General features: G+C 73.1%; 50 protein-coding genes (2 of these 50 cut by a window edge). 35 read left to right on the top strand and 15 right to left on the bottom strand.

What is annotated here, in order from left to right; genetic code table 11:
• Together ABZU69_RS05970 and ispG are read left to right on the top strand one after the other, a co-directional pair.
• On the top strand, window positions 1-121 hold the 3' end of the coding sequence (locus tag ABZU69_RS05970) for a site-2 protease family protein (RefSeq protein ID WP_354963273.1). The gene continues 1,130 nt to the left of window position 1, outside the view; only the last 121 of its 1,251 coding nucleotides appear in the window; its start codon lies beyond the left edge, outside the window; it ends in the stop codon at window positions 119-121.
• 8 nt (window positions 122-129) lie between these two features.
• The gene (ispG, locus tag ABZU69_RS05965) at window positions 130-1,302 is read left to right on the top strand and encodes a flavodoxin-dependent (E)-4-hydroxy-3-methylbut-2-enyl-diphosphate synthase (protein WP_354963272.1); all 1,173 of its coding nucleotides are present in this window, start codon (window positions 130-132) and stop codon (window positions 1,300-1,302) included.
• A gap of 124 nt (window positions 1,303-1,426) precedes the next feature.
• Here ispG and ABZU69_RS05960 read toward each other — a convergent pair whose 3' ends face one another.
• A complete protein-coding gene (locus ABZU69_RS05960) occupies window positions 1,427-2,014 on the bottom strand; it encodes a PadR family transcriptional regulator (protein WP_354963271.1) in 588 nt (195 codons plus the stop codon).
• A gap of 111 nt (window positions 2,015-2,125) precedes the next feature.
• Between ABZU69_RS05960 and ABZU69_RS05955 the strand changes: the two genes are divergently transcribed.
• On the top strand, window positions 2,126-3,349 hold the full coding sequence (locus tag ABZU69_RS05955; RefSeq protein ID WP_354963270.1) for an MFS transporter: 1,224 nt from the start codon (window positions 2,126-2,128) through the stop codon (window positions 3,347-3,349).
• A gap of 56 nt (window positions 3,350-3,405) precedes the next feature.
• A complete protein-coding gene (locus ABZU69_RS05950; protein ID WP_354963269.1) occupies window positions 3,406-4,245 on the top strand; it encodes a GNAT family N-acetyltransferase in 840 nt (279 codons plus the stop codon).
• 92 nt (window positions 4,246-4,337) lie between these two features.
• Here the strand turns inward: ABZU69_RS05950 and ABZU69_RS05945 are convergent, their stop codons facing one another.
• On the bottom strand, window positions 4,338-4,895 hold the full coding sequence (locus tag ABZU69_RS05945) for a hypothetical protein (protein ID WP_354963268.1): 558 nt from the start codon (window positions 4,893-4,895) through the stop codon (window positions 4,338-4,340).
• 1,101 nt (window positions 4,896-5,996) lie between these two features.
• Between ABZU69_RS05945 and ABZU69_RS05940 the strand changes: the two genes are divergently transcribed.
• Window positions 5,997-9,521 (top strand): ABC transporter ATP-binding protein/permease, encoded by a 3,525-nt coding sequence (locus ABZU69_RS05940; protein ID WP_354963267.1) that lies wholly within the window; start codon window positions 5,997-5,999, stop codon window positions 9,519-9,521.
• Between the two features lie 45 nt (window positions 9,522-9,566).
• Here ABZU69_RS05940 and ABZU69_RS05935 read toward each other — a convergent pair whose 3' ends face one another.
• The 4 genes from ABZU69_RS05935 to ABZU69_RS05920 form a co-directional block, all read right to left on the bottom strand.
• Window positions 9,567-10,634 carry an NADH:flavin oxidoreductase/NADH oxidase gene (locus ABZU69_RS05935; protein ID WP_354963266.1) on the bottom strand — a complete coding sequence of 356 codons (1,068 nt, stop codon included), beginning with the start codon at window positions 10,632-10,634 and terminating at the stop codon, window positions 9,567-9,569.
• A gap of 67 nt (window positions 10,635-10,701) precedes the next feature.
• Window positions 10,702-12,006, bottom strand: a complete 1,305-nt coding sequence (locus ABZU69_RS05930; protein ID WP_354963321.1) for a dicarboxylate/amino acid:cation symporter — start codon at window positions 12,004-12,006, stop codon at window positions 10,702-10,704.
• Window positions 12,007-12,215: 209 nt separating this feature from the next.
• Window positions 12,216-12,872, bottom strand: a complete 657-nt coding sequence (locus ABZU69_RS05925) for a DUF998 domain-containing protein (RefSeq protein WP_354963265.1) — start codon at window positions 12,870-12,872, stop codon at window positions 12,216-12,218.
• Complete coding sequence (locus ABZU69_RS05920; RefSeq protein WP_354963264.1) at window positions 12,865-13,830, bottom strand: glutathione S-transferase C-terminal domain-containing protein; 966 nt, start codon at window positions 13,828-13,830, stop codon at window positions 12,865-12,867. Before ABZU69_RS05920 ends, ABZU69_RS05925 begins: the two co-directional genes overlap by 8 nt.
• A 106-nt stretch (window positions 13,831-13,936) precedes the next feature.
• Between ABZU69_RS05920 and pcaF the strand changes: the two genes are divergently transcribed.
• The 11 genes from pcaF (at window position 13,937) to ABZU69_RS05865 (ending at window position 29,533) form a co-directional block, all read left to right on the top strand.
• Window positions 13,937-15,142 (top strand): 3-oxoadipyl-CoA thiolase, encoded by a 1,206-nt coding sequence (gene pcaF, locus ABZU69_RS05915; RefSeq protein WP_354963263.1) that lies wholly within the window; start codon window positions 13,937-13,939, stop codon window positions 15,140-15,142.
• Between the two features lie 152 nt (window positions 15,143-15,294).
• Window positions 15,295-16,107, top strand: a complete 813-nt coding sequence (locus ABZU69_RS05910) for an SAM-dependent methyltransferase (protein ID WP_354963262.1) — start codon at window positions 15,295-15,297, stop codon at window positions 16,105-16,107.
• Window positions 16,108-16,111: 4 nt separating this feature from the next.
• On the top strand, window positions 16,112-18,277 hold the full coding sequence (locus tag ABZU69_RS05905; protein WP_354963261.1) for an EAL domain-containing protein: 2,166 nt from the start codon (window positions 16,112-16,114) through the stop codon (window positions 18,275-18,277).
• A 55-nt stretch (window positions 18,278-18,332) separates the two neighbouring features.
• Complete coding sequence (locus ABZU69_RS05900; protein ID WP_354963260.1) at window positions 18,333-18,833, top strand: DUF456 domain-containing protein; 501 nt, start codon at window positions 18,333-18,335, stop codon at window positions 18,831-18,833.
• 287 nt (window positions 18,834-19,120) lie between these two features.
• Complete coding sequence (locus tag ABZU69_RS05895) at window positions 19,121-20,707, top strand: amino acid permease (RefSeq protein ID WP_354963259.1); 1,587 nt, start codon at window positions 19,121-19,123, stop codon at window positions 20,705-20,707.
• Window positions 20,708-20,822: 115 nt separating this feature from the next.
• Complete coding sequence (locus tag ABZU69_RS05890) at window positions 20,823-22,187, top strand: glutamine synthetase family protein (RefSeq protein WP_354963258.1); 1,365 nt, start codon at window positions 20,823-20,825, stop codon at window positions 22,185-22,187.
• Between the two features lie 24 nt (window positions 22,188-22,211).
• Window positions 22,212-23,567 (top strand): aldehyde dehydrogenase family protein, encoded by a 1,356-nt coding sequence (locus tag ABZU69_RS05885; RefSeq protein WP_354963257.1) that lies wholly within the window; start codon window positions 22,212-22,214, stop codon window positions 23,565-23,567.
• Between the two features lie 5 nt (window positions 23,568-23,572).
• A complete protein-coding gene (locus ABZU69_RS05880; RefSeq protein ID WP_354963256.1) occupies window positions 23,573-24,340 on the top strand; it encodes a 3-oxoacyl-ACP reductase in 768 nt (255 codons plus the stop codon).
• The gene (locus tag ABZU69_RS05875) at window positions 24,337-25,083 is read left to right on the top strand and encodes a gamma-glutamyl-gamma-aminobutyrate hydrolase family protein (protein WP_354963255.1); all 747 of its coding nucleotides are present in this window, start codon (window positions 24,337-24,339) and stop codon (window positions 25,081-25,083) included. Before ABZU69_RS05880 ends, ABZU69_RS05875 begins: the two co-directional genes overlap by 4 nt.
• Window positions 25,084-25,130: 47 nt before the next feature.
• Window positions 25,131-25,682 carry a pyridoxamine 5'-phosphate oxidase family protein gene (locus tag ABZU69_RS05870; RefSeq protein ID WP_354963254.1) on the top strand — a complete coding sequence of 184 codons (552 nt, stop codon included), beginning with the start codon at window positions 25,131-25,133 and terminating at the stop codon, window positions 25,680-25,682.
• 191 nt (window positions 25,683-25,873) lie between these two features.
• Window positions 25,874-29,533, top strand: a complete 3,660-nt coding sequence (locus tag ABZU69_RS05865) for a SpoIIE family protein phosphatase (protein ID WP_354963253.1) — start codon at window positions 25,874-25,876, stop codon at window positions 29,531-29,533.
• 60 nt (window positions 29,534-29,593) lie between these two features.
• On the opposite strand, the gene ABZU69_RS05860 is transcribed toward ABZU69_RS05865, so the two are convergent.
• Window positions 29,594-29,908, bottom strand: a complete 315-nt coding sequence (locus ABZU69_RS05860; RefSeq protein ID WP_354963252.1) for an STAS domain-containing protein — start codon at window positions 29,906-29,908, stop codon at window positions 29,594-29,596.
• 95 nt (window positions 29,909-30,003) lie between these two features.
• Between ABZU69_RS05860 and map the strand changes: the two genes are divergently transcribed.
• Window positions 30,004-30,861, top strand: a complete 858-nt coding sequence (gene map / locus ABZU69_RS05855) for a type I methionyl aminopeptidase (RefSeq protein WP_354963251.1) — start codon at window positions 30,004-30,006, stop codon at window positions 30,859-30,861.
• Window positions 30,858-31,571 carry a VIT1/CCC1 transporter family protein gene (locus tag ABZU69_RS05850; protein ID WP_354963250.1) on the top strand — a complete coding sequence of 238 codons (714 nt, stop codon included), beginning with the start codon at window positions 30,858-30,860 and terminating at the stop codon, window positions 31,569-31,571. Before map ends, ABZU69_RS05850 begins: the two co-directional genes overlap by 4 nt.
• 6 nt (window positions 31,572-31,577) lie before the next feature.
• On the opposite strand, the gene ABZU69_RS05845 is transcribed toward ABZU69_RS05850, so the two are convergent.
• The 7 genes from ABZU69_RS05845 to ABZU69_RS05815 form a co-directional block, all read right to left on the bottom strand.
• On the bottom strand, window positions 31,578-32,315 hold the full coding sequence (locus ABZU69_RS05845) for a nucleotidyltransferase domain-containing protein (RefSeq protein ID WP_354963249.1): 738 nt from the start codon (window positions 32,313-32,315) through the stop codon (window positions 31,578-31,580).
• Between the two features lie 116 nt (window positions 32,316-32,431).
• Complete coding sequence (locus tag ABZU69_RS05840) at window positions 32,432-32,932, bottom strand: nitroreductase/quinone reductase family protein (RefSeq protein ID WP_354963248.1); 501 nt, start codon at window positions 32,930-32,932, stop codon at window positions 32,432-32,434.
• Between the two features lie 64 nt (window positions 32,933-32,996).
• The gene (locus tag ABZU69_RS05835; RefSeq protein WP_354963247.1) at window positions 32,997-35,798 is read right to left on the bottom strand and encodes an FtsX-like permease family protein; all 2,802 of its coding nucleotides are present in this window, start codon (window positions 35,796-35,798) and stop codon (window positions 32,997-32,999) included.
• Window positions 35,795-36,508 (bottom strand): ABC transporter ATP-binding protein, encoded by a 714-nt coding sequence (locus ABZU69_RS05830; protein ID WP_354963320.1) that lies wholly within the window; start codon window positions 36,506-36,508, stop codon window positions 35,795-35,797. Before ABZU69_RS05830 ends, ABZU69_RS05835 begins: the two co-directional genes overlap by 4 nt.
• A gap of 17 nt (window positions 36,509-36,525) precedes the next feature.
• Window positions 36,526-37,128 carry a PadR family transcriptional regulator gene (locus tag ABZU69_RS05825; RefSeq protein ID WP_354963246.1) on the bottom strand — a complete coding sequence of 201 codons (603 nt, stop codon included), beginning with the start codon at window positions 37,126-37,128 and terminating at the stop codon, window positions 36,526-36,528.
• 52 nt (window positions 37,129-37,180) lie between these two features.
• Window positions 37,181-37,618 (bottom strand): ferritin-like domain-containing protein, encoded by a 438-nt coding sequence (locus ABZU69_RS05820; RefSeq protein ID WP_354963245.1) that lies wholly within the window; start codon window positions 37,616-37,618, stop codon window positions 37,181-37,183.
• On the bottom strand, window positions 37,615-38,142 hold the full coding sequence (locus ABZU69_RS05815; RefSeq protein ID WP_354963244.1) for a hypothetical protein: 528 nt from the start codon (window positions 38,140-38,142) through the stop codon (window positions 37,615-37,617). The genes ABZU69_RS05820 and ABZU69_RS05815 overlap by 4 nt, the downstream gene beginning before the upstream one ends.
• A gap of 154 nt (window positions 38,143-38,296) precedes the next feature.
• Between ABZU69_RS05815 and rimP the strand changes: the two genes are divergently transcribed.
• From rimP to ABZU69_RS05730, 17 genes are all read left to right on the top strand, one after another.
• Complete coding sequence (gene rimP, locus ABZU69_RS05810; protein WP_354963243.1) at window positions 38,297-38,983, top strand: ribosome maturation factor RimP; 687 nt, start codon at window positions 38,297-38,299, stop codon at window positions 38,981-38,983.
• Window positions 38,980-40,023 carry a transcription termination factor NusA gene (gene nusA / locus ABZU69_RS05805; protein WP_089017218.1) on the top strand — a complete coding sequence of 348 codons (1,044 nt, stop codon included), beginning with the start codon at window positions 38,980-38,982 and terminating at the stop codon, window positions 40,021-40,023. The genes rimP and nusA overlap by 4 nt, the downstream gene beginning before the upstream one ends.
• A gap of 16 nt (window positions 40,024-40,039) precedes the next feature.
• Window positions 40,040-40,372, top strand: a complete 333-nt coding sequence (locus ABZU69_RS05800; RefSeq protein ID WP_354963242.1) for a YlxR family protein — start codon at window positions 40,040-40,042, stop codon at window positions 40,370-40,372.
• Window positions 40,373-40,465: 93 nt separating this feature from the next.
• The gene (gene infB / locus ABZU69_RS05795) at window positions 40,466-43,480 is read left to right on the top strand and encodes a translation initiation factor IF-2 (protein ID WP_354963241.1); all 3,015 of its coding nucleotides are present in this window, start codon (window positions 40,466-40,468) and stop codon (window positions 43,478-43,480) included.
• 90 nt (window positions 43,481-43,570) lie between these two features.
• A complete protein-coding gene (locus ABZU69_RS05790; RefSeq protein WP_354963240.1) occupies window positions 43,571-43,867 on the top strand; it encodes a DUF503 domain-containing protein in 297 nt (98 codons plus the stop codon).
• A gap of 126 nt (window positions 43,868-43,993) precedes the next feature.
• The gene (rbfA, locus tag ABZU69_RS05785; protein WP_354963239.1) at window positions 43,994-44,479 is read left to right on the top strand and encodes a 30S ribosome-binding factor RbfA; all 486 of its coding nucleotides are present in this window, start codon (window positions 43,994-43,996) and stop codon (window positions 44,477-44,479) included.
• Window positions 44,476-45,534, top strand: coding sequence for a bifunctional oligoribonuclease/PAP phosphatase NrnA (locus ABZU69_RS05780; protein ID WP_354963238.1), 1,059 nt, complete (start codon window positions 44,476-44,478; stop codon window positions 45,532-45,534). The genes rbfA and ABZU69_RS05780 overlap by 4 nt, the downstream gene beginning before the upstream one ends.
• 135 nt (window positions 45,535-45,669) lie before the next feature.
• Window positions 45,670-46,077 (top strand): hypothetical protein, encoded by a 408-nt coding sequence (locus ABZU69_RS05775; RefSeq protein WP_354963237.1) that lies wholly within the window; start codon window positions 45,670-45,672, stop codon window positions 46,075-46,077.
• Entirely contained in the window at window positions 46,077-46,286 is a 210-nt protein-coding gene (locus tag ABZU69_RS05770) for a DUF6186 family protein (RefSeq protein ID WP_199723267.1), read from the top strand. The genes ABZU69_RS05775 and ABZU69_RS05770 overlap by 1 nt, the downstream gene beginning before the upstream one ends.
• Window positions 46,287-46,830: 544 nt before the next feature.
• On the top strand, window positions 46,831-48,144 hold the full coding sequence (locus tag ABZU69_RS05765; protein ID WP_354963236.1) for an MATE family efflux transporter: 1,314 nt from the start codon (window positions 46,831-46,833) through the stop codon (window positions 48,142-48,144).
• Between the two features lie 55 nt (window positions 48,145-48,199).
• A complete protein-coding gene (gene truB / locus ABZU69_RS05760; protein WP_354963235.1) occupies window positions 48,200-49,084 on the top strand; it encodes a tRNA pseudouridine(55) synthase TruB in 885 nt (294 codons plus the stop codon).
• A 130-nt stretch (window positions 49,085-49,214) separates the two neighbouring features.
• Window positions 49,215-50,144: a bifunctional riboflavin kinase/FAD synthetase gene (locus ABZU69_RS05755; RefSeq protein ID WP_354963234.1), complete on the top strand. Its 930-nt coding sequence runs from the start codon at window positions 49,215-49,217 to the stop codon at window positions 50,142-50,144.
• 200 nt (window positions 50,145-50,344) lie between these two features.
• Complete coding sequence (gene rpsO, locus ABZU69_RS05750) at window positions 50,345-50,614, top strand: 30S ribosomal protein S15 (RefSeq protein WP_074317913.1); 270 nt, start codon at window positions 50,345-50,347, stop codon at window positions 50,612-50,614.
• Between the two features lie 226 nt (window positions 50,615-50,840).
• A complete protein-coding gene (locus ABZU69_RS05745; protein ID WP_354963233.1) occupies window positions 50,841-53,234 on the top strand; it encodes a polyribonucleotide nucleotidyltransferase in 2,394 nt (797 codons plus the stop codon).
• A 47-nt stretch (window positions 53,235-53,281) separates the two neighbouring features.
• Window positions 53,282-54,679: a pitrilysin family protein gene (locus ABZU69_RS05740; protein ID WP_354963232.1), complete on the top strand. Its 1,398-nt coding sequence runs from the start codon at window positions 53,282-53,284 to the stop codon at window positions 54,677-54,679.
• Window positions 54,680-54,786: 107 nt separating this feature from the next.
• Window positions 54,787-55,560, top strand: coding sequence for a 4-hydroxy-tetrahydrodipicolinate reductase (gene dapB / locus ABZU69_RS05735; RefSeq protein ID WP_354963231.1), 774 nt, complete (start codon window positions 54,787-54,789; stop codon window positions 55,558-55,560).
• 70 nt (window positions 55,561-55,630) lie between these two features.
• Entirely contained in the window at window positions 55,631-56,101 is a 471-nt protein-coding gene (locus ABZU69_RS05730; RefSeq protein ID WP_354963230.1) for a GNAT family N-acetyltransferase, read from the top strand.
• 100 nt (window positions 56,102-56,201) lie between these two features.
• Here the strand turns inward: ABZU69_RS05730 and ABZU69_RS05725 are convergent, their stop codons facing one another.
• A protein-coding gene (locus ABZU69_RS05725; protein WP_354963229.1) for a glycogen debranching N-terminal domain-containing protein crosses the window boundary here: on the bottom strand, window positions 56,202-57,671 show its 3' portion. It continues 633 nt past the right edge of the window; the window shows 1,470 of its 2,103 coding nt (coding positions 634-2,103); its start codon lies beyond the right edge, outside the window; it ends in the stop codon at window positions 56,202-56,204.

Genomic DNA, 57,671 nt, shown 5'->3' with positions numbered 1-57,671 from the left:
ACGGGTCGACTACCTCAAGCTGATGCCCTTCACGTACGTGGTGATCCTGATCGGTGGCGTGTTCACGCTGCTGACCATCACCGCGGACGTCGTCAACCCGATCACGCTCTTCCCAAGGTGAGTGCTGAAGTGACCGCTGTCCGTCTCGGTATGCCCGCCGTACCGCCCCCGTCGCTCGCTCCCCGCCGGGCCAGCCGCCAGATCATGGTCGGCTCGGTGCCGGTCGGCGGCGGCGCGCCGGTGTCCGTGCAGTCGATGACCACCACCCTCACCTCCGACGTCAACGCCACCCTCCAGCAGATCGCCGAGCTGACCGCGTCGGGTTGCCAGATCGTCCGGGTGGCCGTGCCGTCCCAGGACGACGTCGAGGCGCTGCCGGCGATCGCCAAGAAGTCGCAGATCCCGGTGATCGCCGACATCCACTTCCAGCCCAGGTACGTCTTCGCCGCGATCGACGCGGGCTGCGCGGCGGTCCGGGTCAACCCGGGCAACATCCGCCAGTTCGACGACAAGGTCAAGGAGATCGCCGCGGCGGCCTCCGCCGCCGGCACGCCGATCCGGATCGGCGTCAACGCCGGCTCGCTGGACAAGCGGCTGCTCGCCAAGTACGGCAAGGCCACCGCCGAGGCGCTGGTCGAGTCGGCGCTCTGGGAGTGCTCGCTGTTCGAGGAGCACGGCTTCCGGGACATCAAGATCTCGGTCAAGCACAACGACCCGGTGGTGATGATCCGGGCGTACCGGCAGCTGGCCGAGCAGTGCGACTACCCGCTGCACCTGGGCGTCACCGAGGCCGGCCCGGCCTTCCAGGGCACGATCAAGTCGGCGGTCGCCTTCGGCGCCCTGCTCGCCGAGGGGATCGGTGACACCATCCGGGTGTCGCTGTCCGCCCCGCCGGTCGAGGAGATCAAGGTCGGCAACCAGATCCTGGAGTCGCTGGGGCTGCGCGAGCGCGGCCTGGAGATCGTCTCCTGCCCGTCCTGCGGCCGGGCCCAGGTGGACGTCTACAAGCTCGCCGAGGAGGTCACCGCCGGCCTGGAAGGGCTGCCGGTGCCGCTGCGGGTGGCCGTCATGGGCTGCGTCGTCAACGGCCCGGGCGAGGCTCGCGAGGCCGACCTCGGCGTCGCCTCCGGCAACGGCAAGGGCCAGATCTTCGTCAAGGGCAAGGTCGTCAAGACGGTGCCCGAGGCGCAGATCGTGGAGACGCTGATCGAGGAGGCGCTGCGGATCGCCGACGAGATGGGCGCCGAGCTTCCCGAGGAGCTGCGCGGGCTGGTCACCGGCCCGACCGTCACCGTGCACTGATCCGTTCGTCGGCGCGCCGGCGACCTGTTCACACAGAGCGGCCGTTCCCTCCGGGGAACGGCCGCTCTGTGTGAGTGGCGGGTGCCGGATCCGCCCGTGCGGGGCGGGTGGCACTGCTCTTGTGTCACTCCGATTCGGCGAGGATGGCGTACAGCTTGCGCCGGGTCTCGTCGAGCACCTGGGCGGCCCGCTCCCGCTGGTCGTCGGTGCCGTTCATCATCACCTGGCGCAGTGCGTTCATCGCCTGGGCGCCGGAGTCGCGGATGTCGTGCCAACTGCTCACCGTGCCCTGGGCGACGTCCGCCCACGGTGGCGTCTGCGCGGCCTGGGTGGCCTCGGCCTGACCGGCCTCGGTGACCGTGAAACGCTTCCGCCCGCCGCTGGACTCCTCCGTGCTGGCGACGATCACACCCTCGTCCTCCAGCAGTTGGAGGGTGGGGTAGATCGAGCCCGGGCTCGGACGCCAGGCACCGCCGGTGCGGGAGTCGATCTCCTGGATCATCTCGTAGCCGTGCATCGGCCGTTCGGTGAGCAGGGCCAGCACGGCGCCCCGGACGTTGGGGCGTCGGCCCCGGCCCCGACCGCGACCACGGCCGCCCCAGGGACCGCCGTGCTCGTGTCCGTGTCCGTGCGGACCGGGCGGGATCGGCGGGAAGCCGAAGCCCCGCATCCTCGCCTCGTGCAGGTGGTGCTGCTGTCGATGGAACCTCATGGGTTCTCCCTCTCTGCGTACTGTCGCTGATGCATCAACGATATATCGGCAATGCATCGCCGACAAGGCCAGTTAAATAAACCGTACGTACGTCTTGCTAGGCTGTCCGGCATGCGCCTGCTTCCCCCGCCCGGTCCCGCCCGGGTCCTCACCCTCGGCACCCTGGTCAAGACCGTCGGTCGGGGCCTGTGGCTGGTGTCCAGCGCGCTCTTCCTCACCCGATCGGTCGGCCTGTCGGCGACCCAGGTGGGCGTCGGGCTGACCATCTCGGCGCTGGTCGGCGTCCTGGCCAGCGCGCCGAGCGGATACCTGGCCGACCGCCTCGGCCCGCGCGGCGCACAGGTCGGCGGGCTGATCGCCGCCGGCACCCTGACCGCGGGCCTGATCGCGGTCCGGTCGTTCCCCGCCTTCCTGGTGGTGGGCGCCGCCACGGCGCTCGCCGACGCGGTCGAGCGCGGTGCCCGGGGCGCGCTGATCGCCGGCGCGATCCCGGCCGACCAGCGGGTGCACACCCGCGCCTACCTGCGGGCCACCACCAACGTCGGGATCTCCGTCGGCGCAGTCCTCGGCGGCTTCGCCATCGCCGCCGACACCCGCGCCGGGTATGTGGCGCTGATCCTCACCGCGGCGGTGGCGTCGCTGGCCGCCGCGGCGGTCTTCGTCCGCCTGCCCACCGTCGCGCCGGTCGCCGCCCCGACGCACGGCCCCCGGCTCATCGCCCTGCGGGACCGCCCGTTCCTCGCCTTCACACTGCTCGACGGGCTGATGTCCATGCACTTCAGCCTGCTCACCATCGCCCTGCCGCTGTGGATCGCCGGGCACACCGCAGCACCCGCCTGGATGATCTCCGCGTTGACGCTGGTCAACACCGTGCTGGTGGTGCTCCTTCAGGTACGCGCCGCGCGCAGCGCCGTCACCCTGCCGGGAGCCGCCCGCGCCGCCCGCCGGGCGGGGGTGGCCATCGCGCTGGCCTGCGTACTCTTCGCCGCGAGCGGCGCGCTCCCCACCGCCGGCGCCGTCGGCCTGCTCGGCTGCGGGGCGTTGGTGCACGTGATCGGGGAACTGTGGCACTCCGCCGCCGGGTGGGGGATCTCCTTCGGGCTGGCGCCGCCCGACGCGCAGGGGCAGTACCAGGGGGCGTACGGCATGGGTTACGAGCTGGGCAAGATGCTCGCACCGGTGGTGGTGACCACCCTCGCGCTCGGCTGGGGTGTGCCCGGCTGGCTGGTGCTCGGTGGGCTGTTCCTCCTGCTCGGTGCCCTGGTGCCCCCGGTCGTCCGGTGGGCCGGCCGGACCAGGTCGACCAGCCCCGCGGACGAGCCGGTGACCGTCTGAGACCGGCCTCGCCACTCGGCCGGCGGGGTGGGGGTGGGATCTGGCAGGCTGGACACGTGCTGACGGTGCCGGTACGGCAACTGGGGGAATCGGAGCGCCGCGCGGTCGAGCGACTGCTCGACCTCGACCCGTTCGCGGGCGCGCAGGTCGCCGAACGCATCGCCGCGCGCGGGCTCTCTTGGTGGCGGGCCGAGGGCAGGATCCTGGGGTACGGCGCACGGCGCAACCTGGAATCGCTCTGCTGGCTCGGCGGCAACCTCACACCGGTGCTCGCCACCGACGCCGCGGTGGCCGCCTTCGCCGACCTGCTCGCGGGCGAGGAGCGGCTCTGCTCCTCCATCGTCGGCCGCGCTGACGCCGTCCTCGGGCTGTGGGACCGTCTCTCCGACACCTGGGGTCCGGCCCGGGACGTCCGCCCCAACCAGCCGCTGCTGGCCACCGACGCGCTACCGGCCGTACCGGTCGACCCGGAGGTACGCCAGGTCCGCTCCGGTGAGGTCGACCGACTCTTTCCAGCGTCGGTGGCCATGTACACCGAGGAGGTCGGCGTCTCCCCACTCGCCGAGGACGCCGGGCGCAGTTACCGCCGGCGGGTCAACGACCTGGTGCGCGCCGGCCGGGCGTACGCCCGCTTCGTCGATGGCAAGGTCGTGTTCAAGGCCGAGTTGGCCGTGGTGACCAAGCGGACCGCGCAGGTCCAGGGCGTCTGGGTGGCGCCGGAGTGGCGGGGCCGCGGGATCGCCACCGCCGCGATGGCGACCGTGGTGCGCGACGCGCTGCTGCGGGTCGCCCCGACGGTCAGCCTGTACGTCAACGACTTCAACCTGCCGGCTCGCCGGGTCTACGAGCGCTGCGGTTTCCAGCCGGTCGGCACCCTCGCCACGGTCCTCTTCTGACCGCCCGCCGGCGGTCCTTCGGATATGCCGCTGGCCGGCACCCCGGGGTGGGGTGCCGGCCAGCGGTCGATGTCGTGCGGTGGTGCGGTGGGTCAGCTGTTCCAGTGCTGGGCGACCAGGTCGGTGGCCTGCTGTTCCCACTGGGCGTAGGCGTCGGGGTAGGCCGAGACCTGCACGGTCTGCGCGGCGTCGGTCAACGCCATGTCCTGCCACCCGTCGACCTGCTTCAAACCCTTGAGGAACGCGGTGGTGGAGTACTCGGGGTTGGTGATCTGCTCCGGGGTGCCCCAACCGGAGGTCGGGCGCTGCTGGAACAGGCCCAGCGAGTCATGGTCGTTGGCGTCGCCGAGGTGGCCCAGGTTCTCCAGCTTCGACTCCTGCAGGCTCGTGGCGATCGAGATGACCGCGGCCCGCTCGGGCAGGCCGGCCTTCTTCGTCGCCGCGATGATCGCCTTCACGTTCGCAACCTGCTCGTCGTTCAGGTTGATGTGCGACTGCGCGCCCTGCGGCTTAACCGTCTGCACCGCGACCGCGACCGGCTTGCCATCGGCGGGGGTGGCGGCGTGCGCGGCGATCGGACCGGCGAAGACACCACCGGCGAACGCGAGACCAGCAACAGACAGCATGCTCTTACGAATGATCGTGTTCATGAGGGGGTCAGCTCCTTCACGGGGGTAGACACCCACACGCCCGAGGGGGACGGCGCAAGGGTGCGAGCACCTCGTCCGGCGCTTTCAACAACACGGGGGGGAAAGTCTTCAACGGCGGCCTACGGGCGGGGGCTCGTGGCGCCGGGACTGTGTGTAACGACCGCCGGGCCGCCGGCATTCCGGGGGTGGCCCATCCATCGGCACCCCGGTGAGCGGGGGCTCCGTTCCAGCGGCCCCGGGTGAGGGGGTGCTGGTGCGGTCGTTCGCGGGGTCTGCAACGACCGGCTACCCGCGGGCATTCCAACCCGGGCCCGACCGCCATCCCAACCCCAGAGGGGCGGGGTGCCGGACCGGTGGTGCTGCGATCGTCAGGATATGTAACGACCCCCGGCCCGCCACGATTCCACCCCGTGGGTGCACCCGGTCACAGGCCAGAGTCACCCGATACCGGACATTCGACGCGGAGATTGCCGGCTGTCGCGGGCTCAGCTCGACCGGCTGGGGTTGATCGACTCGGTATCACCGATATCGGGCCATCCGGCCGCCCGGGACACCGCGACATCCCCGAAATCGCCGACGTCCTCGAAATCGCCGGCACCACCGACATCGCTGACATCGAGACGATCACCGCGAACGAGGATGAAGCGAACCCTTGGGCGAGGTGGTCAACGAGCGGTATACCTCAGAGGCATATTTATGCCTCACAGGTATATCGCTCACAACACCGACCGCCCCCGAGAAGGGCGCACCCGGCCGCGTCCACCCACAGGGACCAAACGGGAGCAGCGAGCGATCCGGGCTCCGCCGCACCCTGGCGCGGGAATCGGGGCGAACGGCGATCAATGGCGATCTGCCGGCCGAGCGGGATGCGCCCGTCGCCCTTTTTAGGCGCTGTTCGGCGTGGGGCGGGTGGTTGCCGTGGACTGGCTGGTCCGTCAACCCGACCGGCCGTCGTGGGCGTGCGGGCGGCGCTGCCCGAGCATCGCGGGTCAGGTGCCCAGACCTGATCGGAAGCCCTGCTCAGAGCGGGTAAATCGGTTGAGTGGACAGGGTCGTAACAGGCACGCTGAGTTCTCCGCCACCCACGTCCGGAGGACACCGATGCGCCTGCTCCGTGATCTGTGGGGCACCTCGCCACGTCGCCTGACGATCGTGGCCGTCCTGATCGTGCTCGGCGCCGCCGGTCAGGCCGGCGCGTCGGCGCTCGCCGGAGCGGTGCTGGTGCATCGCTCGGCCGGCTTCTTCACGGTACTGGCGGCGGCGCTGGTCGCCGTGGTGCTCACCGATCTGGCGGTCAGCCTGCTGATGGCCGGTCTGAGCGCCGACTGGTCCGCCGACGTGCGGCGGCGGCTCTGCCGGGTCGCGCTCGGGCAGGACCTGCCCACCCTGGAGACCACCCCGGTGGGCGAGCTGCTCGACCGCATCGACGGGGACGTCTACCAGGTGGCGTCGGCGGTCCGCAACCAGGGCACCCGGCTCGCCCAGGGACTCTGCGTCGGCCTGCTGTCGATGGTCGTCGCGCTGGCCGTGTGGTGGCCGGCAGGGATCGCGATGCTCCTGCTCACGGTGGCGCTCGCCGTCGGCCTGCGCCGGCCCACGGCGCGGATCGGTCCGGCCCGGATGGCGGAGGAGGAGGCCTGGTCGGACCTGGCCGCGGTGATGGAGGAGGCGGTGCACGGCCAGGACGACGTCCGCACCAGTCTGGCCCGGCCGTACGTGCTGCGGCTGTACGCCCGACGGGCCGCCGCCGTGCTGTCCCGGGGCCGCCTGGTCTGGGTGTTGTCCGCCCGGGTGGCCACGGCCGCCACCGCGACGATCCGGGGCGGCATCGGGGTGGTGGTGCTCGGCGGGGCCTGGGCGTTGGCCACCGACCGGATCGACGCCGCCCGCCTTACCGCGATCTGGCTGCTCGCCCTCGCCTTCGGAGCCACCGCGGAGCACGTCAGCCGCATGGTGCCGGAGCTCCAGGAGGCTCTCGGCGCGTGGGCGCGGGTGCAGCTGCTCCAGAAGGCCCGGCAGGAGCCCCTCGGCGGGGCCAGCCCGACCGACGGTGACCTGCGCATCCGCGACCTGACGTTCGGGTACCAGGTGAGCGGGCCGGAGAGTGGCCGGGGGACCGCGTTGCGCGGGGTCAGCCTCACCTTCGCGCGTGGCCGCTCGTACGCGCTGATCGGGCGGACCGGCTCGGGCAAGTCGACACTGGCGAAGGTGCTCACCAGGGCCGTCGACGTGCCGCCGGGAACGGTCTTCCTCGGCGGCACCGACCTGTGCGACCTCGACGTCGAGCAGCTGCGCCGCTGGGTGGCGCTGGTGCCGCAGCGCACCGAGATCCTGGCCGGCACGCTCGCCGAGAACGTCGCGCTCTTCGACCCGGACCTGCTCGACGCCGCGGCCCGAGCGCTGGACGAGCTGGGCCTCGCCGGCTGGATCGCCGAACTGCCGGACGGGCTGGCGACCCGGCTGGGGGAGGGCGGGCACGTGCTCTCCGCCGGTCAGGAGCAGCTGGTGGCGTTCGCCCGGATCCTGGTCCGCGACCCGCACGTGGTGATCCTCGACGAGGCCACCGCGCGGCTGGACCCGGTCACCGAGGCACGGGTGCAGCGGGCCACTGAACGGCTGCTGCGCGACCGGATCGGCATCGTCATCGCGCACCGGCTCTCCTCCGTGCGCCGCTGCGACGAGGTGGTGGTGCTGGCCGACGGCGCGGTGGTCGAGGCCGGCCCGCTGGAAACGTCGACGCGCTTCGCCGAGCTGCTCGCGACCAGCCACGCCGCCGCGTACGCCGCGGTGGTGCCGGCCGGTCGCACCGGCGCCGGCACCGACCTGCTGGTCGGCCCCGGCCCGGCCGGCGCCTGGCCGAGCGGCCCGACGATCGAACCGATCGAGCCGGCCACGCGGGTCGAGCCGGTCGAGCCGAAACGCGCCGACCCGCCGCCACTGCCGCCCGTCCCGCCGGCCCGGACCCTGCGGGAGATCGTCCGACTCTGCACCAACGACCCCCGGTACGGGCTGGCCGCGATCGGGCTGTTCCTCGGGCTCTCCCTGCTCGGGCTGGACGGCCCGGTGCTGCCCTGGCTCTGGGCCGACCTGGTCGACGGGACCGGCAACCCGTACCTGCCGGCACTGGGGATCGTGGCCGGGCTGCTGGTCACCCTGCCGCTGCCGTTCTACACCCACGTCTGGTTCCCGCAGTGGTGGGTACGGCAGATGTTGCGGATCGGCCTGCGCCTCGTGCACGGCCAGACCGGGCCGCGCCGGGTCAGCTCGCACACCCCGGCGGAGGTGGTGGCGCAGGGCGGTGACACCGAGCGGGTGGTCCAGCTCGCCGACAACGTGCTGGACCAGGCCGTCGCGCTGATCCTCGTGGTCGCCATGACGGCGGTGACCGGCAGCGTCGTACCGGCGCTGTTCTTCCTCGGCACGATGGTCGTCTCCGGGTTGGCCGCGACGCTGTTCGGGCCGAAGCTCGAGCGCGCGGCCCGGGCCACCGTGGCGGCGCGGGCCGCCTTCGCCACCGCGTTGGTCTCCGCGCTCTCCGCGGCGCGGACGGTGAAGCTCGCCGGTGCGACCGCGGCGGTGCTGCGCCACCTGGCCGATCTCGACGTGCTGCGCAGTGACCGGCAGCGGCGGGAGATCTCGGTGCAGGTGTGGTCGCGTTCCACGCCGTCGGTGGCCAGTGGCCTGCTGCCGATCGGCGCGTGGGCGCTCTACCTGACCGGTGGGCTCTCCGCCGGAGCGGTGCTGGTGGCCGTCTCCACCCTCGGCGCGGCCCGCTGGTTCGCCTGGACCACCGCGTCGTTGATCTCCCAGCTGCCCTCCGCGCGGGTCTGGACCCGGCGCACGGTGGCGATGACCGGGGTGGGCGCGTACTCAGCCGGGGTGTCCGCCGTCGACCTGGCCGCCGGAACGGCGCCCGCGCCGACGCCGCCGCCACGGCACCCGCTGCGCCGGCTGGAGCTGCGCGGTTTCGGGGTGGTGCACACCGACGGTACGGCCGCCGTGCGGGACGTCGACCTGACCGTGCAGCGCGGGCAGCTGGTTCTGGTCGTCGGGCCGGTCGGCTCGGGCAAGTCCTCGCTGCTGCGGGCGTTGGCCGGGATCGTGCACCACACCGGCGAGCTGTCCTGGAACGGCGACCCGGTCACCGAGCCGGAGCTGTTCCTGCGCCCCAACCAGGTCGGCTACGTCGGCCAGCTACCCCGGGTGCTCTCCGGCACGGTGGCCGACAACATCGCGCTCGGCCACCAGGTGGACGCGGCCGGGGCGGTCAGCACCGCCCAGCTCGACCACGACCTCGCCGCCGCGGGTGGCGGGCTGGGTCTGCTCATCGGGCACAAGGGCACCCGGCTCTCCGGTGGCCAGTTGCAGCGGCTGGCGCTGGCCCGAGCGCTGGCGCCGCGTACCGAGCTGCTGGTCGCCGACGACGTGTCGTCGGCACTGGACGTCACCACCGAGCTGGCGCTGTGGCAGGCGCTGCGCGCGCACGGGGTGACCGTGGTCGGCTCGACCGCCAAGCGCGCCGCGCTGGTCCGCGCCGACCACGTGGTGGTGCTGCTCGGCGGCACGGTGGCCGCCCAGGGTTCCTGGCGGGACCTGGAGGGCGACTGGTCGCACCTGGCCGGCTGACGGCGGGCGGCTGCCCGGCACGGCAGCCGCCCGGCCGGCGGGGGATCAGGCGGCGCGGGCGTACTGGGCGGGCCCGGTGTACGCCACGCCGAGCTTCGCGGCGGCCCGGCGCGGCCAGTACGGGTCGCGCAGCAACTCCCGGCCGAGCAGCACCAGGTCGGCCTCGCCGCCGGCGACGATCTGCTCGGCGTGCTCCGGCTCGACGATCAGACCGACCGCGCCGGTCGGCACGCCGGCCTCGCGGCGGATCCGGGCGGCCAGCGGCACCTGGTAGCCGGGACCGAGGGGGATGCGCTGGTCCACGCTCACACCGGCGGAGGAGGTGTCGACCAGGTCCACGCCGACACCTGCCAGCTCGCCGGCGAGCACCACGCTGTCCTCGATCGTCCAGCCACCCTCGACCCAGTCGGTGGCGGAGATCCGGGTGAGGACCGGGACGTTCTCGCCGACCGCGGCGCGCGCCGCGCGGGCCACCTCCAGGGTGAGCCGCATCCGGGCGGCCCGGCCACCGCCGTAGGAGTCGGTGCGGTGGTTGGTCAGCGGCGAGAGGAACTCGTGCAGCAGGTAGCCGTGCGCGGCGTGGATCTCCACGGCCGCGAAGCCGGCTGCCAGGGCGCGTTCGGCGGCGGTGGCGAACGCCTCGACCACGCCCGCGATCCCGGCCACGTCGAGGGCGGTCGGCACCCGGTAGTCGGCGACGAACGGCTCGGACCCGGGGCCGACCGGCGTCCAGCCGCCCTCGGTGTCCGGCACGCCGCCGCGGCTCGGGGCCCACGGCCGGTGCGTGGAGGCTTTGAAGCCGGCGTGCGCGAGCTGGACCGCGGGCACCGCGCCGTGATCGGTGACGAACGCGGTCACCGGCCGCCAGGCGTCCACGTGCGCGCCGGACCACAGCCCGGTGTCCTGCGGGCTGATCCGGCCCTCCGGCAGTACGGCGGTCGCCTCGGTCAGCACGAGCCCGACCCCGCCGACCGCCCGGCTGCCGAGGTGGATGAGGTGCCAGTCGGTGGGCAGACCGTCCGGGCCGGCGGTGTACTGGCACATCGGCGCCATGGCGATCCGGTTGGGCAGGGTTACCGCGCGCAGGGCCAGTGGGGTGAACAGGGAGCTCATCTCGTCATCCTCTCGGAAACGACGACGGGCCCCCGGGGAGGGGCCCGTCGTCGTCGATGCGAACCGGTCAGGCGGGGACGGGGGTGAGCTCGTCCCGCCGGTCGGGCCGGCTGTCCGCGACCGGCTCCGGATCGGTCAGGTCCCGCCGACCGGCGGATTCGTACGCGGCCCGGTCGAGGGTGCCCTCGCGGGCGGCGACCACGGTCGGCACCAGCGCCTGCCCGGCCACGTTGGTGGCGGTGCGGACCATGTCCAGGATCGGGTCGATGGCCAGCAGCAGGCCGGCGCCGGCCAACGGCAGGCCCAGCGTGCTCAGGGTGAGGGTGAGCATCACGATCGCGCCGGTCAGGCCGGCGGTGGCCGCCGAGCCGACCACCGAGACGAAGGCGATCAGCAGGTAGTCGGTGATGCCGAGGTGCACGCCGAACACCTGCGCCACGAAGATCGCGGCCAGTGCCGGGTAGATCGCGGCGCAGCCGTCCATCTTCGTGGTGGCGCCGAAGGGCACCGCGAACGAGGCGTACTCGCGGGGCACGCCGAGCCGTTCGACGGAGCGCTGGGTCACCGGCATGGTGCCCACCGAGGAGCGGGACACGAAGGCCAGCTCGATCGCCGGCCACGCGCCGGCGAAGAAGCGCAGCGGGTTGAGCCGGCCGGCGAAGATCAGCACCAGTGGGTAGACCACGAACAGCACGATGGCGCAGCCGACGTAGACGGCGGTGGTGAACTTCGCGAGGGGGGCCAGCAGGTCCCAGCCGTACGAGGCGACGGCGTTGCCGATCAGGCCGAGGGTGCCGATCGGGGCGAGCCGGATGACCCACCAGAGCGCCTTCTGGACGATCTCCAGCAGCGAGCGGTTCAGCGCCACGAACGGCTCGGCGGCGTCGCCCACCAGCAGCGCCGCGGCCCCGACCACGAGGGCGAGGAAGACGATCTGGAGCACGTTGCCCTCGACGAACGCCCCGACCGGGTTGGTGGGCACGATGCCGGTGAGGAAGTCCGTCCACGAGCCGGTGTTCTTCGGCGGCGCCGCGCCGCCCAGGTCGAGGGTGACGCCCCTGCCCGGGTTGGTCACCAGGCCGAGGCCGATGCCGATGGCGACCGAGATCAGTGCGGTGATGCCGAACCACATCAGGGTCTTCAGCGCGAGCCGGGCGGCGTTGGCGACGCCGCGCAGGCTGACCACGCTGACCACGATGGCGGTGAAGACCAGGGGCGGCACGGCCAGCTTGAGCAGCTGGATGAAGAGGCTGCCGACGGTGTGCAGGGTGCTGGTCAGCCAGCTCAGGTCGTTGGTGCGGGCCAGGAAGCCGAGCGCCACGCCGAGCACGAGGCCGAGCAGGATCTGCACGGAGAAGGGAATTTTGCGCAGGCCGAAGGGCATGAGGATTGATCCAATTGTCTGGGCTGAACGGGGTAGGCGTGGGAGCGCAGCTACGCCGGACAGCTGCCGCTGGCCTGCAGTCGAAGATCGACGTACAGGCGAACGGTGAGGTCCCAGAGATTGGTCATCGCCAGCCGACGATACGCCGGTGAGTGGCCATCGCAAGGCGCGAATCGGGGTGACGCTCCTTACACGCCCTACCGGCGGGTCAGGGCGAGGGTGGTGGCGGTGGCGAGGCCCCACAGGATCGCCAGCGCGAGGATCAGCCGCTCCAGCACGCCCACCACGGTGCCCCGACCGATGACGAGCAGGCCCAGCCCCACCGTGGCGCACAGCGGGAGGCTCAGCGCGGCGGCCGTGCCGGACAGTCGGCGTACCGCCCGGTCGACCGGGCCGGCCACGGCGAGCGCGATCATGGCGAACACCACCGACGCGGTCGCCGCGATGCTCGCGCCGCCGTGCGCCAGGTCCGCCACCGTGGCGCGCTCGAACGGCGGCAGCGGGCAGCCGGCCGAGCAGGTGACCGCCCCGGACAGCGCGGTGCACACGGCACCGGCGGCGAGCAGCGCCGGCGCCGCCCGCACCCCGGGGGGCAGGGCCGCGGCGAGCAGCAGCAGCGAGCCGGCCAGTGCGAGGATCCCGATCCGGTACGTCGCCGCGTGGCCGCCGCCGGCGATGCCCGCCTCGCTGACGTACCCGGTGAACCCCGGCCCGGGACCGGCGACCACCGCGACCGTCACCGCGACCGCACCGATCAGCCCGCAGCCGGCGGCGGCCCACCCGGCGACGCGGCGCGCGACGTCCGCCCGGGCCGCCGGCGCGGTCGAGGTGCCGCGCCGACCCGGCTCAGCCACGCCCGTGCGGCGTGGTCCAGCCGGACTCGTCGGGCCCGAGCGGCACGATGCCGCTCGGATTGATCTGCCGGTGGGTGCCGTAGTAGTGCCGCTTGATGTGGTCGAAGTCCACCGTCTCGCCGAAGCCCGGGGTCTGGAACAGGTCCCGGGCGTACGCCCAGAGCACCGGCATCTCGGTCAGCTTGTGCCGGTTGCACTTGAAGTGCCCGTGGTACGCGGCGTCGAAGCGGACCAGCGTGGTGAACAGCCGTACGTCGGCCTCGGTGATCGCGTCGCCCATCAGGTAGCGCTGCCCGGCCAGCCGCTCGGAGAGCGCGTCCAGCCGGGCGAAGAGTGCCCGGAACGCCTCGTCGTACGCCTCCTGCGAGGTGGCGAAGCCGCACCGGTAGACGCCGTTGTTGACGTCGGTGTGGATCTCGGCCATCAGCGCGTCCATCTCGGGGCGCAGCTCGACCGGGTACAGATCCGGCGCGCCGGGGGCGTGCAGCCGCCGCCACTCGGTGGAGAGGTCGAGGGTGAGCTGCGGGTAGTCGTTGGTGACCACCCGACCGGTCAGCGTGTCGACCAGCGCCGGCACGGTCACCCGGCCGGTGTAGTCGGGGTCGGTGGCCAGGTACGCCCCGGAGAGGAAGCCGACGCCGAGGACCGGGTCGAAGCCGTCCGGGTCGAGGGCGAACGCCCAGCCCCGCTCGTCCCGGATCGGGTCGACGGTGCCCAGCGAGATCGCGTCGTCCAGCCCGAGCAGGCCGCGCACGATCCGGGCCCGGTGCGCCCACGGGCAGGCGCGGCACCAGATCAGCCGGTAGCGGCCGGCCTCCAGCGGCCAGCGGTCCTGCTCGTCCGGGCCGCCGCCGGGCGGGGAGGTCGAGTCCGGGGTGACCCGGCCGGTGAACCGGTTGGGCTGGCGGACGAACGCGCCGCCGCCGCTGGTCTCTGCGCTGAACTGGGCCCGAGCCATGCCGTCAACCTATCGGCTGGGGGGCGCGGATATCCTGGCGGCTGGCAGCCCGCACGACCCCGGTGGGCGCCCCCACCCCCGCCGTCTCCACCCCGAAGGACTCGCGATGACCGTGGCATACCTGGTGGCCGGTGTCCGCACCCCGATCGGCCGGTACGCCGGCGCGCTGGCCGGTGTGCGTCCCGACGACCTGGCCGCGCACGTGATCCGTGAGCTGGTCGCCCGGCACCCTTCGGTGGACTGGGCCCGGGTGGACGACGTCGTGCTCGGCTGCGCCAACCAGGCCGGCGAGGACAACCGCAACGTGGCCCGGATGGCGGCGCTGCTGGCCGGCCTGCCCGAAGAGGTGCCGGGCAGTACGGTCAACCGGCTCTGCGGCTCCGGGCTGGACGCCCTCGCCACCGCCGCCCGTTCCATCGTGGCCGGGGACGCGGAGCTGGTGGTCGCCGGCGGGGTCGAGAGCATGAGCCGGGCGCCGTTCGTCATGCCGAAGGCGACGTCGGCGTACTCCCGCTCGGCCGAGGTGTACGACACCACCCTGGGCTGGCGGCTGGTCAACCCGCTGATGCGGGACGGCTGGGGCGTCGACTCGATGCCGGAGACGGCGGAGAACGTGGCCGCCGAGTACGGCGTCAGCCGGGCCGAACAGGACGCGTTCGCGTACCGCTCGCAGCAGCGCGCGGCCAAGGCGCAGGCCGACGGCCGGTTCGCCGAGGAGATCGTGCCGGTCTCGGTGCCGGCCGGCCGCCGGGAGACCCGGCTGGTCGAGGTCGACGAGCACCCCCGGGAGACCTCGCTGGAGAAGCTTGCCGCGCTGCCCACCCCGTTCCGGGAGGGCGGCACGGTGACCGCCGGCAACTCGTCCGGCGTCAACGACGGTGCGGTCGCGCTGCTGGTGGCCAGTGAGGCCGCGGTGGCCCGGTACGGACTCACCCCACTGGCCCGCATCGGCGGCGCGGCGGCGGCCGGCGTGCCACCCCGGATCATGGGGATCGGCCCGGTGCCGGCCACCCGCAAGCTGCTCGACCGTGCCGGCGTCGAGTTGAGCGCGGTGGACGTGGTGGAGCTGAACGAGGCGTTCGCCGCGCAGTCCGTGGCGGTGCTGCGCGAGCTGGGGCTGCCCGTGGACGCCGAGCACGTCAATCCGAATGGCGGCGCCATCGCGTTGGGTCACCCGTTGGGCGCGAGCGGCGCTCGGCTGGCGTTGACCGCCGCCCTGGAGCTGCGCCGTCGCGGCGGCCGCCGCGCCCTGGCCACCATGTGCATCGGCGTCGGGCAGGGCATCTCGCTGCTGCTCGAGTCGGCCGACTGAGCACGGAAAGAGCGCGAAGGGATCTCCCGGACGCGGGAGTCGGCGGCCTAGAGTGGTCCACACCACACGACCCGCGGGTCGACCGGTGGTCGCGCGTGCCAGCCGACGCCGGTGCCGTCCCGCGCCGCGGCGATGAACTGGGGAGCACGCTGATGCCGGACGGGATTCCGACCGAGATCGATCTGACCAGGCCGAGCGCGGCCCGGGTGTACGACTACTTCCTGGGCGGGGCGCACAACTTCGAGATCGACCGTCGGCTGGCCGAGCAGATCGCCAGCATGACGCCGAATCTCGCCGCCACCATGCGTTCGGGTCGGGAGTTCCTGCGCCGGGCCGTCCGGGCTCTGCTCGACGCCGGCATCGACCAGTTCCTCGACATCGGCTCCGGAATTCCCACCGTGGGCAACGTGCACGAGGTGGCCCAGGGGGCGAACCCCAAGGCCCGGGTGGTCTACGTCGACATCGACCCGGTGGCCGTCGCGCACAGCCGGGAACTGCTCGCCGGCAACGACCTGACCGGGGTGATCCACGCCGATCTGCGCGACCCGGAGCGGATCCTCGCCGAGACCCGCCAGCTGGGGCTGATCGACTTCAGCCGGCCGATGGGCATCCTGCTGGCCGGGGTCGTGCACTTCGTCCCGGACGCCGACCGGCCCGAGGCCATTCTGGCCACCCTGCGGGCGGCCGCCGCACCCGGCAGCTTCCTGGTCATCTCGCACTCCACCTTCGAGGATCAGCCGCAGGAGATGCTGGACGCCCAGCGGCTCTCCGCGCGGACGGACACCGAGATCACGCTGCGTTCCCGCGCTCAGGTCACCGGCTTCTTCGGCGACTGGACCGTCCTCGACCCGGGCGTCGTGCACATGCCGCTCTGGCGTCCCGACTCGCCCTCCGATGTGGACGAGCACCCGGAGCGGTTCGGCGCCTTCGGGGGCGTCGCCCGGTACGACCAGCCCGCCGGCTGATCCCGTGGCCGCCGTCCCGGACCCGACCGGGGTCGACGCCGGCCGGGGCGACGCCCAGGGCTACGCCGCCAACTGGGCCCGCGCGGTACGCCGTCTCGGTTTCGTGCCGCTCAGCGCGGCCGAGACCGAGCGGCTGCTGCTGGTGCACACCGTCCGGCTGGCTCAGGCGGTACGGGCCGAGCCGTTCTCGGCCCGCCCCGCCGAGGAGGTGGGGCGGGCGCTGGTGGAGGCGCACCTCACCGAGCCCCGGGCGCTCGAGTGGTCACTGCGCGCCCTCGGTCAGGACTTCCCCCGCCAGGTGCTGGGCGCGGACGACCAGCCGGCGGACCTGACCGAGCGGATCGCGGCGGTGCAGGGCGGCCTGGCCGCCGGGTTCGCCCGTGCGCTGCGCGACCGCACCTTCATCCAGCAGGAGCGGATCGCCCGGTCGGCCTGGCAGGCGCGGGACGAGGTCGAGCAGGCCCTGCGCGACAGCGAGGCACGCTTTCGGGCGGTCTTCACCGGCGCCGCGATCGGGATCGGCATCGCCAGGGTGGACGGCCAGATCATCGACGTCAACCAGGCGTTCGCCGACATGCTCGGCTACTCGATCAGCGAGCTGTGTGCGACCAACGTGTCCGCCCTGTTCCACGCCGACGACGCCGCCGGGATGTGGGAGCTGTACCAGGAGATGATCGAGGGCAAGCAGGACTCGGCCCGGTTGGAGAAGCGCTACCACCGCAAGGACGGCAGCGTGGTCTGGACCGATCTGGCCGTCTCGCTGATCCGGCACGACGACGGCCGGCCCCGGTTCACCGTCGCGATGATCGAGGACATCACCGAGCGGTACGAACTCCAGCGGCGGCTTCGCTTCCAGGCGCTGCACGACCCGCTGACCGGGCTACCCAACCGGACGCTGTTCTTCGAGACGCTGGGCCGGGTCCTCGACACCGCCGGAACCGGGCGGCGGGTCGGGGTGTGCTTCCTCGACCTGGACGGCTTCAAGGCGATCAACGACAGCCTGGGTCACGACCTCGGTGACCGGCTGTTGGTGATGATCGCCCGGCGGCTGGCCGCGTGCGTGGCGGACCACGGCCACCTGGTCGCCCGGATGGGTGGCGACGAGTTCGTCATCCTGGTCGACGGCGGGAACGACCTCGACGACGCGGTGGCCGTGGCGGAGGCCGCGTTGGCCGCCGTCGCAGCCCCGGTGCACGTCGGTGACCAGCAACTGGCCGTCTCGGCCAGCGTGGGCATCGTGGAGTGCCCCGCCGCCGAGACCACCGCCTCGGAGCTGATGAAGGCCGCGGACACCACGCTCTACTGGGCCAAGGCCGCCGGCCGGGGCCGGTGGGCGGTCTACGACCCGGAGCGCAGCGCCCGGGACATCGCCCGGTCGGCGCTGGTCGCCGGGCTGCCGGCGGCGCTGGACCGGGGCGAGTTCGTGCTGCACTACCAGCCGATCGTGTCGCTGCTGGAGGGCACCATGCTCGCGGTGGAGGCGCTGGTCCGGTGGGAGCACCCGGAGCTGGGCCTGATCGGGCCGGACCGGTTCATCGCCCTGGCCGAGGAGACCGGCCTGATCGTCCGGCTCGGCGAGTGGGTGCTGCGGCGGGCCTGCCGCGACGCCGAGCGGTGGTGGCGGGAGTTCCCCGACGCCCGGTTGGTGGTCAGCGTGAACCTGGCCGCCCGGCAGGCCGACGACCCGGCGATCGTGGAGACGGTGGCCGACGCGTTGGCCACCAGCGGGCTGCCGGCGGAGCTGCTGCAGCTGGAGCTGACCGAGAGCGCCGTGATGGGTAGCGCGGGCGAGCCGCTGCGCAGCCTGCACCGGCTCGCCGGGCTGGGCGTCCGGCTGGCGGTGGACGACTTCGGCACCGGGTATTCCAATTTGGCGTACCTGCGGCGGCTGCCGATCCACTGCCTGAAGCTGGCCGGCCCGTTCGTCGAGGGCATCCGCGCCGACGGAACGGACGCCGTGGCCGACCACCGCGACGAGCGGATCGTCGACGCGCTGGTCCGGCTGGCGCACGCGCTGGAGCTGTGGGTCACCGCCGAGGCGGTGGAGACCGGTGTGCAGGCCGAGCGGCTGCGGGCGCTGCGCTGCGACACCGGGCAGGGCCGGTACTTCGGGGCTCCGGCGCCAGCCGAGGCGATCACTCTCCGGCTGCGCGGCGGGGCGGTGGGGTGAGCGGGGGATCCGTCCGGACCGGCCGGTTCCGGGTGTGGCGACGGAGGGCGACGGCGTGAGCCTGAACGACTCGCAGACGGTGGTGACGGTGGTGGCCGCGCTGGCCATCCTGGCCGGGCTGGCGGGCGTGGTGGTGCCCGGCCTGCCGGCGCTGCCGCTGTGCTGGGGCGGGGTGCTGGTCTGGGCGATCTTCGGCGGCGCGGGCCCGGGTGGTTGGGCGGTGTTCGCCGCCGCGACGCTGGTTGCCGCCGGGGGCACCGTGATCAAGTACGCGTGGCCTGGTCGCAACCTGAAGCGCACCGGCGTGCCGACCTCCACGCTGCTCGCCGGCGCGGTGCTGGGCATCGTCGGCTTCTTCGTGGTGCCGGTGGTGGGGCTGGTGCTGGGCTTCGTCGCTGGGGTGTGGGCGGCGGAACGGCTGAGGCTGGGCAGCAACCAGTTGGCCTGGCCGTCCACGGTGCAGGCGCTCAAGGCCGCCGGCCTGTCCATGCTGGTGGAGTTCACCGCCGGTCTGCTGATCGCCGCCACCTGGCTGATCGGACTCCTCCTGACCTGACCGACGCCCGGGGGCGCGGGGCACTGTCGGGTACGGCGGAACGCCGCACGTGAGAGAGAGTGTGCCCCGCGCCGCCGCGGTCCGGGCGGTCCGAGTGCCCGGGGAGGGTGGGTCAGTGGGCCCGATCGGGCCTGGTCACGGGGTCAAGGATGGCGTCCGGGGTGGGGTCACGGCAACGCAATTAGCCCGACGGCGGTGAGATTCCCACGGTCATCGTATTGACCACCTTGATCAGCGGGACGACACTTTGCGCACTCGTACGCGGAATCACCTCAGGGAGGTGTGCAGTGGCCACGACGCCTGTGCCGACCGCCGAGCATCCGATGGACGACGACGCCCGACGGCTCGCCGAACTCGGCTACAAACAGGAGCTGCGCCGCAAGTGGAGCGGCTTCTCCAACTTCGCCATCTCGTTCTCCATCATCTCGATCCTGGCCGGCTGTTTCACCACCTTCGGCCAGGCCTGGAACAACGGCGGGCCGGTCGCCATCTCCTGGGGCTGGCCGCTGATCTCGCTGTTCATCCTGATCATCGGCTTCTGCATGGCGGAGCTGGTGTCGGCGTACCCGACCGCCGGCGGGATCTACTGGTGGGCCGCGACGATGGGCCGCCCGGTGCACGGCTGGTTCACCGGCTGGTTGAACCTGATCGGCCTGGTCGCGGTCACCGCCTCGGTCGACTACGGCTGCGCGACCTTCCTCAACCTGACCCTGTCGGCGCTCTTCGACGGCTGGGCCGGCACGCTGCGCCAGGCGTTCGTCCTCTTCGTGATCATCCTGGTGCTGCACGGGCTGATCAACATCTTCGGGCACCGGATCATCGACGTGCTGCAGAACGTCTCCGTCTGGTGGCACGTGGCAGGGGCGGCAGCCGTGGTGGCCATCCTGGTCCTCGTTCCGGACAACCACCAGAGCTTCCAGTTCGTGTTCACCGAGCGGTTCAACAACTCCGGCTTCGGTGACGGGGACACCGGCGGGCTGACCTTCTGGTTCTACGTGCTGCCGCTGGGCTTCCTGCTCACCCAGTACACGATCACCGGCTTCGACGCCTGCGCGCACGTGTCCGAGGAGACCCGGGGCGCCTCGCAGGCCGCCGCCCGCGGGCTCTGGCAGTCCATCTTCTACTCGGCGGTCGGCGGCTGGATCCTGCTGCTGGCGTTCCTCTTCGCGGCCACCGACGTCGAGGCGGTCAACGCAGCCGGCGGCTTCTCCGGCGCCATCTTCGAGTCCGCGCTCACCCCGGTCTTCTTCAAGATCGTCATCATCATCTCCACCATCGGGCAGTTCTTCTGCGGGATGAGCTGCGTGACCTCGATGAGCCGGATGGCGTACGCGTTCAGCCGCGACCGCGCCGTGCCGGGCTGGCGGCTCTGGTCCCGGGTGGACCGCAACGGCACCCCGGTCAACGCGATCATCGGTGCCACCCTGGCCGGCCTGGTGCTCACCCTGCCGGCGCTCTACGAGAGCTCCGCCGGCATCCCGATCGCCTTCTACGCCGTGGTCTCCGTCGCGGTGCTCGGGCTCTACCTGTCCTTCCTCATCCCGATCGCGCTGCGCCTGCGGATGGGCGACCGGTTCGTCCCCGGCCCGTGGACGCTCGGACGGAAGTACAAGCTGCTCGGCTGGATCGCGGTGATCGAGATCGCGGTCATCGCCGTCTACTTCGTGCTGCCGATCGTGCCCACCGGGGTGCCCGGCAACGACGGGTTCACCTGGTCGGCGGTGAACTACGCGCCGCTGGCCGTGGGCGGGGTGCTGCTGGTGGTCGCCGTCTGGTGGTACGTCTCGGCCCGGAAATGGTTCGCGGGCCCGGTTCGTACCGTCGAGGAGCCTGCTCCGGCGGCCGACCCGGCGCCGGTCGACGGCCCGGCCTGACCCGCGCCCGGCGGGACGGGCGCCACTGCCGTCCCGCCGGGTTTGCCACCCTCGCCGCCGGGGGCATTGACGGTGATCCGGTTTGCCAGTAGACCTTGGTGATGGAGGCCCGTGAATGAGGAGAGCTCCGCTCACGCTGGAACAACTGCGGGTCGCTGTCGCCGAGGGTGAGATCGACACCGTCGTGCTGGCCCTGGTCGACATGCAGGGTCGCCTGCAGGGAAAACGGTTCCACGCGCCCTTCTTCCTCGATCAGGTCGTCGAGCACGGCAGCGAGGGGTGCAACTACCTGCTCGCCGTCGACGTGGACATGAACACCGTCGACGGGTACGCGATGTCGAGCTGGGAACGCGGCTACGGCGACTTCGCGATGGTGCCGGATCTCGGCACGTTGCGCCGGATGCCGTGGCAGCCGGGCTCCGCGCTGCTGCTGGCCGACCTGACCTGGCTGGATGGCTCCGGTGACGTGGTCGCCTCGCCCCGGCAGATCCTGCGCCGGCAGCTGGGCCGGCTGGCCGAGCACGGGCTGACCGCGTACGCCGGCACCGAGCTGGAGTTCGTGCTGTACCGCGACTCGTACGAGGACGCCTGGCGGCGCGGCTACCGTGACCTCACCCCGGCCAACCAGTACAACGTGGACTACTCGCTGCTCGGCACCGCCCGGGTGGAGCCGCTGCTGCGCCGGATCCGCAGCGAGATGGCCGGCGCCGGGCTGACCCCGGAGAGCGCCAAGGGTGAGTGCAACCTCGGCCAGCACGAGATCGCCTTCCGGTACGACGAGGCGGTCGCCTGCGCCGACCACCACGTGATCTACAAGAACGGGGCCAAGGAGATCGCCGCCCAGGAGGGCATGGCGATCACCTTCATGGCCAAGCCGAACGCACGGGAGGGCAACTCCTGCCACATCCACTTCTCGCTGCGCGACACCACCGGCGCCTCGGCGATGCTCGGCGACGGGCCCGCGCACCTGTCGGAGACCGGGCAGCGGGTGCTCGCCGGGCTGCTGGCCACGATGCGGGAGTTCAGCCTGCTCTTCGCCCCGAACATCAACTCCTACAAGCGCTACCAGCCGGGGTCGTTCGCCCCGACGGCGCTGCGCTGGGGGGTGGACAACCGCACCTGTGCGCTGCGGGTGGTCGGGCACGGGCAGGGCATGCGGGTGGAGAACCGGGTGCCGGGCGCCGACGTCAACCCGTACCTGGCGATCGCCGGGCTGGTCGCCGGCGCGCTGCACGGCATCGAACGGGAGCTGGAGCTGGGCCCGGAGTGCACCGGCAACGCGTACGACGACCCGGAGGCCGAGCGCGTGCCCGGCACCCTGCGCGACGCCCTGACCCTCTGGGAGCAGTCGACGGCCGCCCAGGACGCCTTCGGTCCCGAGGTGGTCGCCCACTACGCCAATCAGGCCCGGGTGGAGCTGGCAGCCTTCGACGCGGCGGTAACCGACTGGGAGCTGACCCGTGGCTTCGAACGCCTCTGACGACGCAGGAATGGGGGTGCCGGCGTGACGCAGGTGGTGGATCCGGCGTCCGGGGAGAGTTTCCGGGACGTACCCGGGGCTTCGGTTGGGGAGGTCGACGCCGCGATCTCTCGGGCGGACCGGGCGTTCGACGGGTGGCGGGGGGTGGCGCCGGGGGACCGGGCCCGGATGTTGCGGCGGTTCGCCGCTGTTGTCGACGCGCATCTGGACGAGCTGGCCACGCTGGAGGTTCGCAACTCCGGGCACACCATCGGCAACGCCCGCTGGGAGGCCGGCAACGTCCGCGACGTGCTGGACTACTACGCGGGCGCGCCGGAGCGGCTGACCGGGCGGCAGATCCCGGTGCCCGGCGGGCTGGACGTCACCTTCCACGAGCCGCTCGGCGTGGTCGGCGTGATCGTGCCGTGGAACTTCCCGATGCCGATCGCCGCCTGGGGGTTCGTCCCGGCCCTCGCCGCCGGCAACACCGTGGTGCTCAAGCCCGCCGAACTGACCCCGCTCACCGCGCTGCGCCTGGCCGAGCTGGCCCGCGAGGCCGGCCTGCCCGACGACGTGTTCACGGTTGTCCCCGGCGAGGGCGCCGTGGTGGGGGAGCGGTTCGTCAGCCACCCGGCGGTCCGCAAGATCTGCTTCACCGGCTCCACCGAGGTCGGCACGCGGATCATGGCCGGCTGTGCCACGCAGGTGAAGCGGCTGACCCTGGAGCTGGGCGGCAAGAGCGCCAACATCATCTTCGCCGACGCCGACCTGGAACGCGCCGCCGCGACCGCTCCTGGCGCGGTGTTCGACAACGCCGGCCAGGACTGCTGCGCCCGGTCCCGGATCCTGGTCCAGCGCCCGGTGTACGACCGCTTCCTGGAACTGCTCGAACCGGCGGTCCGCGCCGTGCGGGTCGAGGACCCGGCCCGGGACACCGCCGAGATGGGCCCGCTGATCTCCGCCGGCCAGCGCGACCGGGCCGCCGGCTACCTGGCCGGGTCCCGGGTGGCGTTCACCGGCTCCTGCCCCGACGGTCCCGGCTTCTGGCACGCCCCGACGGTGCTGCTGGCCGACTCGCCAGCCGACCGGCACTGGCGGGAGGAGATCTTCGGCCCGGTGGTCTCGGTGCTCCCGTTCGACGACGAGGCCGACGCGGTCCGGCTCGCCAACGACACCGAGTACGGCCTCTCCGGCTCGATCTGGACCCGGGACGTGGGCCGCGCGCTCCGGCTCGCCCGCGCCGTCGACGCGGGGAACCTCAGCGTCAACTCGCACTCCTCGGTGCGCTACTGGACCCCGTTCGGCGGGATGAAGCGCTCCGGCCTGGGCCGGGAGCTCGGTCCGGATGCGCTGCACGCCTTCACCGATGTCAAGAACGTGTTCATCGCGACAGAGGGGTGACGCCAGTGCAGGGTCGGTTGCAGGACCGGGTGGCCGTGATCACCGGTGCGGGCAGTGGGATCGGGTTGGCCACCGTCCGTCGGTTCGCCGCGGAGGGGGCCCGGGTGGTCTGCGTGGACATCGACGCGGCGGCCGGGAAGCGGGCCGCCGAGGAGTGTGGCGGCGAGTTCGTGGCCACCGACGTCGCCGACGAGTCAGCGGTGCGTGACCTCTTCGACGGGGTGGTCGACCGGCACGGGCGGGTCGACATCGCGTTCAACAACGCCGGCATCTCGCCGCCGGACGACGACTCCATCCTGACCACCGGCCTGGACGCCTGGGAACGGGTGCTGCGGGTCAACACCACGAGCGTCTACCTCTGCTGCAAGTACGCCATCGGGCACATGCGCCGCCAGGGCAGGGGCTCGATCATCAACACGGCCTCGTTCGTGGCGCTGATGGGCGCGGCGACGTCGCAGATCGCGTACACCGCGAGCAAGGGCGGGGTGCTGGCGATGACCCGGGAGCTGGGTGTGCAGTTCGCCCGCGAGGGCATCCGCGTCAACGCGCTGTGCCCCGGCCCGGTGGCCACCCCGCTGCTGCTGGAACTCTTCGCCGCCGACCCGGAGCGGGCCGCCCGCCGGCTGGTGCACGTGCCGATGGGCCGGTTCGGGCAACCGGAGGAGATCGCCGCCGCCGTGGCGTTCCTGGCCAGCGACGACGCCTCGTTCATGACCGCCGCGCAGTTCGTGGTGGACGGGGGCATCACCGGCGCGTATGTCACTCCACTATGACCAGGCCACTGATCGGGATCAGCGCGTACGTCGAGCCCGCCGACTGGGCCATATGGCGGGGCGTGCGCGCCGTGCTGGTGCCCGAGGCGTACGTGCGGGCGGTGACCGTCGCCGGCGGCCGGGCGGTGGTGCTGCCGCCGGACGACGGGGACGGCGACGTGCTGGCGGTCCTGGACGGATTGCTGCTGGCCGGTGGTGCCGATGTCGGCCCGGGGCGGTACGGCCAGCTGCCCGACCCCAGGACCGAGGACCGGCCGGACCGGGACGACGGCGAGCTGACCCTGCTGTCCGCGGCGCTCGCCGCGGAGCTGCCGGTGCTGGGCGTCTGCCGGGGGATGCAGCTGCTCGCCGTCGCGTACGGCGGCACCCTGCACCAGCACCTGCCGGACGTGGTCGGTCACCAGGCGCACCGCCCGGCGCCCGGCGTCTACGGTGAGCATCCGGTGCGGTTCGCGCCGGGCAGCCTGGCCGCGACGGTGTTGGCCGGGGTGGACCGGGTCAACTCGTACCACCACCAGGCGGTTGCCGACCCTGGGCGGCTCGCGGTCAGCGGCTGGGCGGCGGACGGTGTGATCGAGGCGGTCGAGGATCCGGGCCGGCCGTTCGTGCTCGGGGTGCAGTGGCATCCGGAGAACGAGCCGGATCCCCGTCCGATCACCGCGCTGGTCCGGGCCGCCCGCCAGCGACCGCCCGGCACCGCGCCCGACGACGCCGGGCGGTCGGTGCGACCCCGGGGTACGTGACGCACGTCGCACCCGCCGGCCGTGGTGGCCGGTGGGAGGATCAGCGCATGGGCAAGGTCTATCCGGAGATCGACGGTCGGCTGCGCGACTTCATCGCGGCCCAGCCGGTCTTCTTCGTGGCCACCGCGCCGTCGGGCGCCGACGGGCACGTCAACGTCTCGCCGAAGGGCATGCGGGGCACCTTCGTGATCCTCGGCCCACACCGGGTGTCCTACCTGGACTATCACGGCAGCGGCGCAGAGACCATCGCCCACCTGCGGGACAACGGCCGGATCACGCTGATGTTCTGCGCCTTCGACGGGCCACCGAAGATCGTCCGGTTGCACGGTCGGGGCAGCAGCGTCGCGGTGACCGAGGAGGCGTTCGCCGACCGGCTCGCCGAGTTCCCCGAGCCACCGGACGTGCACGCCGTGCGGGCCGTGATCACCGTCGAGGTGGACCGGGTCAGCGACTCCTGCGGGTACGCGGTGCCGCTCATGGACTACCGCGCCGAACGCGACCTGTTGCTCACCGCGCACTCGCGCCGTACCGCCGACGACCTGGTGGTCTACCGGGCCACCAGGAACGCGGCGAGCATCGACGGGCTGCCCGTCTTCTGAGCCGTCGAGGGCGCTCCACCAGGGGTTGCCCGGACGCCGCGTCCGCCCCGGTGTCGGATGGCCGACGGGCCCGGCGCACGTAACCAGCGTCCGAGGGGCGTCACGCGTTACGTTGCTGGTCCGCCGGGGTACAGGTCGGGACACGGCAGGCGGAGATCAACGGCTGGGGCACAGCCGGAGCGGGAGGCTGTATGAGCTCGGCCCAGGGGGGCGCGGACGCGGAGGGTTCCTCGGCGGTCGGCGCGGAGCTCCCCCCGATGCTGGCGGCCGCGTTCGCGGCCGGTGGCGAGTTGGGCGAACGGCTGCGTCACTTCGACTGGTCCTCGACACCGGTGGGCGCCCCGGCCTGCTGGCCGTCGGCGCTCTCCAACGCGGTCGGCATGATGCTCGCCTCCAGCGCGCAGATCGTCATGTTCTGGGGCGACAACCAGCTCGCCTTCTACAACGACGCCTACCGCCCGACCATCGGCGGCAAGCACCCCGGCGTGCTCGGTCAACCGGCAGCGCAGCACTGGGCGGAGACCTGGGAGGTGCTCGGCCCCCTGCTGGAGGGCGTACGGCGCACCGGGCGCTCGTACCGCGGCGAGGACCATCCCTTCCTGCTGGACCGGCACGGCTTTCTCGAACAGACCTACTTCGACGTCTCGTACGACCCGATCCGAGGGGCCGACGGCTCGGTCAGCGGCGTCTACTGCATCGTCAACGAGACCACCGGCCGTGTTCTCGGCGAGCGCCGGCTTCGGGCGCTGGCCGAGTTGGGCGCCGAGTTGGCCGAGGTGGGCAGCGCCGCCGAGCTCGGCCGGACCGCCGCCGAGGTGCTGGGTCGGCACCGGGCCGACGTACCGTTCGCGCTGATCAACCTGGCCGACGACACCGGCCGGTTCGTCCTGGCCGGCTCCGACGGCACCGGCCAGGCCGCCGTCGACGTCGACCCCGGGGTGCTCGCCCGGGTGACCGCCGACGGCGTGCCCGCCACGATCGACGTGGCCGGGCTGCTCGACGCGCCGCCGGCCGACGCGGCCGATGAGGCGCTCGTGCTGCCCGTCACGGCGACCCACGAGAGGGTCGGCGCGCTCGTCGTCGGCGTGGCCCGCCGGCTGCCGCTCAACGATGAGTACCGAAATTTCCTCGACCTGGTCGCCGCCCAGATCTCCCGGGCGGTGGGCAGGCAGCGGGCGTACGAGCAGGAGCAGGCCCGCGCCGCGGAGCTGGCCGCGCTGGACCGGGCGAAGACCAACTTCTTCGCCAACGTCAGCCATGAGTTCCGGACCCCACTGACCCTGGTGCTCGGCCCGCTGGAGGACCTGCTGGCCGACCGGGCGCTGCCTTCCGACTACACCGACCGGCTCACCATGATGCACCGCAACGCGCTGCGCCTGCTCAAGCTGGTCAACACCGTGCTGGACTTCTCCCGGCTGGAATCTGGTCGGCTGGCCGCCCGCTACCAGCCCACCGACCTGGCCGGCTACACGGCCCGGCTGGCCAGCACCTTCCGCTCGGCCACCGACCGGGCCGGGTTGGAGCTGGTGGTGGACTGCCCGCCGCTGCCCGCGCCGGTCATCGTCGACCGGGACATGTGGGAAAAGATCGTCCTCAACCTGGTGTCGAACGCGGTCAAGTTCACCTTCGGCGGCGAGATCCGGGTCCGGGTCCGGGCCGTGGACGGCGCCGCCCGGCTGGAGGTCAGCGACACCGGCGTGGGGATCGCGCCGGCCGAGCTGCCGCACGTCTTCGAACGGTTCCACCGGGTGCCAGGGGTGCGCGCCCGCACCCACGAGGGCACCGGGATCGGCCTGGCGCTGGTCCGGGAGCTGGTCGAGATGCACGGTGGCGAGGTCGGGCTGACCAGCCGGGTCGACGAGGGCAGCACGTTCACGGTGACGGTCCCGTTCGGGTCGGCGCACCTGCCCGGCGACCGGGTGGTGGCGTTCGCCCCCCTTCCGACGGGCGAGCCCGAGCAGGCCCGGCTCTACGTGGCGGAGACCGCGCTGTGGACCGGCACCGAGCCGACGCCCGGTTTCGGCGGCCAGCCCGCGGAGATCGCCCCGGCCGGCCGGATCCTGGTCGTCGACGACAACGTGGACCTGCGCGAGCACGTCACCCGGTTGCTCTCCCCGACCTGGGAGGTGGTCACCGCGAGCGATGGCCTGGCGGCCCTGCCGCTGGCCCGCGACGGTGGGTTCGACCTCGTGCTCGCCGACGTGATGATGCCCCGGCTGGACGGGTTCGGCCTGGTCGGCGCGCTGCGCGCGGACCCGCGTACCCGGCACGTGCCGATCGTGCTGCTCTCCGCCCGGGCGGGCTCCGCGGAGGCGGTGGCCGGCCTCTCCGCCGGCGCCGACGACTACCTCACCAAGCCGTTCTCCGGGCAGGAGCTGATCGCCCGCGTCCGGGCGAACGTCGAACTGGGCCAGCTGCGCGGGCAGATCATCCGCCGGCTCCGGGCGCTGGCCGACGCCGCCGTGGCGGTGAACACCGCCCGGTCCACCGCCGAGGTGCTCCAGGTCGCCGCCCGGCACGCGCTCACCCTCGCCGAGGCCGCCCGGGTGGTGGTCACCGCGAGCGGAGCCCGTTCCGAGGCGGACGCCGGGGGTGTCACCGCCACCGACCCGTCCTTCGTGAGCGAGCTGACCGGCACCACCGGCGAGCAGCTCGGCGAGTTGCGGGTCTGGCGGCCGCCCGGTGACGACGCCCGGGCCGACGAGGCCGCTCTCACCCAGCTGGCCCGGTTGGTCGGGGTGCGGCTGGAGAACGCCCAGCTGTACGAGGCCGATCACCGCATCGCCACCACGTTGCAGCACAGCCTGCTGCCCCGGTCGTTGCCACAGCTGCCCGGCGCGGTGGTGGCCAGCCGCTACCTGCCCGGCACCGCCGACGTCGAGGTCGGCGGCGACTGGTACGACGTGATTCCGCTGGAGAGCGACGAGCTGGTGCTGGTCATCGGCGACGTCGTCGGCAAGGGCGTCCAGGCCGCCGCGGCGATGGGGCAACTGCGCAACGCGCTGCGGGCGTACGTCCTGGAGGGCTTCGACCCGGGTGAGTCGCTGACCCGGCTCAACCGGCTGGTCGGCTCCACCGAGGGCCGCTCCTTCGCGACCGTGGTCTGCCTGCTGTTCAGCTCGCGGGCCGGCCGGCTGCGGTACGCCAGCGCCGGCCACCCGTCGCCACTGCTGATCCGGGGAGGCGACGCGGCGTTCCTGCACGACCGTGCGCTCGGCCCACCGGTCGGCGCCATCCCCGACACGACGTACCGGACGGTCGAGGGGGAGCTGCCCGTCGGCAGCCGGCTGCTGCTCTACACCGACGGGTTGATCGAGGACCGTCAGATCGGCATCGACGAGGCGCTGGCCCAACTGCGCGTCGACGCGGCCATCCCCGGCGAGCACGTGGACGACCTGATCGACGCGGTGGTCGAGCGGGTCGCCGGGCGGCCGCGCCGCGACGACGTGGCGGTGCTGGCCCTGGAGGCGGCCGAGCTGAACCGCTTCGTGCTGCGACTGCCGGCGGACCCGACCCGGCTGAGCGTGCTGCGCAAGCGCCTGGAGGATTTCCTGGTCGCGCACGGGGTCGGCGAGACGGACCTGTTCGACCTGACGGTGGCGGTCTCCGAGGCCGCCGCGAACGCCATCGAGCACCCGGTGCACCCCGCCGAGCCGATGATCACCGTGGAGGTGGCCATCGAGGACGGCACGGTGACCGCCACCGTGCGCGACAGCGGGCAGTGGCGGGAGTCGACCGGCTCCGGGTTCCGGGGGCGCGGGCTGACTCTGATCAAGGCGTTGGGTGACCTGTCGGTGCGGCGTACCGCCGAGGGCACCGAGGTGACGCTGCGCCGGCAGTTGCAGGCCTGACCACGCGCTCCGGTCGCCGCGTACCGCATGCGCTGCCCAGGGGTGCGGAGCGTGAGCCGCTCAGGCCGGGCTCAGCCAGCTCTGCTCGCCCAGGCCGGAGATGTCCAGCACCCGACGGACCTGCCGGGACGGCAGCACGGTGAGCGTGCCGGGAAACTGCTGGGCGAGCCGGACCAGGGCGTGGATGGCGGCCGAGTCGAAGAAGGTGACCGCGTTCAGGTCGAGGGTGATCCGCTCGGCGGGCTCGCGGAGCGCCGTCTGGAGCATCGTGTCGGCGGTCGCCATGTCGACCTCGCCGGCCACCACCACGTGGAGGTGGCCACCGTCGATCTCCGCGCTGGCAGAGAAGACGGGTGGTGCTCCCCCTTGATCCACGCAGACACCATGGCACAGCCGACCTGACTGGGCAACAACCGGTCCGGAGCGGCCGTGGCACGGGTCACCGGCGGCTCCGGCGATAGGCTTGCGGCATGACCGTCCGTCCGCCGCTGACCCCAGGCACGCTCTCCCCGATGCGACCGGTGCCCGCCCACATTCCCCGACCGGAGTACGTGGGCAAGAAGCGCCCCCAGGAGTGGCGTGGCTCGCACGTGCAGACGCCGGAGACCATCGAGAAGATGCGGATCGCCAGCCGGCTGGCCGCCCAGGCGACCCAGCTCGCCGGTGAGCACTGCAAGCCGGGCGTGACCACCGACGAGATCGACCGCGTGGTGCACGAGTTCCTCTGCGACCATGACGCGTACCCGTCGACGCTCGGCTACAGGGGCTTCCCCAAGTCCTGCTGCACCAGCCTCAACGAGGTCATCTGCCACGGCATCCCGGACTCCACCGTCCTCAAGGACGGCGACATCATCAACGTCGACGTGACCGCGTACATCAACGGGGTGCACGGCGACACCGACGCCACCTTCTGCGTCGGCGAGGTCAGCGAGGAGGCCCGGCTGCTGGTCGAGCGGACCCACGAGGCGATGATGCGCGGCATCCGCGCGGTCGCCCCGGGCCGGCAGATCAACGTGGTGGGCCGGGTCATCGAGTCGTACGCCAAGCGGTTCGGCTACGGCGTGGTCCGTGACTTCACCGGCCACGGCATCGGCGAATCCTTCCACAGCGGGCTCTACGTGCCGCACTACGACAGCCCACGGCCCACCGACATCATGGAGCCGGGGATGACGTTCACCATCGAGCCGATGATCACGCTGGGCACCTACCAGTACGACATGTGGGACGACGGGTGGACCGTGGTCACCAAGGACCGGAAGTGGACGGCGCAGTTCGAGCACACCATCGTGGTGACCGACAACGGCCACGAGATCCTGACCCTGCCGTGACCGACACCCCAGCGGCGTTGCGCGAAGCGCACCACGCGGACGTCTCCGGCGGCTGGCTGCGCCCAGCCGTCTTCGGCGCGATGGACGGGCTGGTCACCAACATCGCCCTGATCGCCGGAGTCGGCGGCGGCGGGGTCTCGCCGCGCAGCATCGTGCTGACCGGCTCCGCCGGCCTGGTGGCCGGCGCGATCTCGATGGGGCTCGGCGAGTACACCAGCGTGCGCTCGGCCAACGAGCAGGTCGCCGCCGAGGTGGCCAAGGAGCGGCGGGAGCTGGAGCGGCACCCCGAGGCGGAGGCCCGCGAGCTGGCCGACGCGTGGGTGGCCCGCGGCCTGCCGCGGGACCTGGCCACCCAGGTCGCCGAAGCGGTGCGGCGCGATCCCGAGGAGGCGCTGCGGGTGCACGTCCGCGAGGAGCTGGGTGTCGATCCCGACGACCAGCCCAGCCCGTGGGCGGCTGCCATCTCCTCGTTCCTGTTCTTCTCGCTGGGTGCGCTCGTGCCGCTGCTGACGTACCTGTTCGGCGCCACCGAGCTCTGGCTGGCACTCGCCGTCGGCGGGCTCGGGCTGTTCGCCGCCGGAGCGGTGGTGGCCCGGTTCACCAACCGGCCCTGGTGGACCGGCGGCCTGCGCCAACTCCTGCTGGGTGCCGCGGCCGCCGGCGCCACCTACCTGATCGGCTCGCTGATCGGCGTACAGGGCGGGCTGTGACGCCGGTCAGCCGCTGAGCAGCTCGTCGACCGTGCCGTCGACCGGGCGGCCACGGGCGGTGAGTTCCTCGGCCTGCCGGGCCAGCACCACCCCCACCTCGGTCATGTCCGCGCCGGCCAGCCCGGTGCGGCGCACCGCGTCCCCCGGGTCCCGGAAGTAGGTGCGGCTCAGCAGCCCCGTCACCGTGGCCGCGGCCAGCCGTGCCTCGCCGAGCATCAGCAGCGCCTGGTCCGTCTCGTACCACTCGGCCAGCCGGGCAGCCCGGGCATGCGCCGCGCTGCCCCGGTACCAGGCCTGCCGGGCCGCCGTGCTGAACTCCGCCGGCCGGGCCCGGGCCAGCCGACCGAGGTGCTCGTCGCGCAGCGTCGGCAGCCAACCGGTCGGGTCGTGCAGAGCCCGGGTGGTGACGTACCGGTCGGCGGTCAGCGGCCACAGGGGGGAGAGCACCCGGGCCTGCCCGAGGTAGTCGTCGGCGGCGGCCACGGTCAGGTCGACCAGCACCCCGTCCACCCGCCGGGTCGCCGGTGGTGGGCCGGTGCCGGGTCGGTAGGTGACCACCAGCATCCCCACCTCGCGGTCCCCGCCGCCGTCGTCGTCGCCGTGCGCCAGCGGCCCGTGCACCGCGACCGCGAGCACGTCGGCCGGGAAACGCCGCCGGGCCGCCTCGGCGACCTGCTCCGCCACCGTCCACCGCCGATCGTCGCGGCCCCGGTCGGTTACGGTCTTTTCGCTGCTCGCGCTCACCGGGCCGCCTTTGTTCGCGACTGCGGGGCTCGCAACAGCGGCTCACTCCTCGCGCTCACCGGGCCACCTCTCGTTCCCGACTGCGGACCAACCCCGCCTGGCGACTGAGTGTCAGCCTAGCCAGCCGGTGGCGGCCCGGCCGGCGCGCCGCGCCCGGCCGGCACCAGCCGGAAGATGCGGATCTCCCGCCCGCCGGCCCGCTGCACGTACGTGCGATACGCCGGCCACTCGGTCACCAGGAGCTGCCACAGCCGGTCCCGTTCCGCGCCGGTGGCCGGCTCGGCCCGGACCGGCACCCGACGGCCCTTCACGTCCACCTCGGCGGCCGGCTCGGCGAGCAGGTTCATCGCCCAGCCGGGCTGGTGGGTCTGACCCCAGTTGGAGCCGATCACCACGTACGCGTCGCCGTCGGGCACATAGAGCAGCGGATTGCTGCGCGGCCTGCCGGAGCGGCGGCCGGTGGTGGTGATCACCAGGGACGGGATCAGGCCGAGCGCGACCACCCGGCCCCGGGTGAGCCGGCCGACGATCCGGTCGGCGGGCACCAGCAGGCGGGCGGCGGCGCCGAACCAGCGGTGGTGCCCGACTCGGCGGGTGAGGGTTCCCAGCACTGACACGCCGACAGTCTGCCGGCTGCCAGGCCCCGGCGGCACCCCCCGAATGCCCGCCGGAGCGCCCCGGTCAGTCCAGTCGCCGCTCGATCGGCAGCCGGGCGCGGGTGAACAGGCCCGCGCCGAGCATCGCCACCACCGGCACCAGCACCAGGACGCCGAGCGCCGGCCACGGCACCAGGAACGGGTACGGCTCGCGTACCGGCCAGGCGGTGGCGTACTGCCGGTTGACCGAGAGCAGCACGATCGCGGCGGTGCCCAGCCCGGCCACGATGCCGAGCACCGAGCCGAGGCCGGCGATGATCCCGGCCTGGCAGATCGCGAGCAGCCGGCGTACCGCCGGGGCTGCGCCGACCGCCGCGAGGGTGGACAGCTCGGCGCGGCCCTCGGCGGCGGCGAGCGCGGTCGCTATCCCCGCCGCGCCCACCGTGATCAGCCCGGCCGCCGCCGCGAGCAACAGGAGCAGCGGTGAGTTGTCGCGTGGCGCGGCCCCCTGCTCCACGCTCAACGAGAACGTCCCGAAGGATTGCAGGGCGGCGGTGAAGCGCTTCTGCCGGTGCACGTCCGGCGGTTTCGGCGTGCCGATCACCCAGCCGCTCGGGGACCCGATCAGGCCGAGGCGTCGGGCCGCGGGTGGGGACAGCAGCAGGCTGGGCTGGCCGACCGCCGCGCTCAGCGCGTACGCGGGCAGTTCGCCGGTGGTGACGGCCGGCCTGTCGGCCTCCATTTCCACCCGGTTGACCCGCACGGTCACCCGGCCATCGTGCAGATAGCGTGGGTCGGTCACCACGGCACCCCCGGCGCGCAGCACCGCGGTGGCGGCGGCGGTCTCCGCCGGATCCGCGCCGGTGAGGAGCGGCAGCGCGCTGCCGTCGTCCACCAGTGGCTGCACGTAGCTGCCGTAGTGGTCCCCGGGCGGGGCCACGCAGCGCGGGTCCGCCCGGGCCTGCCGGCGCTCCGCCTCTGAGAGGGCGTCCCCGGGTCGCCAGGGGCAGGCCCGCTCCGGTGGTAGCTCCGGCTCGACGTAGCAGTAGCCGCCGGGGGTCGCCGCCGGTTGGCAGGCCGCCATCTGCACCGGAGCCACCGCCGCGGCGTCCAACTGCGCCCGGGCGGCGGTGGTGACCTGGGCCAGCGTGGGCCCGGATTCGCGGGTCGGCTCGGCCGGGCTGACCAGCACGTGACCGGTCGGCAGCATCGGCTGGTAGGCGCGCGCCTCGCGGGCCCCGTCGCTGGCCAGGTACCCGCCGAGCGCGACGCTGCTGGCCACCGCCGCCATCACGGCGCAGATGGCCGGCGCGGCGGCCGCCCGGTTGCGGCTGGCGTCGCGCAGCGCGATCCGGGGCGCCAGCGGCAGCACCCGGCCGAGGCGGGCGAGCGCGCCGATCAGGGTGGGCGTGCAGCAGACCAGGCCCAGTTCGCCGAGGATCAGGCCGGTCAGGATCACCGCCGGCGAGGTCTGGGTGGCCCCGAACGCCGCGAGCGCCGCCCCGCCGACCACCAGCGTGAGACCGAGGACCAGCCACCGTGCCCGGGTCGCGGGCGGGGTGCGTCGCCCGGCGAGCCCGGCGATGACGTCCTGCCGGGCGGCGGTCCAGGCCGGTGCGAGCGCGGCGAGCACCCCGGCCAGCACCGCGACCCCACCGAGCACGACCAGCGCCGACGGCCAGCACCGGTACCCGCCGAAGCGGGCACCGAAGACGTACTGCTCGACCAGCGGGCGGCCGGCGAACGCGGCGCCGACGCCGAGCAGCAGGCCGGCGGCAGCGCCCAGCACGCCCAGCACCACGCCGTCGGCGAGCACGACCCGGCGAAGCTGGGCCGCGTCCCCTCCGGCCACCGCGACCAGTGCGAGGTCACGTCGTCGGCGGCGGACGCCGACCGCGAAGGCCGGCCCGACCAGCAGCACGACCTCCAGCAGCCCGAGGCCGGCGATCAGTACGCCGGTGCTCAGGTCGGCCGCGTCGGCCGGACCGATGAACCCGGGCCAGCCTCGGGACGGCTGCGTCGTCGGGCCGGTCGGGTGATGGGGGACGACCAGGAAACCGCGCTCGTTGAGCCGGGAAACCATCGCGGCATCAGCGGCGCCGGGCACGTCCACCAGCCAGGTGCTGGGCGGTCCCGGCTCGGTACGCGGCACGGCGGCGGGATGCAGCGCCACCACCGGGCCGAGGTCGTCGGGAAACTCGACCACCCCGACCACGGTGTACACCCTGGTTCCGTCGGCCGTGGCCATCGCGGCGCCGAGGCGCAGGTCCAGACGGCGGAACGCGGCCGGACTCACCGCGACCTCGCCGGGCTGCCGCGGCGTACGCCCCGCCTGGAACCGCACCAGACCTCGGGCCAACGGGTCGGTGAGGTCCAGCACCCGACCTTCCACGTCCTCGTCGCGCACCGGGCCGCGCACGGTGAGCGACAGGGGGCCGCGCATCTCGGTGACCCGGCTGCCCGGGCCGAGCAGCGCGGCCACCTCGGAGGTGGTGGCGACGCGGCGACCCGACGTGTGCTCACTCTCGTGGGCGGACCAGTTGTCGCCCCACGCATCCTGCTCGATCGAGGTGTCGGCGAGCCAGCGCAGCTCCGCGTCGGCGACGCCGAGCCGGCGGTCGACCCGCTCCTGGGGAGTCAGCTCGGCCATGTCGTAGCTGACCGCCAGGAAGGTCAGCACCAGCACCGGCAGGGCGATCATCGCGAGCACCAGGGCGGTTCGCCGGCGGGCCCGGCGCGACTCCCGCCGGGCGATCCGCAGCGCCGCCCGCCAGGAGCCGATCAGCTCGGCCGTCCGCCGTCGGCCCGGTGGCGCGGGTGGCGCGACCGGCGGGGCCGCCGGGACGTCGGCGCGGGCGGGGGCCCGCAGCGCCCGGCGGATGGTCACCGGTCGCTGCCGGACAGCAGTTGCTCGACGCTGCCCAGCGGCGCCGTCGTGTCGACCAGCACCCCGTCGCGCAGGAACACCACCCGGTCGGCCCAGCCGGCGTGCCGCGCCTCGTGGGTGACCAGGATGCCGGCGGCGCCCGCGTCGACCCGGCGGCGCAGCAGGTGCAGCACGGCCTCGCCGGTCTGCGAGTCCAACGCCCCGGTCGGCTCGTCGGCGAGCACCAGTCGCCGCTCGCCGACCAGTGCCCGGGCGATGGCCACCCGCTGCTGCTGGCCGCCGGAGAGCTGGTCGGGGAACCGGTCACCCAACGCCGGGAGGCCCACCTCGGCCAGCGCGGCCAGGGCCGCCGCGCGGGCCTTGCGCCCGCCGGTGCCGTCGAGCTCCAGCGGCAGCGCTACGTTCTCCACCGCGCTGAGGCTGCCCAGCAGGTTGAGCTGCTGGAAGATGTAGCCGATCCGGCGGCGGCGCAGCTGGGCCAGCCCCCTGCGGTCCAAGGCGCCCAACGGCTGGCCCTCGACCCGTACCTCGCCGCCGGTCGGGCGGTCCAGCCCACCGGCGAGGGAGAGCAGCGTCGACTTGCCGGAGCCGGACGGACCCATCACGGCGACCAGCTCGCCCGGCCGGACGACCAGGCTGACGCCGCGCAGGGCGTGCACCGCCGCGGGGCCGACCCCGTGGGTGCGGTGGACGGCGCGTAACTCCAGCACCGCGTCGTCCGCCCCGCTCACCGTCGCGCCTCCTCGTCGGCCCACCGCGCCGCGTCGGACGCGTCGGCGTCGCCCGGCCTGGGCACGGGTGGCCCGGGGGCCCCGGGTTGATGCCGCACCAGACTCGTCTCGCAGTGGTCCAGCCAGCGCACCTCCGCCTCGGCCTGGAACACCATCGAGTCCAGCACCAGCCGCCAGGGCAGGTCCTCCGGCCGGTCGCTGCCGTACTTCAACCGGGTCAACTCCTGCAACGCCCGCATCGTCGCGCTGCGCTGGGCCTGCACCACCGAGCGGACGTCCACGCCGGGGGTGGTCAGCGCCAGCGCCAGCTTGATCGCCAGCTCGTCACGCGGACGGTCGGTACGGCTGACCGGGGTGGCGAACCACAGCGCCAGGTCCGCCCGGCCGGCATCGGTGATCTCGTACGGCCGTTGCCCGGCCTCGCTCTCCGGCAGCGGGCGCACCAGACCGTCCCGTTCCAACCGGGACAGCGTGGTGTAGACCTGCCCGATGTTCAGCGGCCAGGTCGAGCCGGTCGACTCCTCGAACGCGGCCCGCAGCTGGTAGCCGTACATCTGGCCGCGTTCGAGCAGGGCGAGCAACCCGTGACGGATGGACATGGCAACGGAGTATGCATACCTGGTATGCGCACCGCAACCGCGGCGAACCCGTTCAGGTCGGGCGGCCGGGAAACGCGACAGTCGACGGGGTCACCCCGGCGGTCTTTCGCCACCTCGTGGCGCGCACGGCGTACTCGACCAGGGCGGCCAGCGCCTGGTCCCGGTCGGCGCCGGTGGTGGAGGCCAGCGCGGCCCGCCAGTGCGCCGCGGTGCGCTCCTCGACCTCCACGGCCAGGCGCAACGCGCTCGCCCGGTCGGTGACCGGGAACGGAAGCGCGTAGCCAGCCAGGTCCGGCGGCACGGTGCTGCCGGCGGTGCTGAGCTGCACCACCAGCGCGTCGCGCCGGCGTCGGTGCGCGGCCTCGGCCTGGTGCGCGGCGTCCCGGGCCGCCCCGCTGAGCCGGACGCCGATCCGCCCGTAGGCGTAGATGGCCGCGTACTCGGCGGAGAGGGCGGCGGCGAGCGCCTCGCCGACGGACGGCTGCCTCACTTCAGTGCCTCCTGATGGGTTGCCCGGGCGGCGGCGATCGACCCGAGCAGCGCCGCGCGTTCCGCCGGGGCGGCGGCGCAGGCGAGGGTGGCGGATCGCTGGCCGGTCTTCTCCAGCGTCCGCAGGGCGGCCAGCGCGCCGGCCGGGTCGGTCGCCGGGGCGGTGGTCGGGTCCGCGGCGGGCGCCGACGGCAACGCGACCCCGATCACCCGGGCCAGCTCGGTGGCGTGCGCGGTGTGCGCCTCGGCGATGGGGTCCAGCCGGCCGGCCAGCTCCGGGTGCGCCGCGGCGCTCGCCCGGTGCGCCGCGGCCAGCCCGAGTGACTCGTCCACCATCGGCCGCAGCGGGTCCGGTGGCGGCGCCGGCTCGTCGTCACGGTCGAAAAGATCACAGCCGGTCAGCGGCGCCGCGGCGCCGCTGAGCGCCAGCAGCACCCCGGTACGCAGGAGCTTTCGCCGGGAATGCCCGGATGCCTGGTCGCGCTGTGTCGTTCTGCCGATCCCCACCGGCCAAGTCAACACCATCCGCGCCGCTCCGGGGGCCACCGGCGTCGGTGCGCCGCCCGGTCCACCGACGGGCTGGCGCGTTACGCTCTGCGCAGCCACCGGCGCGTCCGCTCCGGTGGCGTGCCGGCATGGCGGGACAACCCGGACCGTCGACCAGGGAAAGGGTGCGGAGATGACGCAGCGTGGCCGTGCCACCAGGTCGACAGGTCGACCCCGCGACGGCGCGGGTCCCCGCGGCGGTGATCTCGCCGCGCGGCGTACCCGGTTGCGGACTGTGATCGAGCCGGTGGTCAACGGCGTCGGCTACGACCTGGAGGACCTTTCGGTCTCCCGGGCCGGCCGGCGACACGTGGTCCGAGTGATCGTGGACGCCGACGGCGGGATCGACCTGGACGCCGTCGCGGACGTCTCACGCGCCGTCTCGGCCGCGCTGGACGCCGCCGAGGAGACCGGCGGCGACATTGTCGCCGGGGAGTACCAGCTGGAGGTCAGCTCGCCGGGCGTGGACCGGCCGCTCACCCTGCCCCGCCACTGGCGGCGCAACGTGGGCCGGCTGGTCAAGGTCACCGCCCGGGGCGCGGCCGGGCTGCCCGGCCAGCGCGGCGAGCAGCCCGCCGGGGACCGCCAGCTGACCGGCCGGGTCGTCGCCGCCGACGACGAGGGCGTGCAGCTGGAGACCGACGACGGCCGCGCCCTCCTCCCGTACGCCCAGCTGGGCCCGGGCCGGGTGCAGGTCGAGTTCACCAGGCTCGCCGAGTTGGGCGAGCCGGACGAGTTCGACGACGCGGACGAGACCGACGAGATCGACGATTCAGACGACATCGACGACGAAGATGATGTGGAGGACGAGGAGAGGTGAACATCGACCTCGCGGCGCTGCGCGCACTCGAGCGCGAGCGGGAGATCCCGTTCGACACGATTCTCGCGGCGATCGAGACCGCGTTGCTGACCGCCTACCGGCACACCGACGGTGCCGAGCCGCACGCCCGGGTGGAGATCGACCGCAAGTCCGGCGCCGCCCTGGTGTACGCGCAGGAGATGGACGAGGACGGCACCCTGGTGCGGGAGTGGGACGACACCCCGCACGACTTCGGCCGGATCGCCGCCATGACCGCCAAGCAGGTGATCCTCCAGCGGCTGCGGGAGGCCACCGACGAGGTGCACTTCGGCGAGTACGTCGGCCGCGAGGGCGACCTGGTCACCGGCGTGGTGCAGGCGCACGAGACGCGGACCGAGAAGGGCATCGTCAGCGTCGACCTGGGCAAGCTGGAGGGTGTGCTGCCGCAGTCCGAGCAGGTGCCCGGCGAGCGGTACGCGCACGGCGAGCGGATCCGCTGCGTGGTGGTGCACGTGGCCAAGGGCATGCGCGGACCGCAGATCACCCTGTCCCGGTCGCACCCGGCGCTGGTCAAGAAGCTGTTCGCGCTGGAAGTGCCGGAGATCGCCGACGGCACGGTGGAGATCGGCGCGATCGCCCGTGAGGCAGGTCACCGTACGAAGATCGCCGTACGCTCCACCACCCCCGGGGTGAACGCCAAGGGCGCCTGCATCGGCCCGATGGGCCAGCGGGTGCGCGCGGTGATGAGCGAGCTGCACGGTGAGAAGATCGACATTATCGACTGGTCGGACGACCCGGCGACCTTCGTCGGCAACGCGTTGTCGCCGGCCAAGGCGTTGCGGGTCGAGGTGGTGGACCTTGCCGCCCGGGCCGCCCGGGTGACCGTTCCGGACTTCCAGCTCTCTCTCGCCATCGGGCGGGAGGGGCAGAATGCCCGCCTCGCGGCCCGATTGACCGGTTGGCGGATCGACATTCGGTCCGACGCGGAGCAGACCAGCCCGGCCGCGCGTGGGGCAGCTGATCACGTGCCGGAACCGGGCGGCGCGATCTCGGGCAGCTAGGGGTAGACTTCCTCCAGTGGTACGACGCGCGCAGCCGGAGCGCACCTGTGTGGGTTGCCGGCAACGTGCGCCGGCCAGCGAATTGCTGCGGATCGTCGCGATCGGAGACGAGGCTGGTTACAGCCTCCGGCCTGATCCGCTCCGCAGGCTGCCGGGTCGGGGAGCGAACATGCACCCGGATCCGGCCTGCTTCGCGCTGGCGGTGCGGCGCCGCGCCTTCGGGCGTGCGTTGCGCATCACCGAGGTCCTTGACCACGGTGTGCTGGCGGAGCACGTCGATGCGCCAACCACTACGTCCGGTCAGCCCGACCGGGCGAGGGTCGCTAGCAGGGTAGGACGACCGACATGAGCACACGATGAAGTCCCTGAAATGACCAGGCTTCAAGTGCACGAGTGAGGTCGCTGCGGGTGCTGCCCGCACGACCTCGGAGTGAGGAGTGCAGTGGCAGGCAAGGCCCGCGTACACGAGCTTGCAAAAGAGCTCGGGGTCGAGAGTAAGACCGTTCTCGCCAAGCTGAAGGAAATGGGCGAGTTCGTGAAGTCCGCGTCCAGCACCGTCGAGGCGCCCGTCGCCCGGCGGCTGCGTAACGCATTAGTGGCGTCCGCCGGTGCTCCGGCGCCGGCCGCCCCGTCGGCGCCCGCGCCGGCGCCGGCTTCGACCCCGACGCCGTCCCCGACCCCGGGCGCGCCCCGGGTCTCGGCCAAGCCGATGCCGCCTCGGCGGCCGGCCGCGCCGGCCCCGGGTCCGAAGCCGAAGGGTCCGGTGCCTGGTGCGCCGCAGCCCGCGGCCCCGGCCCCGGTCGCCAAGCCGGCGAGTGCCCACGACATCGAGGTGGCGGCCGCGGAGGCGCGTGCCGCCGCGCTGAAGGCTGAGCAGGAGGCCGCGGTCAAGGCCGCGCAGGCCGCCCGTCAGCAGCAGCGGGACAACCCCGTTCGCCGGGAGCCTCCGGCAGACGGCGGCAACCGCCCCGGCCCTCGGCCGGGTCCCGCCGCGATGCCGCCCCGTCCCGGTTCGCCGGCAGCTCGTCCGAGCACGCCGGCACCGGGTCCCGGTGCCCGGCCCGGCGGTCGTCCGCCGGCGCGCGGCCCCGGTAACAACCCGTTCGGCATTCAGGGTGGCCAGCAGCAGCGGCCGCCGGCGGCGGGCGCGGGTGGCCCCCGGCCCAACACCCCGGCGGGCATGCCGCCGCGTCCGAGCCCGAACTCCATGCCGCCGCGGCCCAGCCCGGCGTCCATGCCGAGTCAGCGTCCGGCCGCCGGTCGTCCCGGCCCCGGTGGCGCTGGTCGTCCCGGTGGCGGCGCTGGTCGTCCCGGTGGCGGTGGCGGTGGCTTCCGTGGCGGTCCCGGCGGTGGCGCCGGTGGCGGTGGCGGTTACCGCGGCGGCCCCGGTGGCGGCGCGGGTGCCGGCGGTGGCGGTGGCTACCGTGGCGGTCCCGGCGGCGGCGGTGCTCCCGGTGGCGGTTTCCGTCCGGGTGCTCCGGCCGGTGGTGGCGGTCGTCCGGGTGCGGGCGGTCGTGGCCGTGGCGGTGGCGCCGCGGGTGCCTTCGGGCGTCCGGGTGGCCGGCCGACGCGCGGTCGCAAGTCCAAGAAGCAGCGCAGACAGGAGTTCGACAACCTGTCGGCCCCGACCATGAGCTCGGGTGCTCCCCGGGGTCAGGGTCAGGTCGTCCGGCTCTCCCGTGGCGCGTCGCTGTCGGACTTCGCCGACAGGATCAACGCCAACCCGGGTTCGCTGGTCCAGGAGATGTTCAACCTGGGCGAGATGGTCACCGCGACCCAGTCCTGCTCTGACGACACCCTGCAGTTGCTGGGTGAGCACCTCGGATTCGACATCCAGATCGTCAGCCCGGAGGACGAGGACCGCGAGCTGCTCGCGCAGTTCAACATCGACCTCGACGCGGAGGTGGCCGAGGAGCGTCTGGTCAGCCGTGCGCCGGTGGTGACCGTCATGGGTCACGTCGACCACGGTAAGACCAAGCTGCTCGACGCGATCCGCAAGGCGAACGTCGTGGCCGGCGAGGCCGGTGGCATCACCCAGCACATCGGTGCCTACCAGGTCCACGTGCCGCACGACGGCATGGACCGCGCGGTGACCTTCATCGACACCCCGGGTCACGAGGCGTTCACCGCCATGCGTGCTCGTGGTGCCCAGGTGACGGACATCGTGATCCTGGTGGTCGCGGCCGACGACGGCGTGATGCCGCAGACGATCGAGGCGTTGAACCACGCCAAGGCGGCTGACGTGCCGATCGTGGTCGCGGTCAACAAGGTCGACAAGCCGGAGGCCAACCCGGACAAGGTTCGCCAGCAGCTGACCGAGTACGGCCTGGTCGCTGAGGAGTACGGCGGCGAGACCATGTTCGTCAACGTGGCCGCGAAGCCGGGCATCGGCATCGAGGAGCTGCTCGAGGCTGTCCTGCTGACCGCCGACGCGTCGCTGGAGCTGACCGCTCCGATCGACGGGCCGGCGCAGGGTGTGGCCATCGAGGCGCACCTGGACAAGGGCCGCGGTGCGGTGGCGACGGTGCTGGTGCAGAAGGGCACCCTGCGGGCGGGCGACTCGATCGTCGCCGGTGGGGCGCACGGCCGGGTCCGGGCCATGCTCGACGAGAACGGCAACCAGGTCTCCGAGGCCGGGCCGGCGCGTCCGGTCATGGTCCTGGGTCTGACCGCGCCGCCCGGCGCGGGTGACACGTTCCTCGCCGCGGCGGACGACCGTACGGTGCGGCAGATCGCCGAGCAGCGCCAGGCGCGGCGGCGGGCGGCGGCATTCGCCAACTCCCGTGGCCGGGCCACCCTCGAGACGCTCATGGAGCAGCTCAAGGAGGGCGAGAAGACGTCGCTCAACCTCATCCTCAAGGGCGATGGCTCCGGTTCGGTGGAGGCCCTGGAGGACGCGCTGTTCAACCTCGACATTCCCGAGGAGGTCCAGCTCAAGGTCCTCGACCGGGGCGTCGGCGCGATCACCGAGAGCAACGTCATGCTCGCGAGCGCCTCGTCCGAGCCGGTCACGATCATCGGCTTCAACGTGCGGGCCTCGAACAAGGTCCGCGAGATGGCCGACCGCGAGGGCGTGGAGATCCGGTACTACACCGTCATCTACCAGGCCATCGAGGAGATCGAGGCGGCGCTCAAGGGCCTGCTCAAGCCGGAGTACGAGGAGGTCGAGCTGGGCAGCGCGGAGATCCGCGACGTCTTCCGCTCGTCCAAGATCGGCAACATCTCCGGTTGTATCGTCCGGTCCGGTGTCATCCGGCGCAACGCGAAGGCGCGCCTGCTGCGGGACGGGGCGGTCGTGGCGGACAACCTCACGATCAGCTCCCTGAAGCGGTTCAAGGACGACGCCACGGAGGTCCGCGAGGGCTTCGAGTGTGGTCTGACCCTGGGTGGTTACAACAACGTCCAGGTCGGCGACATCATCGAGACCTTCGAGATGCGGGAGAAGGTTCGCGCCTGATCCGGCAGTGACACGCTGATCAAGGGGTTTACGCCGCTCGGCGTAAACCCCTTGATCATGCGGGGCGGGTTGGCGGTATCGTCCGGGGCGATGTTCACCGGAACCGCGGTCTTCGACCTGCTGCTGCCGGGCGACTCCAGGTCGCTCAAAGCCAAGAGATCATATGTACGGCCGATCGTGGCGGCGCTGCGCCGCTTCGAGGTGTCGGCCGCCGAGGTGGGAGCGCTCGACCTGCACGGTCGAGCGCAGATAGCGGTGGCCGTGGTGGCCGCCGAGGCGGCCCACGTCCGCGAGGTGCTGGACTCCTGCGAGCGCCTGGTGGTCGGTCGCCCCGAGGTGGAGCTGCTGTCGGTTCGGCGCCGGTTGTACGGCGCGGAGGACGACTGAGCAGGGTGCCGACGGTGCCGGGCGACCCGGCCGGTCGCGAAGGTAGTGTTCGAGATGTTGGCCGGTCGGCCGGCGGCCCGCGGGTCGCCGTGTCGGCCGGGAGCAGGACGCCGTGGAGGTGGCGAGATGTCTGATCCGGCCAAGGTACGCCGGCACGCGGAACGGGTGCGTGAGCTGGTCGCGTCGGTGGTGCGGAGCCAGATCAAGGACCCGCGGCTCGGCATGATCACGATCACCGACGCCCGGATCACGGCCGACCTGCGCGACGCGACGGTCTTCTACACCGTGCTCGGCGACGCGGTGGCCCAGGCGGACACCGCGGCGGCGCTGGAGAGCGCCAAGGGGCTGCTGCGCAGCACCGTCGGCAAGGCGCTCGGGCTGCGGCACTCGCCGACCCTCACCTTCGTCCTCGACGACGTGCAGGATCAGGTCAAGCACATCGACGACCTGCTCGCCGCGGCCCGCAACGCGGACGCCGAGGTGCAGCGGCTCGCCGCCCAGGCGAAGTACGCGGGCGAGGCGCAGCCGTACCGGGTCGACGAGGAGACGGACGAGACCGACGGCGAGGGCGCCGAGGTCCCGGAAAACCCCCGGGGTGGGGAAGCGCGGTGACCGGCACCGCCGGCCCCCAGCTAGCGACGGCGGTCGGTGCCGGCCCCACCCAGGCGGACTGGGTGGCGGCCGAGGCGCTGGTTCGCGCCCTTCCGCCGACCGGCCGGGTGCTGCTGATCTGTCACGTCAACCCGGACGGCGACGCGCTGGGCAGCATGCTCGGCTTCGGCCTGGGCCTGCGTCAGCTCGGCGTACGCCACCTGCAGGCGACCTTTCCCGGGCCGCCGGAGGTGCCTGAGCCGTTCCGGGGGATCCCCGGGCTGGACCTGCTGGTCCCGGCCAGCGCCGCGGATCCCGACCCGGACCTGGTGATCTGCTTCGACGCGGCGAGCGAGTCGCGCCTCGGTGAGCTGGTCGGGCGGTTGTCGTCCGCGGGGGCGGCGCTGGTGCTCGACCACCACGCCTCGAACACCGGCTTCGGCACGGTCAACCTGGTCGACCCGGCGGCCGCGGCGACCTCGGTGGTGGCCGAGCAGCTGCTGGCCCGGCTCGGTGTGGCGTTGGACCGGGCCATCGCGGAGTGCCTCTACGTGGCACTGACCACGGACACGGGCTCGTTCCGGTTCGAGGCGACCACCCCCGCGGTGCACCAGTTGGCCGCCCGGCTGCTGGCCACCGGCATCTCACCCGGTGACATCTCCCGGCGCGTCTTCGACACCCGCCCCTTCGGCGCGGTCCGGCTCTTCGGCGAGGTGCTGGGCCGGGCCCGGCTGGAGCCGGCCGAGGCCGACGGTCGGGGCCTGGTGTGGACGTTCGCGACCCTGGACGACCTGGCCCGGCACGACCAGCGCCCGTACGTGCTGGAGGCGTTGATCGACTCGGTGCGGTGCACCGCCGAGGCGGACGTGAGCTGCGTGCTGAAGCAGACCACGCCCGGCGACTGGGCCGTGTCGATGCGCAGCAAGGGCGCGGTCGACGTCAGCCGGGTGGCGGTCGCGCTGGGCGGTGGTGGCCACAAGTTCGCGGCCGGGTTCACCGGTCGGGGCACCGTCGAGCAGGTGGTCGAGGCGATCCGCGGCCAGTTGGACGCGGCACTGATCCGCCCCGGCGACTGACCGAGGCGCTCGCGCCGCCGGGTGTCGCACACCCGGTGCGCGGACCAGCCACGCGCTCTGCCGAGGGGGAGATCAGGGTCAACTCCGGGGAATGTTGGTCTTCCCGCGTTCGGTGAGACCGGGAAGAATTGCGGGATGGAGCAGCCGCACGACCTCACCATGGAGGCCCCCCGCGCCTGGGACCGGCCTGCCGTCTCCGTACCGGTCCTCGTCTGCCTGTCGCTCGTCGGTGGCCGGTTCGCGTCATTCTCCACCGAGGCCAACCTGTACACCCTCGGCACCGGCGGGGTGCTGATCTGGCTCGGTCTGAGCAACCGGGTGCCCCGTCGTCCGGCGCCGCGCCGGCTGGGTGTGGGCGCGGCCTGGTGGGCGCTGCCGGTCGTGATCTTCGGCGTCTTCGAAGGCGTCACCTTCGTGCTGGCGGTTGGCGACGACTTCCCCACTTTCTCCCAGCTGGCCGATCCCCTGCTGGAGGACCAGCTGACCCGGTCGGCGGCCTGGTTCGCCTGGCTGGGCGCGTTCTGGGGGTTGGTGCGGCGATGATGCGGGCGCTCGCGATCGGCGGCTTCCTCACCGCGCTGGCCCTCTTCGGCGTGGTCGAGTGGTTGGCCCGGCGGGAGGGCTCCCGGATCCCCACGCTGGGCGAGGTCTGCGCGTACGTGATGCGCTACGAGGTCGGCCCGGTGCCGGTGGGCCGGATCGGTCTGTTCGGCTTCTGGTGGTGGCTGGGCTGGCACTTCCTGGCCCGCTGAACCGGGTACCGGCCTGTCCAGATAGCGGGAACCGTGGGCAGCATGTGGACCTGAACGATAGCTTGGGAGACGGCCGGCGCCGCGCCGCGGTGCAGGTCGTGGGCGGTGGTGCCACACCTCGTGCCGCCTCCCTCCAGGGTCGGACCGACCCGGGCTTACGCCGCCCAGCCGGCTGCTCCGGTAACCCCGGACCGCCGTGGGGCGCTCAGCACGACCGCCCGTGAGGGCCGCCGCGTGCCGGTGGCTCGCACCCTGGAAGGAGCGCCACCATGCCGAACAAGCCCAAGCCGGAGACCACCGACGACGCCCGCGAGCAGGCCCGCCGCGCGCTGCAGACGTCGATGGACACCCGTCAGTGACCCGACCCGTCCGGCGGTGACGCCGCCGACGATTTCCGTCCACGGCGTCACCGCCCGACCGGCCTGGTCCCGTCCGGGCCGCACCACGCACTGATCCCGCACCGCGGGGTAGCCCCGCCGGCCATCGCCAGTAAGTGCTGTCCACCCTTGCGATCCTTACCGAGCTCGTGACAGGATCGCCGGCGATGGACACCAGCACGCTTGCCGCGTCCCCCCGGCGGATCGCCGGCCTCGCCCTGCCAGCCCTCGTGGTGCTGGCCGCCGAACCGCTCTACGTGCTGGTCGACACCGCCGTGGTCGGTCACCTCGGCCGGGTGCCGCTGGCCGCGCTCGCCGTCGGCGGCACGGTCATGACGCTCACCGCGTGGCTCGGCACCGTGGTCGCGTACGGCACCACCGGGCGTTCGGCCCGCCGCTTCGGCGCCGGCGACCGGGCAGCGGCGGTGGCCGAGGGCGTTCAGTCGTCCTGGCTTGCGTTCGGCGTCGGGCTGCTGGTCGCCGTCGGCATGCAGATCGGCGGGGGCGCGCTGGCACGTACCCTCGCCGGAGGCGGCGGGGAGGTGGCCGACGCCGCCGCGCAATGGCTTCGGATCGCGGCGCTCGGCGCTCCCGGCCTGCTGCTCGCCGCCGCCGGCAACGGCTGGCTGCGTGGAGTGCAGGACACCCGCCGCCCGCTGGTCTTCGTGCTCGGCCCCAACCTGCTCTCCGCCCTGCTCTGCCCGCTGCTGGTCTACCCCGCCGGGCTCGGCCTGGTGGGGTCGGCCGTGGCGAACGTGATCGCGCAGACGCTCGCCGGGGTGCTCTTCGCCGCCGCGCTGGTCGCCGAGCGGGTGTCGCTGCGACCCCGACCCCGGCTGATCCGCCAGCAGTTGGTGCTCAGCCGGGACCTGCTGATCCGGGGCGTGGCGTTCCAGGCCAGCTTCCTCTCCGCGACCGCCGTCGCCGCCCGCTTCGGCGCCGCCGCCGTCGGCGCCCACCAGATCGCGCTCCAACTCTGGTTCTTCACCGCGCTGGTGCTCGACGCCCTCGCCATCGCCGCGCAGTCCCTGGTGGGCGCCGCGCTCGGGGCCGGCGACGCGGCGGGCGCCCGGGCGCTGGCCCGCCGGATCGGGCTGCTCGGCGGCGTCTGCGGCGTCGGGTTCGCGCTGCTGATCGCCGCCGGCGCCGGCGTGGTGCCGTCGTTGTTCAGCTCCGACCCCGAGGTACGCGAGCAGGCCATGGTGGCCTGGCCCTGGTTCGTCGCCATGCAGCCGCTGGCCGGAGTGGTGTTCGCGCTCGACGGCGTGCTGATCGGCGCCGGCGACGTGCGCTACCTGCGCAACCTCACCATCGTGGCGGCGCTCGGCGGCTTCCTGCCGGCCATCTGGCTGGCGTACGGGCTCAAGCTGGGGCTGGGCGGCATCTGGGCCGGGCTCACCCTGTTCGTGGTGATCCGGCTGGTCGCCCTGCTGCTACGACTGCGCGACGGCCGCTGGGCCGTCGTCGGCGCGATTCGTTGAGGCGGCGCCTGCCCACACACGTCGCCATCCGGGGCATCTGGCAGGCTTGGGCGACGTGAGCACCGATGGTCTGATCGTGGTCGACAAATCCGGCGGCATGACGTCGCACGACGTGGTGGCGCGGATCCGCCGGCTGGCGAAGACCCGGCGGGTCGGGCACGGCGGCACGCTCGACCCGATGGCGACCGGTGTGCTGGTGATCGGCGTGGGCCGGGCCACCCGGTTGCTGACCTACGTGATCGGCGCGGGCAAGAGCTACACCGGCACCATCCGGCTCGGCCAGGCCACCGTCACCGACGACGCCGAGGGCGACGTGATCGCCACCACCCCGGCCGGTCAGGTCACCGACGACGCGATCCGGGCTGCGCTGAGCGCGTCGACCGGCGAGATCGACCAGGTGCCGAGCGCGGTCAGCGCCATCAAGATCGACGGGCAGCGGGCGTACAAGCGGGTGCGCGACGGGGAGAACGTCGAGCTGCCGGCGCGGCGGGTCACCATCTCCCGCCTGGAGGTGCTGGCGATCCGCCGCACCGAGCCGGACGTGGTGGACGTGGACATCGACGTCACCTGCTCCTCCGGCACGTACATCCGCGCCATCGCCCGGGACGCGGGCCTGGCGCTCGGAGTCGGTGGCCATCTGACCGCGCTGCGCCGAACCGCGGTGGGCGGCTTCACCCTCGCCGAGGCGACCACCCTCGACGAGCTGGAGCAGCGCGCCCCGGACGTGGTCAACCTGCCGCTCGACGCGGCGGCCGACCGGTTCTTCCCCCGTCGGGAGGCCACGCCCGACGAGGCGCGGGTGCTCGCCCACGGCGGGCCGCTGGACCCGGCCGGCCTGACCGGGCCGTACGCCGTCTTCGGCCCGGCCGGCGGGCTGATCGCTATCGTCAGCGAGCGGGACGGGCGGGCCCGCGCGGAGATCGTGCTCGCCCCGGCCTAGACGGCGAGGCCGCCGGTGCGCGCGCCCGGGTGGCGCCCGGCGGCGCGGATCCGCCCGGCGAGTGTTAACAAGGGGCCCTTCCTCTGCACGAGGCGTTGAGAAGGGGCCCTTCCTTACGGAGGGGAGCGGCATGCAGCGGTGGCGGGGGTACGACGCGGCGCCCGGCGGGTGGGGGCGTTCGGTCGTCACCATCGGCGTCTTCGACGGCGTGCACAAGGGGCACCAGGCGACCATCGGGCACGCCGTGGCCCGGGCCCGAGAGCTGGGCGTGCAGTCCGTCGTGGTCACGTTCGACCCGCACCCGGCCGAGGTGGTCCGCCCCGGCTCGCATCCGGCTGTGCTCACCGAGCCCGCCCGCAAGGCTGAGCTGATCGAGGCGCTCGGCGTGGACGTGCTCTGCGTGGTGCCGTTCACACCAGAGTTCTCCCGGCTGCCCGCCGAGCAGTTCGTGCACGACATCCTGGTCGAGCACCTGCACGCGGCGCTGGTGGTGGTCGGCAGCAACTTCCGTTTCGGGCACCGGGCGGCCGGCGACGTGGCGCTGCTGGAGCGGCTGGGTCAGACCTTCGGCTTCGCGGTGGAGGGCGGCCCGCTGGTCGCCGAGGACGGCACCGTCTTCTCCTCGACGTACATCCGCTCCTGCGTCGACGCGGGCGACGTGGGCGCGGCGGCGGCCGCGCTGGGCCGTTCGCACCGGCTGGAGGGCGTGGTGGTCCGCGGTGACCAGCGTGGGCGGGAACTGGGCTTTCCCACCGCCAACCTGCTCTGCCACCGGTACGCGGCGGTGCCCGCCGACGGGGTGTACGCGGCCCGGCTGATCCGCCGCGGGCAGCGCGAGCCGCTGATGGCGGCGGTGTCGGTGGGCACCAACCCGACCTTCTCCGGCCGGGAGCGGCGGGTGGAGGCGTACGCGCTGGACTTCGACGGTGACCTCTACGGCGAGCGGCTGGCCCTGGACTTCGTGGCGCACCTGCGGGGGCAGATCCGGTACGACTCGATCGAGCCGTTGATCGCCCAGATGGAACAGGACGTCGAACGCACCCGGCGCGCCCTGGGCTGATCCTCCCGGGCGACGCAGCTGCCTGCCCGAGGCCCTTGACCGGGTGCTACCGGCGGGTGCTGGTAGTCTGGCGGAAACGTCGGGTGACCGGCGTGGGGCCTCGCGTGCCTGCTCGACGCCGCGGGTGCGAGGACCGGTCCGTCCCCGGTCCATCGGGACGACGGACAACTACTTGATCAACCCACTGAAACAGGGAGAACATGGCGCTCGATCAGGAAGCCAAGGCCACGATCCGCGCGGAGTACGCGACCGCCGAGGGCGACACCGGTTCGCCGGAGGTCCAGGTCGCGGTCCTCACCAAGCGGATCGCTGAGCTGACCGAGCACCTGAAGGTGCACAAGCACGACCACCACAGCCGCCGTGGGCTGCTGCTGCTGGTCGGCCGGCGCCGTCGGCTGCTCAACTACGTCCAGAAGAAGGACATTGCCCGCTACCGGTCGCTCATCGAGCGGCTCGGCCTGCGCCGGTGACGTGACGGGGGAGTGGCCGACCGGCCGCTCCCCCGATCGGCGTCCCACCTGAAGAACACGGGCCGCGCGACCACCCGACAGGGAGCCGGTCAGCGTACCGGTCTCCGGTAGTGGCCCCCGGGAATCCCGGCATCATGCCGGCCACCCGGGCGCTTCGATCGAAGACCGGCCGGCTGAGCAGTTCCCCGTGTCGTGGGGCCCACGACGCGAAGGAGCACTACAGCACATGACCGAGACCAACCTCGGCACCGAATCCCGCACCGCCGTGATCGACAACGGGTCCTTCGGCACCCGTGAGATCACCTTCTCCACCGGTCGGCTGGCTCGCCAGGCCGCCGGTTCCGTCGTCGCCCAGCTGGGCGAGACGGTCGTTCTCTCCGCCACCACCGCCGGTAAGCACCCGAAGGAGCAGTTCGACTTCTTCCCGCTGACCGTCGACGTCGAGGAGCGGATGTACGCCGCGGGCCGGATCCCCGGCTCGTTCTTCCGCCGTGAGGGCCGGCCCAGCGAGGACGCCATCCTCACCTGCCGGCTGATCGACCGGCCGCTGCGCCCGTCGTTCGTCAAGGGCCTGCGCAACGAGGTCCAGGTCGTCGAGACCATCCTCGCGCTCGACCCGCAGCACCCGTACGACGTCGTGGCGATCAACGCCGCCTCGATGTCGACCAAGCTCTCCGGCCTGCCGTTCTCCGGCCCCATCGGTGCCACCCGGGTCGCGCACATCGACGGCCAGTGGGTCGCCTTCCCGACCCTGGAGGAGCTGGCACGCGCCACCTTCGACATGGTCGTGGCCGGCCGCACGCTCGAGGACGGCGACGTCGCGATCATGATGGTCGAGGCGGAGGCCACGCCGAACGCCGTCGCCCTGATCTCGGCCGGCGCCACCGCCCCGACCGAGGAGATCGTGGCCAGCGGCCTGGAGGCCGCGAAGCCGGCGATCCGTGAGCTGTGCCGCGCGCAGAGCGAGCTGGCCGAGGTCGCCGCCAAGCCGGTCACCGAGTTCCCCGTCTTCCTGGACTACCAGGACGACGTGTACGACGCGGTCGCCGGGCTGGCCCGCACCGAGGTGGCCGAGGCGATCACCATCGCCGGCAAGGCCGACCGCGAGGAGGCCCTGGACCGGGTCAAGGCCCGGGTCGCCGAGGAGCTGGGTGGTCGGTTCGAGGGTCGGGAGAAGGAGCTCAGCGCCGCCTTCCGCTCGCTGACCAAGTCCGAGGTGCGCAACCGCGTGCTGCGTGAGCAGGTCCGCATGGACGGGCGTGGCCCGCGGGACATCCGCCCGCTGACCGCCGAGGTCGGCGTGCTGCCCCGGGTGCACGGTTCGGCGCTGTTCGAGCGGGGCGAGACCCAGATCCTGGGCGTCACCACGCTCAACATGCTCCGCATGGAGCAGATGGTGGACACGCTGTCCCCCGAGAACCGCAAGCGCTACATGCACAACTACAACTTCCCGCCGTACTCGACCGGTGAGACCGGCCGGGTCGGCTCGCCGAAGCGGCGCGAGATCGGCCACGGCGCGCTCGCCGAGCGGGCGCTGATCCCGGTGCTGCCGTCGCGCGAGGAGTTCCCGTACGCCATCCGGCAGGTCTCCGAGGCGCTCGGCTCCAACGGCTCCACCTCGATGGGTTCGGTCTGCGCCTCGACGCTGGGCCTGCTCAGCGCCGGTGTGCCGCTGAAGGCGCCGGTCGCCGGCATCGCGATGGGGCTCATCTCCGACGAGGTGGACGGCAAGACCCAGTACGTGACGCTGACCGACATCCTCGGTGCCGAGGACGCGTTCGGTGACATGGACTTCAAGGTCGCCGGCACGCCGGAGTTCGTCACCGCGCTCCAGCTCGACACCAAGCTCAACGGCATCCCGTCGGACGTGCTGGCCGCCGCGCTGCAGCAGGCGAACGAGGCCCGGCAGGTCATCCTCGGTGTCATGAAGGCGGCGATCGAGGCTCCGGCCGAGATGTCGGACTACGCGCCGCGGGTCACCACCGTCAAGATCCCGGTGGACAAGATCGGCATGGTGATCGGCCCGAAGGGGCAGACCATCAACGCGATCCAGGACGAGACCGGCGCCGAGATCTCCATCGAGGACGACGGCACGATCTACGTCGGCGCCACCAACGGCCCGTCGGCCCAGGCGGCCGTCGACCGGATCAACGGGATCGCCAACCCGACCCTGCCCAAGCAGGGCGAGCGGTTCCTCGGCACGGTGGTCAAGACCGCCGCGTTCGGTGCGTTCATCTCGCTGCTGCCGGGTCGTGACGGCCTGCTGCACATCTCCAAGGTGGGCGACGGCAAGCGGGTCGAGCGCGTTGAGGACTTCCTCAACGTCGGCGACCGGGTCGAGGTCGAGATCGCGGACATCGACGCCCGCGGCAAGATCTACCTGGACAAGGTCCGCCCGGAGGGCGCCGAGGCGCCGGCCGCTGGTGAGGCCGCCGGTGGCGACCGGCCGGCCAGCCGCGACCGTGGCGACCGTGGGCCGCGTGACCGGGGCGACCGCGAGCGTGGCGGCGACAAGGGCGGCCGTGGCCCGGAGCGCGGCGACCGTGGCGAGGGCGGCAACGGCGGCGGCGAGGGTGGTGAGGGCGGCGAGCGTCCGCGCCGCCGGACCCGGCACAGCTGATCGTCGTACATCGCATCACCCACCCCTCGTCGAACCGGGAGCAGTACGTGAGTCGGGCCTTCAGTGCGCCGTTTCCACCGGATCGACGGGGGGTGGCCGCGTCCCGGGACACCGGGGCGGGCCGCTCCGGCGGCACCGCCCGGGCGGTGACCCGGACGCTCAGCGACGACCCGCTGGGCGGCACGGTACGTCGTACCGTGCTGCCCAGCGGCCTGCGCGTGCTCACCGAGGCGATTCCGGCGATGCGCAGCGTCTCGTTCGGCATCTGGGTGGCGGTCGGCTCGCGGGACGAGACCGGCCCACAGGCCGGTGCCGCACACTTTCTCGAGCACCTGCTCTTCAAGGGCACCCACAAGCGCACCGCCCTGGAGATCTCCTCGCAGATCGAGGCGGTGGGTGGCGAGACCAACGCCTTCACCACGAAGGAATACACCTGCTACTACGCCCGCGTGCTGGACGAGGACCTGCCGCTGGCGATCGACGTGATGTGCGACCTGGTCGCCGACTCGCTGCTGGAGCCGGCCGACGTGGAGACCGAGCGCGGCGTGATCCTCGAAGAGATCGCCATGCACGACGACGAGCCCGGTGACGAGGTGCACGACCTCTTCGCCCGCGCCGTCTACGGCGACCAACCGCTGGGCCGACTGATCTCCGGCACCGAGGAAACCGTCACGCCGATGACCCGGCGGCAGATCCAGAGCTTCTACCGGCGCCGTTACACCGCGCCGCAGATCGTCATCGCCGCCGCCGGCAACCTCGACCACGCCGCGATGGTCAAGCTGGTCCGCCAGGCGGTGCGCGGCACCCCGCTGGACAGCGACCCGGCGACCCCGGCGCCGTACCGCAAGGCCACCCCGGCGGTACGGACCCGGCCCGCCACCACTCTGGTGGAGCCGAAGGAGACCGAGCAGGCGCACATCATCCTCGGCTGCCCCGGCATCGATCGCATCGACGATCGGCGCTTCGCCCTCGGGGTGCTCAACAACGTGCTCGGCGGCGGCATGTCCAGCCGGCTGTTTCAGGAGATCCGCGAGCAGCGCGGCCTGGCGTACTCGGTCTACTCGTACGCCAGCCAGTACGCCGACAGCGGCCTGTTCGCCGTCTACGCCGGCTGCGCGCCGGGCAAGGTGGACGAGGTGCTGGCCCTGACCCGCGCCGAGCTGGCCCGGGTGGCCGCCGAGGGGCTGACCGAGGCCGAGGTGGCCCGGGGCAAGGGGATGAGCAAGGGCTCGTTCGTGCTCGGCCTGGAGGACACCGGTTCCCGGATGAGCCGGCTGGCCAAGGGGGAGCTGCTCTACGGCGACCTGATGCCGGTGGACGAGCTGCTCCGGCGGGTCGACGAGGTCACCGTGGCGGACGTGAACGCCCTCGCCGCGGAGCTGCTCGGCCGGCCGATGTCGCTGGCCGTGGTCGGCCCGTTCGGCGCCTCCGACTTCGTCGGCTGAGGGCGCTGCCGCCCCGGTGGGGCAGTCGGGCCGGGTGACCTCCCGGACAGTGGCGTGGATCCGGTCCGGCCGGGAGCCAGCGTCCCGATTGGGATAGGTTGTGCCCCGTGACTGACGAGCAGGAGAGAACTCCCGCCGACCCGGTGCGGGTCGGTGTCCTGGGTGCCCGGGGCCGGATGGGCATCGAGGTGTGCAAGGCGGTCGACACCGCCGACGACCTTGAGCTCGTGGCGATGGTCGACCAGGGTGACGGCCTCTTCGCCGCGTCCGACGCCGGCGCCGAGGTGGTCGTCGACTTCACCACGCCGGACGTCGTCATGGACAACCTGCACTGGTGCATCGACCAGGGCATCAACGCGGTGGTCGGCACCACGGGCTTCACCGAGCAGCGGCTGGACCGGGTGCGCGGCTGGCTTGCCCGCAAGCCGGGGGTGGGCGTGGTGATCGCGCCGAACTTCGGCATCGGCGCGGTGCTGATGATGCAGTTCGCCGCGCGGGCCGCCCGGCACTTCGAGTCCGTCGAGATCATCGAGCAGCACCACCCGCGCAAGTTGGACGCCCCGAGCGGCACGGCCACGCACACGGCGCGGCAGATCGCCCGGGCCCGCGCCGAGGCTGGGCTCGGCCCGGTCCCGGACGCCACCAAGGACGAGGTGCCGGGCGCGCGGGGCGCCGAGATCGACGGGGTACGCGTACACGCCGTGCGCGCCACCGGGCTCGTCGCCCACCAGGAGGTGCTGTTCGGCACCACCGGCGAGACGCTGACCATTCGGCACGACTCGTACGACCGGGCCTCGTTCATGCCGGGTGTGCTGCTGGCCGTGCGCGCGGTGCGCGACCGCCCCGGTCTCACCGTCGGCCTGGACGCCCTGCTCGACTGACCGCATCGCGGTGTCGAGGGTGGGCGGAAACCGGATCGCGGGGGAGTCGGGCCGGTCCTCGGCTGCCGCCATGATCAATGGTGGACATCTGGACCAGGCCGGACGCCGCGTCTCCCTGCGCCCGGTGGACGACGACAACTGGCGTGCCGTGGCCGACGTCGCCCCGCGCGACGACCAGCGCCGGTTCGTCGCCGCGCTGGGCGCCCGCTACCTGCTGGTCAGCATTCATTCCGAGGTGTGGAACTCGCTCGCGGTGTACGCCGACGAGGCCGTCGTCGGCCATGTCATGTGGGGCGTGGACGACGACGGCTCGCACTGGATCGGCGGGATGCTGATCGACGCCGCCGAGCAGAACCGGGGTGTCGGTCGAGCCACCGTGCGGACCCTGGCCGCCTGGCTGGCCGCCAAGGAGGGCAATCCCCCGGTCCGCCTCTCGTACCACCCCGACAACACCCAGGCGGCATCCCTTTACACGGCCCTGGGCTTCCACCCCACCGGCGCCATGGACGACGACGAACTAATCGCCGAACGAACCTGGTAACACCCGCCCACCCTCGTTGATCATGAAGTTATCGCCACGACACGCCGAGGTGGATGACAACAACTTCATGATCAACGGGGTGGGAGCGGGGTGGGGTGGGCTAGTGGGGGGTTGAGGTGGTGGGGCGGCGTTGGGTGGGGAGGGTTGGGGTCAGGGGGGTGGGTAGGCCGGTGATGGTGGGGTGGCCGGTTTGGTCGACGGTGATGTCCACTGGGGCGCCGGCCAGGCGGAAGCCGCTGACCGTGAGCGCGCCGAGCTCGGATCCGGCCAGCGGCGCCAGCCGGACCGTGCCGCCCGGCACGTCGGGGTAGAGCCCGGTGGCGGCCTGGAGCAGCAGCACCGCGCTGGCCGCGGCCCAGGCCTGCGGCCGGCACGCCGCCGGGTACGGCACCGGGCGGTTCACCAGTGATCGGTCGTCGCCGCCGTACAGCTCGGGCAGCCGGTAGTCGAACGCCTCGGCCGCGGCGAGCAACCCTTCGGCCAGGCCGAGCGCGGCGTCCCGGTGCCCGGCGCGGGCCAGCCCGGCGAGCACGATCGCGGTGTCGTGGGTCCAGATCGAACCGCAGTGGTACGACAGCGGGCTGAATCCGGCGTCGTCGGTGGACATGGTCCGCAGCCCGAAGCCACCGGCCAGCGTGTCGGTGGTGAGCAGGCGGGCGACCTGGTCCTCCTCGTCGCCGGTGAGCAGGCCGGTGCCGAGCAGGTGACCGATGTTGCTGGTCAGTGAGTCGACTGGCCGCTTGTCCCGGTCCAGGGCCAGCGCGGGCTGCGGGCCGTACCGGCCGTCGACCCAGAAGCTGTCCCGGAACCGGCGGGCGAGCGCGGCCGCGTGCGCACGCCAGCGGTCCCCACCCGGGCGGCCGAAGGCGTCGAGCAGCGCGGCGCCGTTCACCGCCGCCTCGTGCGCGTACCCCTGCACCTCGGCCAGCACGATCGGCGCGCTGGCCAGCGAGCCGTCGTGGAACCGGACGGCGTCGCCGGAGTCCTTCCAGCCCTGGTTGGACAGCCCGTGCCCGGTGGTGTCGATGTACTCGACCAGACCGTCGCCGTCCGGGTCGGCGTGCTCGCCGAGCCAGCGCAGCGCCGCCTCCAGGTGCGGCAGCAGCGGTTCGATCTGCTCGACCGGGAGACCCCAGCGCCAGGCGTCGTGCAGCAGGTTGACCCAGAGCATGGTGGCGTCGACGGTGCCGTAGTAGACCGGTGGCAGGCGGAGCCCGTCGTCGGGCAGCGCGAACTCGTGCCGGCGCAGCTCGTGCAGGATCTTGCCGGGGGCCTCGCCGGTGGCCGGATCGACGCGGGTGCCCTGTCGCCGGGCGAGCACCCGCAGGGTGCCGGCGGCCAGGTCGGTGCCGAGCGGCAGCATCATCCGGGCTGCCCAGAGGCTGTCCCGGCCGAACAGGGTGAGGAACCAGGGCACCCCGGCGCCGAGGAAGACGTCGCGGGGTGCGCCGGTCTCGGCCAGTCGCAGCCCGCGCAGGTCGTCGAGGCTGCGGTCGAGCAGCCGGACCAGCCGCCGGTCGTCGGCGGTCACCTGGGGCCGGGACCAGTCCGGCTCGCCGGCCGGGCCGAT

Source organism: Micromonospora sp. NPDC005206 (assembly GCF_040608175.1).
Lineage (GTDB): Bacteria > Actinomycetota > Actinomycetes > Mycobacteriales > Micromonosporaceae > Micromonospora.
The sequence above is the reverse complement of the archived record's forward strand: the minus strand, read 5'-3'. Positions and strand labels throughout refer to the sequence as shown.

Excerpts from the sequence above, each read along its gene's own strand:
- ABZU69_RS05960 (WP_354963271.1), bottom strand. The coding sequence starts at position 2,014 with ATGAGGTTCCATCGACAGCAGCACCACCTGCACGAGGCGAGGATGCGG.
- ABZU69_RS05955 (WP_354963270.1), top strand. The coding sequence starts at position 2,126 with ATGCGCCTGCTTCCCCCGCCCGGTCCCGCCCGGGTCCTCACCCTCGGC.
- ABZU69_RS05945 (WP_354963268.1), bottom strand. The coding sequence starts at position 4,895 with ATGAACACGATCATTCGTAAGAGCATGCTGTCTGTTGCTGGTCTCGCG.
- ABZU69_RS05940 (WP_354963267.1), top strand. The coding sequence starts at position 5,997 with ATGCGCCTGCTCCGTGATCTGTGGGGCACCTCGCCACGTCGCCTGACG.
- ABZU69_RS05935 (WP_354963266.1), bottom strand. The coding sequence starts at position 10,634 with ATGAGCTCCCTGTTCACCCCACTGGCCCTGCGCGCGGTAACCCTGCCC.
- ABZU69_RS05920 (WP_354963264.1), bottom strand. The coding sequence starts at position 13,830 with ATGGCTCGGGCCCAGTTCAGCGCAGAGACCAGCGGCGGCGGCGCGTTC.
- pcaF (WP_354963263.1), top strand. The coding sequence starts at position 13,937 with ATGACCGTGGCATACCTGGTGGCCGGTGTCCGCACCCCGATCGGCCGG.
- ABZU69_RS05910 (WP_354963262.1), top strand. The coding sequence starts at position 15,295 with ATGCCGGACGGGATTCCGACCGAGATCGATCTGACCAGGCCGAGCGCG.
- ABZU69_RS05890 (WP_354963258.1), top strand. The coding sequence starts at position 20,823 with ATGAGGAGAGCTCCGCTCACGCTGGAACAACTGCGGGTCGCTGTCGCC.
- ABZU69_RS05875 (WP_354963255.1), top strand. The coding sequence starts at position 24,337 with ATGACCAGGCCACTGATCGGGATCAGCGCGTACGTCGAGCCCGCCGAC.
- ABZU69_RS05870 (WP_354963254.1), top strand. The coding sequence starts at position 25,131 with ATGGGCAAGGTCTATCCGGAGATCGACGGTCGGCTGCGCGACTTCATC.
- ABZU69_RS05865 (WP_354963253.1), top strand. The coding sequence starts at position 25,874 with ATGAGCTCGGCCCAGGGGGGCGCGGACGCGGAGGGTTCCTCGGCGGTC.
- map (WP_354963251.1), top strand. The coding sequence starts at position 30,004 with ATGACCGTCCGTCCGCCGCTGACCCCAGGCACGCTCTCCCCGATGCGA.
- ABZU69_RS05825 (WP_354963246.1), bottom strand. The coding sequence starts at position 37,128 with ATGTCCATCCGTCACGGGTTGCTCGCCCTGCTCGAACGCGGCCAGATG.
- ABZU69_RS05815 (WP_354963244.1), bottom strand. The coding sequence starts at position 38,142 with ATGGTGTTGACTTGGCCGGTGGGGATCGGCAGAACGACACAGCGCGAC.
- rimP (WP_354963243.1), top strand. The coding sequence starts at position 38,297 with ATGACGCAGCGTGGCCGTGCCACCAGGTCGACAGGTCGACCCCGCGAC.
- ABZU69_RS05790 (WP_354963240.1), top strand. The coding sequence starts at position 43,571 with ATGTTCACCGGAACCGCGGTCTTCGACCTGCTGCTGCCGGGCGACTCC.
- rbfA (WP_354963239.1), top strand. The coding sequence starts at position 43,994 with ATGTCTGATCCGGCCAAGGTACGCCGGCACGCGGAACGGGTGCGTGAG.
- ABZU69_RS05775 (WP_354963237.1), top strand. The coding sequence starts at position 45,670 with ATGGAGCAGCCGCACGACCTCACCATGGAGGCCCCCCGCGCCTGGGAC.
- ABZU69_RS05770 (WP_199723267.1), top strand. The coding sequence starts at position 46,077 with ATGCGGGCGCTCGCGATCGGCGGCTTCCTCACCGCGCTGGCCCTCTTC.
- ABZU69_RS05765 (WP_354963236.1), top strand. The coding sequence starts at position 46,831 with ATGGACACCAGCACGCTTGCCGCGTCCCCCCGGCGGATCGCCGGCCTC.
- ABZU69_RS05755 (WP_354963234.1), top strand. The coding sequence starts at position 49,215 with ATGCAGCGGTGGCGGGGGTACGACGCGGCGCCCGGCGGGTGGGGGCGT.
- rpsO (WP_074317913.1), top strand. The coding sequence starts at position 50,345 with ATGGCGCTCGATCAGGAAGCCAAGGCCACGATCCGCGCGGAGTACGCG.
- ABZU69_RS05745 (WP_354963233.1), top strand. The coding sequence starts at position 50,841 with ATGACCGAGACCAACCTCGGCACCGAATCCCGCACCGCCGTGATCGAC.
- ABZU69_RS05730 (WP_354963230.1), top strand. The coding sequence starts at position 55,631 with ATGATCAATGGTGGACATCTGGACCAGGCCGGACGCCGCGTCTCCCTG.